Below are 57671 nucleotides of genomic sequence, written 5' to 3' on the forward strand. Positions count from 1 at the left end.
TAACCCATGCAAAACCAGTGACCGTACCCGTGCAATTTAGGTGTCCGTGAGTGTGCAGGTTTTCGTGACCGTTAACAAATGGCGCGCCTTCAATCGAGAGTTCCTCCGATCTTTCTCGATGACGACCCAAGTAAAACGAGGATTAATGTAGGACTTGCTCGCGGTGTTCTCCGGACAGTGTCGAGGGGGTTGCAACAGAATGATTGGATATTGAGTCCAGATGCTGCACGGATTTACCAAGTTGGTCGAATGATTGGTGATTACTCTTACGCCACAGGGGAGACATTGTCCCATCGGGGAAGGGTTCAGTAGCTTGGGATTGGCATCCCGCGAACCACAATGAATGAGTTACTGCGAGGTGCTGTAGGATCGGCAAGTAGATTAGCTAACCTCACGGACTATCCAACTGAGATAGAGCGGTTAATCAACATCGGTGAGCCGACGTCTGCCTAAACGCTCGTCGCTAAGTAACCAGGCATTGAGGACCGGGGTACCTTTGCTCTTGAGAGGCACCTTGAGGATTTTCTTGCTCGAAACTGGAGCCAACCCATCCTTGGCAAGGCGTATTCGATCTTCCAGAAAGACGGTGAGCTGGTGGGTTTGCAATACTTTACGGACGCTGAGACAATTGACATTATCGTGGCAGCAAGGACAATTGTCGCCCTCTGGTCATCGAACCAAACTGGTCGGGCGAGAGATGTGGTCGCTGGTCAAACCCTGTGTTATACGGGCTACCTTCAGAGCCTTAGCCATCAGAGCCCTTGTGCCACCCAGTATCTATCGAAGAGCTCCTGTGGTTTCGGGTACTCAATCAGCTCAGTCGCCATGCCAATGGCGAAGTTAAACCCGACTATTTCTTTGCTATTGGTCGAAAGTGCGAACTGAAAGCTTAGAGTCTTCCCGTATTCCTCGGCTTGCTGGGGCGATCGGAAGGTCTCGAGCGTAGCGGAGAGGACGAAGTCAGTGTGTTTTCGCTTGCCACGCTTGATATCGTTCGACACCGGAATGATCCGACCATCGGTGAATATGCGCTGCTCGGTAGACGAGTGAGGATTGTCGTCCCACTCTGAACGAACCAGGCGCGGCACTACATCCTTACGGCAAGTGTCAGCCTCGCTCACGCCCGCACCCCTTTAGTGTGAAGTGCATCATGCTTTGCCGAAATGACGCGACATGGATCGGAGCCCGCCCAGAAGAGGCCGTCGGAGCCGATCCCCGAAAGTCCGCAACGCTCATGATGCTACGCCGGTGCTTACTCGTCCTCTCGAAGTGGTAAGCAGTTCGGGTTTTACTATTTAGCGCCAGAACCGCTTGAGCCGCTGTAGCCAAGAGCGGCGCGATCGCTTATCTGTATCGGAGATCTCGGTCGGGCCGTTCTTTGCAGAGGTACGGTCCTCAAAGTAAGACTCCACGGCACGATGGTCGGCGAGCCGGCGTGACTGAGCGCTCTGTTTCGGGAGGCGTTCGACCCATTCCACCCGGTTATTCTGTATCACGTAGTGCGACTCACACGCGAACCCGTCGCTCTCGACTGATGGATGGAGGGAGACAGATTGTCCGTCGTAGGTTATCCGCCATTGTGCGGGACTTAATGGCGTTGATACCGTTCGGCCGCAGCCGCAACAGCATAGATGAAGAACGGCCCCATACTCGATCGAGATGTACAGCTTGGCAGGCTGCAGCTCAGCCGGTATGACATCAAAGAATATCGGCTCGATGCTATTTACTCGCATCTTGGACGGTCCACATTGATAAGAGCATTGCCGTCGATGGTGTAGGCACTGCAATGTTCGTGTTCTAAATCCAAGTATATGCCGGCCCACTTCTTCCAGCGAATCACCGCTAGGCTGGCCGAGAAGGCATTCAGTTCAGCAATTTGGATGTTCCGGTCGTAGAGCGCCTCTTGGTCCCGGTCGGTGAAGTCGATGCGAGTGCCGTTCAGTACGTGATCCTGTCGTTCTAGTGTGCTTGTCGTTACTCTGAGCACCCCAGCAAGCCGATCGTCGGTTTCGTAGACTCCGATCCCGGTGTCGATGAAGGGGATGTTGCGGTCAGTAAGAAATCTGACGATCGCCTCCTTTGCGGGCCCGCTGTCCATCGAGAGGAAGGCAAAGCTGTAGCTATCCAATTCACCCAGGTTGGTCTCATTGATCGGGTAAGGGTGCGGGACGATCCCTTCCCGCATGGGGCCATACATATCCCTGTAGTAGTCCACCTTTTTCGGCGCCTCCCGGAGGGTTTCCAGCTTGGCGGCTCCGGGAGAGCGAAAGGCGTTATGGGAGTACAAGATGTCGCCGTCGAACAGGTGGATTTCTCGCACGGGCGTCTTGGCGACGAAGTCCAAGATGTATGAGCCTGTTCCGCCAAGCCCGACTATGGCGACTCTCATACCTTCGACCTTGCGGGTTATAGCGCTAACCCCCGAACGCCCCGGTCCAGTGTCCAGATACTTGAAGACAGAATCAGGATCGTCGTCCGCTATCTCCCTGTAAGTTCGGGCCGAAGGGCCGCCGATCGCCTGCGCCGGACCGTTGATCATGTTGGCGTAGTTGGTTATCTTCGCGTGGTAGTCCGGGAATGGAGTGCTTGGTCTACTTGAGAAGTGATGCGATTGCAGTGTCTGACCACGGAGCTTCATGTTTTCGCTCCGAGTGATGTGCGGTAGCTGCTTGCCGTAACGGTTACACGGGGTCGGACCGACGAAGTCGACCTCGTGGTTGCCGGGAGGGCCAGTCCGATCACCGCTAAGGTTCAGCTCGCAGACCAGGCTGCCGGAACCCACCTTCCCCTCAGTCGTGACACAGGCGATGTTATCGACCACGAGGCGTCCATCATCGTCGATGGACACCTCGTAGCCGTCCTCACGGAGACGACGCAAGTCTGGACTATGACCGAGTGGTAGCTGTGACATTGAATACGGTCCGTTCCTTCACGGTCACGATGCCACCCTCCACCATGATCCCTTCATGCTCCGGTGCCTTGGCGTGCCGATAAGTAATGGTGTAAACGGTGTTCGGGTCCACTGCGCCGAAGGCCAGGATGACGACCTTGTCGAACGTCACCTCATCCGAGGGAACGGTCTTTTCCTGACCGTTTACGATGATTACGAAGTCCTTCTCGGCCTCGGGTTTGATTGTTTCAGTGTCACTCATACACTCTCCTATGTCTCGAGTTGCGTTCTAGACGCTTGATTGTTAGAATAGTATATCAGATTCGGTAAGTAATTGCAAGTGTGCAATCAGCCGGAGAAGGAGGAACTTGATCGACGTGGAGAAGAAGGGATGGTTTGACGCGGGCGCCTTCTACGTGGCGGTGGATGCAGAACGGCAGGCCCGACGGCTTAACTGGAAGGAAGTGGCCGCCCAGTCGGGCGTGAGCGCCTCTACCCTCACCCGGATGGCGCAAGGAAAGCGGCCGGACGTGGACGGCCTGGCGGCCCTGGTGTCTTGGTCGGGGTTAGTCGCCGACGATTACATACGGTCAGAGGATGTCCGACGGGAAGCTGAGCCACTCGCGAAGATTTCCACCTACTTACGTTCCGATCGGAACCTCACGCCGGAAGCCGCGACCGCCCTAGATGAGCTGATCAAGACCATCTATAACCGACTGAGGTTACCGGAGTAGGTGCAGAAATGGGCTTCCAGCGGGGATTCAAGACCTGGGCCAGCTCGGTAGCGTTGGGGGCTCGGAATGAGCTTGGGATCGGCCAGTTCGACGCCCTAGACCCGTGGTTGCTAGCCGACCATCTCGACATCCCGGTTATTGGTCTCAGCTCGCTTGTAGGGGACGCTCCTGCCGTGGAGCACTTGTTGACCGTGGAGCCTGAGGCTTTCTCGGCAGTAACGGTCTTTGATGGCACTCGACGCATCGTCGTACATAACGACTCACACGCGGAGGTGCGACAGAACAGCAACATCTGCCATGAATTGAGTCACGGTCTCCTGAACCACCCTCCGACCCCAGCCTTGGACGATCGCGGGTGTCGGGTGTGGAGTCAGCGTATTGAGGACGAAGCAACGTGGTTAGCTGGCTGTCTCCTTGTCAGCGAGCCCGCAACCTTAGCCGTGGCCCGTGGCACGTTGAGCATCGCTGAGGCCGCTGTACGCCTTGGGGTAAGCCGGCAGATGATGCAGTTCCGGCTCAATGCAACCGGAGCGATCAAGCGGGTCTCACGTGCCGGAGCCGGGCGTCGATAGGCCGACCAGGCGGTCGGAGGGTCCTGGCGGGTTCAAAAGTCATCGCAGGATCTCCTGGCGACGAGGCCTTTGTCTTCCTGTATCTCCTTTCGACGAGGTCATGCATTCTCCATCCGTCGAGTCTTGGGTGCGCATTCTGGTTAGCAAGTCAGTTGTCGACCGACTGAGTAGCCATGCTCGCTGTAGTCAGAGGGGAGAAGATGAGTGCATTGTCAGCTTTGTTCCATTTGTTGAACAGCGCCCCACTCGACAAGGTGCCCAACGAATAGGTGATTATTAGCCCGGAGATGTGGCAGGGTTCGGAGAATAATGTTGGCTCTCTTTGCTCCGTCCTTGGGCATGGGAGGAAGATGGGGTCCGGTAACCCTTTGGGTTTGTCGGAACTTTCAACCAATCGGTGATGCGGCACAGCCTTGAGCTGGAGCCTCATTGGAATCACCGAGTTGGATCTAGCGCTTCAACTCGGTTACTTCGAAGTGGCGCTCCTTCGCACACCCGCTGTTGTGCAAGCTGAAAGGAATGCGAATCTGGTCAGAGGAGTTCCGCTCCCATGCAACCCGATTAACAGGGACTCTTCCTGGCCCTGGAATCTCAGTATCGATAGCTTGCGCTACTTGCGCAACAACACATAGCAATTGAGCTGGGGAAATAGCGGAACTCTCCTCTTCCATGCTAAGAACAGGGAAAAAAGTAAGAGAAGATAAAAAAGGGGCGAATGCACACTTACGCATCAGTTTGCGCAAATTCCCTGATAGAGGCCGCGGACATCGAGCTGGACGTGGTCAGCGCCACACTCACTTGCGCACTCGATGCTCGGCGTTTGCCTGACTCTGTCTCGGTGATTTCAGGATTGGTGACGTTTTTCCTGCGCGTCATTGCAAGGTTGTGAACTATAGGGTCGTACTTGGACTTGGCTTAGCCGCCCTCGCCGCCCTGATGGGCCTCGTTGTGTTGGCTGGAGGGGCAACAGGCGCCGTTGCCGAGCAAGCAACGCTTAGCACCTTGGTCAATATGGCCAGCTGTCAGTCGACGGGTACGATCGTTACCCTGGATCCCGAACAATCAGTGAATGCTGAAACAATTGTGTCGGTCACCGCAGCTGCCTCTGGTGAGTCTGCGCAGGCGGAGCAGATCGCGCTCATGGTGGCGATTACAGAGAGCGGTTTGCGCGACCTTGGAAACACGAGGGTTCCAGGTTCCAACACAGGGGAGGGAATGGGCCAAGATGGTACGTCCGTGGGTCTCTTCCAGCAGCAAACTCAGGATGGATGGGGCACTGTATCCGAAGAGTCCAACCCCGCCGATGCCACTGGCATGTTTGTGCAGCGTCTGCTTTCAGTCTCAGATTGGCAGACCAAGAAGCCATGGCGTGTCGCGGAGGAGGTTCAAGGGTCTCGTTTCGTTCGTGGCTCGAATTACAAAGCTCACTGGCTCGAAGCTGGTGTCGTGTTGGCGGACGTCACCGGGTCTTTCACCGTCGCTGGTTGTGGTGCGGGTCCCACGGGAGGGGTTACGGGGCCGGCGAGCTCGGATGGACTACCCGCTGGTTATGCGATCCCGCTTGGGACCACTCCTCAGGCGAGCCTTGCAATCACCTATGCGCTTTCAAAACTTGGAGATCGCTACGTTTGGGGAGCAGCGGGGCCGAATGCGTTTGACTGCTCAGGGCTCACGATGATGGCGTGGGCCCAGGCGGGTGTGACACTCGACCACTACACGGTCGATCAGATGAACGAGGGCCAGATGGTCGCTGCTGGTGCCATGGCACCTGGTGATCTTGTCTTCGTCCCTGGGACGGATGCCCCGGGTCCAGGGTTGCCTGGTCATGTCGGGATCTATCTCGGCGATGGATTAGTTGAGTCGGCAGTAGATCCGCAGATGGGGGTTGTGGTTCAGTCCTGGACCGCCTTCACTGCCGGGGGTCTTGATGCCATTGTGAATCCCGCAACCTAATTTGTGACGGTTTTCCGCCGGGCGGGTTCTTGGGTAGTGGGGACCGAAGTGTGGGACCCTCGACAGAAAGGGAACAACAATGCTTAACCTCCTCGCGGTCAACATCAGCCCTAATACGTCGGGCCTTCCGGGCATCACCGAGTTGGAAAACATCGTCGGTGCGCTATTGACGGTTGGCCTCGTCGCCGCTGTTGCTGGCGTTATTGTCTCCGCCATCGTGTGGGCACTCGGTCACCACTCCAGTAATCCAAACCATACCTCGAGGGGCAAGACAGGCGTTCTCGCTAGCTTGATCGCCGCATTGTTAGTCGGAGGAGCTGATGTTCTCGTCAACTTCTTTGTCGGTGCTGGGCACGCGCTGTGATGAGATCGCGCTCGACTCGAGGATGGCTCATCGGTGGCGGTGGACTAGTCATCGTCGCAGTACTAGCGATCATCTTCGTCTTGGGGGCTCATGGCGGAAACGAGAAGGGAACCCGTGCCATCGCAAACAACGGGGGAGCGAGTCATACGTTGACGCCGCGCTATAGCGCTCCACCTGGGGAAGGGCACACATCAGCCCAACAACTGGCCGATAATGCCAAGATCGCCGAGGCGAATCAGGCCAACGGTGCTGAATGGATCCAAGTGGAAGCGCTGAATCCTCCTCCTCCGACAGTCTCTGCTAGTTTCCCCGCGATCTCGAGTACCCTCCGACAGGGGTCAGACACGTATGCGACGACTTTTGTCACTGAGCTACTCGATATCAACTTTGCCAAAGACACTCGCTCTGCACTGCTCTCGTGGGCGCAGTCGGAACTTGCACCAGACTCCATGCCTGGGACTCCTTCGCTTGCTTCGACCCGGGTACTCTACGGCGACCTCGTTGGTGAGCCGTCACCTATCCCTACAGCCTCGACATGGTCGATGAATGCCAAGCATCGAGTCGTGTGGAGTGTCTCAGATGTGAGCGAATCAGTAAATCCGGAGTGGTCGTCGGCTCTTGCAACGGGTTGGCAACCCTCAGACCCACTGATGGTGGCCCTGGATGTAACGGGTACCCTAACGATTAACCAGGCTAGCCATCAGGCGGTCAGCAAACCATTCTCGCTCGAACTTGGTCTCGCAAGTGCCGAATATCACCACGGCTATGGTGCCATGTCGGTTGACAACTGGGCCGAGGGCTAGGCGCCATGCCATCGGTACCCAATCCGTTCGCAGCACTTGGGAGCCTGCTCGACTCTGGTGCGAAGTCGTTGGCTGGTTCAGCATTCTCAGCGATCGCGAAATACTTCTCCGAGGCGGCAACCAAGGTCTGCACCTGGCTGTGGGAGGAGATCGGGAGCGCCACCGCGATCCGTCTTGGAGGCTCGGGCTTTGATCGTCTTCTGGCGATGCTGATGGCTATTGCGGTCGTCGTGGGTATGGGGCTTTTTCTGATCCAGATCATCCAGTCAATTCTGCGCCGCGACATCGCTGGTCTTGGCCGCGCGGGCAAGGGGCTACTCATTGCCTTTATCGGTGGGGCTGCGGCGATCGCTGTCACGAATCTTTTACTTGCCGCCACCGACAGCCTCTCAAATGGGATGGTCCAGGCGGCCACCGGGGGAACCATGACGACCCTCGGCCAAGGCATCATGGGTAGTGCCGCGTTAGATTCCATTCAGAACCCCGCAGCACTGCTGATTCTTTCGTTGATTATCGTTGTGGCTGCCGTTATCATCTGGGCGGCACTCACGGTGCGAAAACTCTTGATAATCCTCGCGGCCGTCTTTGGTCCATTAGCTTTTGCTGGCTCATTAGCCGACATCTCAACTGGTTGGGTGAAGAAGTGGATCGAGGGGATGATTGCACTGATCGCCTCGAAGCTGATTCTCGTAACGATTCTGATCACCGGCTTCTACACATTGTTTCGCGGCATTGGCGCTGTTGGGGTTGGTACAACGGCTGGAGCCCCCTCTGGTACTCAAGCGATCACCCAGATCGCCTCGGGGGGACTGCTCCTCCTGATGGGCGGACTCGCACCTTGGATTGCCTTAAAGACGGTTCATTTCACCTCTGATCACATGTCGCAATTACACGGCCATGCGAGCAGTGTGAAGTCGGTGACACAAACGGCCGTCGCCGCTCCACAGAAGGTCTCATCAATCGGAGGCCAATTTGGCATCACTGGGAGTTCCTCTAGGCCGGCCTCCATTTCCGGGCAACCAGGCCAGACTGGCCCAACTAGTCCGAGCGGCACCGGTGCTCCAGGCTCCACAAAGCCGAGCACGAACGACCTCTTTGACCTCGCTTCCCATGGTCCAACGCAGGCTTCACCGTCGTCTCCAAACCCTCGTGCCCCGTCCGCTGCGAGTAGTTCATCGAGGTAGTTAACAGAAAGGTATCACCATGACCGCTTCCTCCTCATCAGTCGAGCCAGCCACTGTCAGGTTCGGACGTCAATCGACGCGTGGTGTGCTGCTCGGGTTCTCATTGCTCCGGGTCGTCGCTCTCGGCTTGGTTGTCATCGTCGTAGTCGCCGCTCTTACCATTGCAGGCGAGACCGGGTTTGTCTTGTCGGGCTTGTTGTGGGTGCCCCTCTTGGCATCGGCAATGGTGAGTGTTCAGGGTAGACCTGCCATCGAATGGGTACCGGTGGCGGGCCACTATTGGGCTCGCAAACACGCAGGGCAGACAGAGTTTCGCTCCAAACCATCGAAGCCCTGACCAGCAGGTACCCTTGCCCTACCCGGCGATGCGGGAGCCCTTCGCTTCTACGATGACCCTGTCACTGGTTGTCTCATGGTCCATGATCCTCATCGACAGACCCTCTCGGCAACGCTTCTGGTTGAACATCCTGCCTACGTCCTACTTTCGCCTGATGAGCAGGCTCAACGGGTGTCGGCTTGGGGTCGAACACTCGCCTCGCTGGCCCAGTCCGGTACCTGTGCTGCTTTGCAGGTATTGGAGGCGACGGTACCTGACCCAGGCGTTGGTGTGGCCGGTTGGTATGAGCATCAGGGCCTCCATGACGGCAGTTGGGCCGACGAGGCTTATCAGTCATTGCTCGATCAGACCTCAGTAGGTTCTTCAACGCATCGATCCACGATCACCATTGCCCTTGACATGAAGGCAGCTGGTAAGGCTATCGCCTCGGCTGGTCGAGGGATGCGCGGTGCAGCAGCAGTGCTATCAGCGGACATGGCCGCGATTGAACACAGCCTACGGACATCGGGACTCAGAGTCCAGCATTGGTTGGCGGCTGCCGAACTGGCTGCCATTGTTCGCTCTGCCTATGACCCTATGGAGAACATCGTGCCGGGCCAGCCTGGTTCAAAACTTGCTACTGCCGGACCGGTTGCGATCTCAGAGCACTGGGATCGTTTTCGTTCTGATTCAGGGTGGTCGACGGTCCTCTGGATCAGCGATTGGCCACGAATCGATGTACCGCCATCATTCCTCCATTCGTTGGTCTTCTCTCCAGGGGTTCGAAAGTCGATCTCCATTGTGGCCCATCCAGTCGGCACCACCGATGCGCTTAAGTCCATCCGCAAGGAAAAGACAGAGGCAGTCTCGGACTCCCTACAGAAGGCAAAGATCGGACAAATCGAGGATCTCGCCGATGCGCAAGAGTATCAGGACATTCTCGATCGAGAGCGAGCCCTCATCAGCGGGCACGCAGATGTACAGTTCTCTGGTTTCATCGCCATCTCTGCACCAAGTGAAGAGGCATTGTCAGCAGCGGTGTCACAGATTGAGCGAGCCGCTGCGCAATCTGCGTGTGAAACCCGGATCCTCTATGGCCGCCAGACCCAGGGTTTTGTCGTTGCAGCATTGCCGCTCGCACGAGAGGCGTTTTGATGTTCAAGCGAAAGATTCTTGATCGTGCGGACATCCTGGATGGAGACGCCGTCGACGCTCAAGAGGTGCCGAGGGGAGGAGCAGGGTCATCTCGGCTCCTAGACGAGCCAAATGTTGCAGGGCGCTCAGCCACGGTGGCAAGGGCGCTGCACCCAGACGGTGGAAGAGCCCTTGGAGCGGCACTCTACACTCCGGCCACGGCATCTCGTCGGGAGCGCAAAGCGTCCGCAAAGGTCGCCGCTCGTGTCGCGGCTGATCATCGGAAGGCACTGACGGAGGAGCGGCGACAGGAGTTGGCGGCGCTGCGAGCGGAACGCAGAGATGCCCAATATCTTCCCGCCCACGGTGAGCCCGGTCCCTTCGCCCTACGCTCGTGGCGGCCACTCCGCGTGAAGCCGCATCGCGCAACGACGGAGATCCTCTCTGGCGCCTATCCATTCCTTGCCGAAGCTGGACTCGGCTCGGAAGGGGTGCTGATCGGCCATGACTCATGGTCAGGAGCGGCCTTTGTCTTTGATCCGTGGGTACTGTATGCAAAGGGAGTACTGACCAACCCAAATGTGTTGCTTGCTGGGATTATCGGACGGGGAAAGAGTGCACTCGCAAAAAGTATCGCAACTCGTTCCATTGCCTTTGGTCGCAAGATCTATGTGCCTGGCGACCCGAAAGGGGAGTGGAGTGTGGTGGCACGAGCGGTTGGCGGTAGCGCTATCGAGCTCGGTGGTGGTCTGCCTGCCAGACTCAACCCCCTCGATGAGGGTCCACGACCGAGCTCCATGACTGATGCCGAGTGGATGGCAGTGACTCGCCAACGCCGGCGATCACTCATCGGCGCCCTTACCGAATCGGCCCTAGGTCGTGAACTCTTGGCAGTAGAACACTCTGCCCTCGATGCAGCACTCGAGACCGCAGTCATGGAGAACACCACCCCTATTCTTCCCCATATTGTTGATGCGCTCTTTCGGCCAAGAAGAGCGGTAGCGGGTTCGAGCATTGAACAACTCGCCACCGACTCCAGGGAGATCGGCCATGCACTTACCCGGACGGTATCGGGTGATCTCGCCGGACTCTTTGATGGCCCCTCGACCGTGAGGTTCGATCCAACGCTTCCCATGGTGAGTCTTGACCTTTCGAGGATCTCGGGATCAGATAGCTTGATAGGGATGGTGATGACGTGTGCGTCGAGCTGGATGGAGGCGGCGCTCACCGATCAAAATGCAGGCCAGCGATGGGTCATCTACGATGAGGCCTGGCGACTCCTCGCCCAACCTGCACTGCTCGCAAGGATGCAATCCCAGTGGAAACTCTCGAGAGCACTTGGTATCGCCAACATGATGGTCATCCACCGTCTCTCCGATCTTGATGCAGTGGGTGATGCCGGCAGCGAAGCGCGTGGGCTTGCGCTTGGCCTCCTCGCTGACTGTTCTACCAAGATCATCTATGCCCAGGAGTCAGGTGAGGCAACCAAGACCGGCATCTCACTCGGCCTCTCAAGCACCGAGGTGGCCCAACTTCCTGATCTCGAACGCGGCGAGGGACTTTGGCGACTTGGCGAGCGAGCCTTTGTCGTCCGCCATGTCCTTACCCCAGCCGAACTCACTTGTTTCGACACTAATCAGCGGATGGTTGTTCAAGGTTCGCCGACACGAGGTGTGTGGTAGATCCGAGAAGTGACTGGTTGCACTGACCATTTTGTGCGCGATTGAGAACCCCATACCCCAGATGCCTGAATCATCCTGAGTCTCCATAAACTCTCAGCGGTTGTGCTCTGTACTTTGGCCATTGAGGCTCGGGTCCAAACAGAGCACTACCGCGAGACTGAGAACGCCACACAGGTCCGAGCCTCTCTTGGTTACCTGAGTTCCTCGCACTGAGCCCCACCAACCAGAGGATGGTTCCCACCCAATGAGTTAAACACCATAACCTCTCTGGCTACAGACTCCAAGGAGCACGTGAGCACCAACGGATAGAGCGAGAAACTGTCGGCTCATCGACCGGCCGGACCCAAAGCCGTGACGCGGTTCAGCTGTGCTTTCCGGTTAGATACCACCCCTGCCCTACGGGCACCGGTGCTGCTCGTTCGTCTTTTGCCGCCGCCCAAAGGGAGAAGCCTAGATCCCAAGAAAACCACCCATGGTGGCATCGGAGTCTGTTCGAGTGAGAAATGACCTGAAGATCCGCTGTGATCGGTGAAATGACCGCTCAAACGTTTGCATGAGCCACCCCTACCGCACGTTCTCATGCTACCTTGGAAGGACTGTGTGTTCGTAGCCTCCTTTGAGCGATCAAGGATGGGGAAGCTGAGAGGAGTGCTTCGATGAAGCTGTTGACCATTCGATCAAAGAAGCGCTCTCTGCTACGCTTCGGTACCACGTTGGCCCTTGTCCTCGGAAGTGGTGCTTATGGGTCAATGGTCTTATCGATGTCGACGCAAGACATCATGACGGCTGACTCGGTTGGATCGAGCCAAGTGCTCTATGCTTCGGTGGACCCGTTGAGCGCTAACGAATCATGCACGAGCTCTCCGGATGCCTGCTCCCTTTCAACCGCCCTCAGTGATGTTACCAACCGAACAAACACCACCATCTACCTCATCACTCAAGGTTCTGGAGCGGTTCCACAATCCGAACAGCAAGGCTATGCCCCATCCTCCAACGACTACAACGGCCCCTTCACGCTCGATATCCCGAGTAACGACACCGTGACGATCGAGAACTACAACAGTAATTCTCCTGTACTCAATGGTGATTACAACAACACCGTCTTGACCGTCCAAGGTTCAGGAACCCTCAATCTCTCCGGGGTCACCATAACCGGGGGAGTTGCAAGTGCTGGGGTCAACGTGAGCAACGGCAACGGCGGTAACGGCGGCAACGGTGGCGGGATCTCAACTAGCGCATCGCTTAGCATCACGAACTCCACGATCTCGGGTAACTCTGCGGGTGCGGGCGGCAACAGCAACGCGGGCAACGCCGGCAACGCCGGCAACGGTGGCGGGATCTCAACTAGCGCATCGCTCACCATCACGAACTCCACGATCTCGGGCAGCTCTGCGGGCGCCGGCGGCGGTAGTCCCGAGGGCGGCCCCGGCGGTAACGGCGGCAACGGTGGAGGGATCTCTAGTACCGCTACTCTCACCATCACGAACTCCACGATCTCGGCAAACAATGCGGGCACCGGCGGCAGTCCCGAGGGCGGCAGCAACGGTGGCAACGGCGGCAACGGTGGCGGGATCTCAGCTAGCGCATCGCTCACCATCACGAACTCCACGATCTCGGCAAACAATGCGGGCACCGGCGGCAGTTCTAAGGGCGGCACCGCCGGCACCGCCGGCAACGGTGGCGGGATCTTCTCGTCCTCCTCCACCACCCTGACAGGAGACCTCCTCGCATCACCCGGCGTTTCTCCGACTGGTGGTGAATGTGCTTTGAGCGGGACCTTCACCGATGGTGGCTACAACTTCTCGGATGACAAATCATGTGGGTTTACCAATTCGACAAGTAATTCCGGCCTTACTGATCTCGACACCTATATCGCATCATCCTTGGCCTCTAGCGGTTGGCCGACCGCTATGTTAGTTTTTAGCCCCCCCTCAGGTTCACTGGCCGCGTCGATCCCGATCGCATCTTGCCCCCCGGTCGATCAGCGAGGTTATGTTCCTGCTTCTGGTGCAGTAACCTGTAACGCTGGGGCCTATCAGGCAAACTACGTCGAGCCTCAGATCAGGTTTGCTTCAGTACCTCCCACTGAGCCCCAAGTTGGACAGACCTACACCCCGAGTGCCACCGCGACCTCAGATCTACCGGTATCCTTCTTATCCTCCGGTTGTCTCATCAACTCCTCCAATGTCGTAACCTTCACGACTCCTGGAACCTGTGAGATCGTGGCCAGCCAGTCTGGTGGATTTTCTGGTGGCTACTACTACGCCCCAGCGAGTCAGGTTGTCGAATCGATCGACGTTGCACCCGCTCCAACTCCCATCACCCCAACTCAACCCACTACTCCCATAGCTCCCCATCACCTCACGCTTCCTGAGATCCCCTCAACCTCCCCAACCACCCAGTCTCCCACCCCCTTTGGCCTCATCACCGCCAACGGTGGGATCTTCACCCATGAGGTCACGTCCTTTGCCTCAAAGACTGGGAGTGGAGCCAGTGACATCGTTGGAGGAGCTGCGAGTGGTACCAATGGCTATTGGCTCGTCACTAAGTCTGGTACCGTTGAGAGCTTTGGAACCGCTCACTCCTATGGAAGTGTCACCCACCCAGTTGGTAGTGTCATCGGCATGGCCGCGACTCCCGATGACCAGGGCTACTGGGTCGTGACCAATGCTGGGGTGATCTATAACTTCGGAGACGCCATGCGCTTTGTCGGTGTCTCGATCTATGGGATCACGGGCCTCACGGGAACCCATCCCTTAGCCGCCCCCATCGTTGGACTTAGCCCAACCCCAGACGGCAAGGGTCTCTACCTGGTAGCAGCCGACGGGGGAGTCTTTAACTTCGGTGACGCCAAGTTCCTCGGCAACACCTACACCCTTGGGATCACCGGCCTCACGGGAACCCATCCCTTAGCCGCCCCCATCGTTGGCATGACCCTTACCCCAGACGGCAATGGATATCTCCTCATAGCAGCAGACGGAGGAGTCTTTAACTTCGGTGACGCCAAGTTCCTCGGCAACACCTACACCCTTGGGATCACCGGCCTAACCGGCACCCATCCTTTGAATGCTCCAATCGTTGGTGGAACCTATGTTCCAGGGAGCCAAGCGGGCTATTACCTCTTTGGAGCAGATGGGGGAGTCTTTAACTTCGGTACCGCCCCCTTTGAGGGTTCCAATGCCAACACCCACCTTGGGGCTCCGGTTATTGGAGGGATTACGCTGTAGGGCGATGCCGTGAGACTCCTGGTGTGTGACGCATCTCGAGGCCGTACGGCAGGGACCGCTCATCCGCGGGTAAGTAGCCAGTGCTGGACCGACTCCTCAACCGGAACCCCCAGCGCGCTCTTGCACAGATTAAGGTCTCGTTGGCCGAAGGGAACGTTTGGGTATCTGAATACCCCGGGGTTCTTCGTCCCTCCGCGCTATCACTTGACGGGTATCAAGGCGAGATGAGGACTTCTAGTCCTGGATAGAGACTTTTGGCCATAGAATTCATGGGAACGCTCCCTATAGTCCTTTAGCAAAGCCGTCCTCGATGGTGCGCTGGCTCAGCTCCTGCGCACCAATCCCTTCCCACTTGTCAGTGGTTGTTGCGACCTGATTGGACAAGCTAGACCCGTTTAGTACAGAATTTCAGGGATCTACTTTCCCAGCCCCCTCTTGAGCAAAGACGTCCGTGGTGGGAGTTGAGCAAGAGCGCTGCGTTGTTGTCGGCCCAAGCTTGCTAGGTTTTGTCCCGGGAGCCCATCGGTCTCAATTGGGTGTGTGACAGGCCGCTGGACGGCGACAGCGGAGACTTCACTCACGGTCCTGTTTAGCCCCTGCGTGGTTGGTGAGCATTCGAATCGGAAATCTGCTCCTCCTATCTCGGATGCGCGGAGTGAACCCACAGACGGCGGCCCAGCCTCGCTTCGGGGGGCCTTCATGGATAAAGGGCGATGACGAGGAGTCCGGTAATGATCGCGGATGTCGAGCGCCGTCTTCGAGCTCGCTTTGTCGCCTCAGCGCAAAAGCCTGGTGGCGGTCGTTCTGACGCAATTCCTGGCTTCGCCATCTTGGGTGAGAGGTCAATGCCTTCTCGTCTGTCTGGAAAGGGGGCATTCATGGTTTTGGAGGACCTGCACACGGAGAGCGTGCAGCTGGCACAGACAGAGAAGGTACGAGCTGCCCAAGCTATCCTCGAGGCTGAGATTGTCAAGATCCGATCTGGAGACGACTGGCACCGTTATCTGGCGTTTGCGGCTGAGCTACACTCGTATACTCCAAATAACGCTCAGCTCATCATTGCCCAGCACGCGATGGCTTACCAGCAGGGGCGTGTTCCCGATCTGAATCCTGGGTTCGTGGCTGGGTTCCACACCTGGAAGGCACTCGGACGCCAAGTTGAACGGGGACAAAAGGGCTACGCAATCCTGGCTCCGATTCGCTATAGCCGCCGTGTCGCGTCCAGCCCCGATGGGCCGACAAGAGTGCTTCGCCACGATGAACCCCCTGGTCCAGGCGAGCGCGAGACGATGGCGATGACCCTTGGTGGCTTCAAGATCGAGCACGTGTTTTCCCAGTTTCAGACCTCGGGTGATCCCTTGCCAGAAGTGGCGAGTCCCAAGCTGCTGAACGGTACAGCGCCCGTTGGTCTTGGAGAGGCGATCATGCACCTTGCCATAGAGCGTGGTTATGCAGTTGAGACCGCGGGGTCTGCAGCTGAGCTGGGCGGAGCTAATGGCATGACTGATGTTACGGCGCACACCATTCGGATTCGGGACGACATAGATGATGCAGCGATGGTGAAGACCATGATTCATGAGGTCGCTCACGTTCTGCTCCATGCCGAGGGTCCTGGCGCGACTCTTGAGCGGTCGCGCCAAGAGGTCGAGGCAGAGTCGACGGCCTTCATCGTGGCAGCTGCGCACGGTATGGCGAGCGACGACTACAGCTTTCCCTACATCGCCGCCTGGGCTGGAGCCGACCCCGCGAAGGCTATCGCTCAAACGCAGGCTCGAGTCTCCTCGGCAGCCCGATTGATTCTGGAAGCGTCTCCAGCACCGAAGATCCCCGGAGGAAGAGTTTCAGGTGTCGAAGAGGCGATCGCACGTAAGAGAAACGAGCGAGCAGTAGGCACGCCTCAAAACGAGCGGTTTGTGGCTTCGTACGGAGTCGATCGTGAGTACCTTGCCAATTCGTGACTTTGGGGCCAATGGTGGTGCCAGGTGTTGGTTGCAGCAGGTGTCTTCGGTTTTCGTGTTGTATCGCACTGGGTTGTCCTCGCCACCGAAGCTGATGCTGACCCGACTCCCCTTTGGAATAATGTTGTTGGATCACTCATGTCTGCGAGGACCGATCGTGATGAACCAGGCTCTACCGGGATTGGCATGTTAGCTCCAACGCCCCAGCGACCAAATGCCGATCGCAATGTTGATGTTGCTCTGGTTGCGATCGCAATTGCCATGCTGGTGATGGGCGCACTCTATGGTGGTGCGCTGGTGAGCGCGATCATCTCTGGTCATCAAGTTCCTCATCGTCTCGATGGTCCGATTAATGCGCTAGCCCACCCAACCGATCCTTCGTTGGCTTGGCGTTCCCCGGTTGGTTCACCTTGGGTCTATTGGAGCGCCGAGACGTTTTCGCTGGTGCTGGTTGTCATGGTGCTCTACTTCGGTTGGAGAGTATTTAGGCCCCAAGCACCTCGCTCTGAAGTAGTATCTGCGGACCCGACACAAATAGAAGGCATGGCAGAGCGTGCGCACATCGCGGCACTGGCGGGGCCGAAGGTGCTGCTAAGCCAAGCCGGGGTACTTCGTCCTTCCATTGCTGCCGCCGAGCCACGCGACGTTGGCTTCTATCTCGGCACGAGTCGGGGGGTGGACTGTTGGATGGGCGTGCGTGACTCGCTTGTGATCCTCGGACCTCCCGGTTCGGGCAAGGGTCTCAACCTGATTATCCCCTCCATTCTTGATGCCCCAGGTGCGGTGATCACGACCTCTACTCGGCCGGACAATCTGGCGGTGACACTCACGCGGCGCGGATCTGATGGTCGGCCTGTTGGAGTGTTTGATCCACAAGGAATTGCCATCGGTGCTCCATCCACCTTGCGTTGGTCGCCGGTGAGAGGCTGTGAGCGAGCTCAGACCGCCATGGTCAGAGCGAAGGCACTTTGTGCCGACTCAGGTCGCGGTGTCACTGAGGCGAACTTTTGGCAGCAACAGACACAGACCGCAGTCCGGTGCATGCTCCATGCTGCGGCGATCGTGGGACAGCCTCCATCGGTGCTGTATGAGTGGAGTCTCTCGGCGGCTGCTGCGAGGGATGCGGTCGCCATCCTCTCCAATCATCCAAGGGCAACCCCGAGCTGGGATCGAGCACTTGATGCGATTGTGTCAGCCGATCCAAGACAACGCGACTCAGTCTGGTCGATGGTTGGCAATGCCTTCGCGCCCCTCGCGGATCCCGGAGTCCTTGAGGCGTTGTCGCCAGCTGAGGGAGAATCCTTTCACCCACGTGACTTTCTCAACGACCGTGGAACGCTGTTTCTGCTGGGGACTGCTAGTGGCGCTTCAGCGACCGCTGGCTTGGTCTCTGCATTGATTGAGGATGTCGTGGAGGTGGCACGTCGGATGGCTGCAGCCTCACCTGGCGCACGCCTTGATCCACCCTTGACGCTGATACTCGATGAGGCAGCCAATTATCCACTTCCATCCCTTGGTTCCTTGATGTCCGAGGGAGGAGGGACGGGGATCCCGACGATGGTGGTTCTCCAGTCGCTAGCCCAGGCAAGAGACCGATGGGGGTCAGAGACCGCTGGGGCCATCTGGGACTCTGCCACCGCGAAGGTCATTCTTGGTGGGAGTTCGAATGCGAATGACCTGGCGGACATCTCGCGCTTGGTGGGCGAACGGGAGGTGCTGGAGTCAACTCAATCGTATCAGAGCGGTTCATCCTCGACCGGTCGGTCAATATCAACCTCCATTCGGCGCCAGAGCGTATTGGATCCAGCGACAATACGGACCTTGAAGCTCGGCTATGGCTTGCTCCTCTATCGCGCCTCACAACCGATCATGCTCACGTTGAGACCTTGGACTAGACGTCATGACGCTGGCCTGTTGCAAAGTGATCGGATCCAGGTCGAGGCCCTACTCCGACAGGGCGCTGGTGGGATCTTCGGAGATGCGTAGACCACGGCCGGGCCTGTCCTGGTCTCCCCGGCGTTGTGCGATTCGCCAGCAGTATGCGACGTACATGCGATCTCGCGCGTGGTACCTGCGACGAGAACAGTGGGTGGGGGAGTGGAGACGACTTGCAGGTGGTCGAGATCCCTTCTGTCTCATCTGCGGCGCTCTGTGGACGACACGAAGTGGCGATCTCCATCACCGCAGCTATGGGAGACTTGGACACGAGAGCTTTACTGATCTCATCGCCCTCTGTCGTTCCTGTCATGTCAGTCTTCACCAGTTGATGGAGATGAACCCTGAATGGCGAAAACGCCCGCATGAGCAGGCAACAGATGTGCTGGTTGCCGAGCTACGTCGGCAGCGGACGCGCAGGGTGGGGATCTAGCAATGGATTCAGACTCCGAGGATCGCGAGGGGTTAGTGCTTGATGAGCAGCTAGGAGACATGCTAGAGGATCCAGAGTGTGGCGGGTCAGAGACGATCGACTCACCAGACGTGGGCCTGACCCATGATGCCTATCGACAGCTCCTCGAAGAACTGGGAGACGAGGAAGACCCTGCCCTCAGCGCCCCAACTTGCTGGCCAGCTATCCGTGTTGGTGATCGGCGTAGCGAGTGGAATTCGCTTCGTGCTTGGGTGGAAGAGTTAGTGCACAGATATCCCCACCTTGATCATCATGTGATCCCTCGCTGCTGGTATCTGCACAATGGTCATGTCGAAGCGCTGGTCGCATTGCGAGATCACGAGAGAATCAGTTTTGCCCAGAGTTCACCGGCTACGAGTCCAGTCCAATGGCAGTGGGCGTTCGCTCAGATCGAGTCTCGTCTGCGTGAGTGGACTGCGCATGCGGGCTGTCTCTCAACTCATCGATCGACTCCAGCTCCACCTCGCGCCATTGATGATGATGCGTGGGAGCACTTCTTAGTCCACGATGAGGAGGCTCATCGCCTCCTTTGAGCCTGCTCCCGGCTTGACGAATTCCCTCTGGATTGACCCAGAAGTAAGTGACGCTTCATAGGGCACGAGGAAAGGAGCCAGGCATGACGGTGAAGACGGAATGGTCGGTGGAGCACGCTTGTGGACACTCCCAAGATCACGATCTCTCGGAGAAGCGGGCAAGTAGGCGCGCGGGTTATGCCCGATGGCTCGCCACCAAAGATTGTTCAGCGTGTTGGCACAGAGCTCAGGGCCGCCAACAGGGAAGCGATCAACAAGCTTGGCTCACCGAGCGCAGGTCACAGCAGATGGAACAGATCACCTCGTGGGAGGTAAGGGCCGACATGCCCTGCCTCGATGGTTCAGACAAGGCAGTCGAGTGGGCTCGGAGGGTTCGATTTGAGTTACTTCGGGCCGCCTATGAACTCCTCGATGCAGAGGAGGCCTACATCACTGAAGTGGAGCAACCCGCCCGGCTCATTACTTCGGCCTCGTGGTGGATCGATCAGCGAGATGCAGATGCGGGCGATGTCAGCGAACTCATTGTGGATCAGGCTGGCGATCCGCTGGCTTCCACCGGATCGGAGAATCCGTTCTGAGATGACTACGTGGCTTGATCTTCATGACCACGCCCTCGTGGAGCGTGCCATCGCATCCCTTAGTGAGCAGGAGACTTCACGATGGGAGAAGGCACACATGCGTGCCAATGGCGACCCACGATTCGCGCTTTGGCTATCGCTTGTCGATGATCTCATTGAGACCTATCCTGCCCTCCAGCATTTCTCTTCACCTGCCTCTTTGCCTATTTCCCAACTCAGAGAGAACTACCTCGCTGGTTGCTCGCCACTCGACGCTGCATCGCTCTCTCATCGCGCAGGCGAACTCTCTGACACCAATGAACTGCTCCAGCCGTCGCTCACACCTGGGAGGTGATGATGTCACTTGACTTTGTGTCGATCCGCGCGCAACACTCACTCGCTGAGATAGTCGCTCGGACCGGACTCTTTGTGCCGCCCGGGGTAACGGATTACAAAGTCTGTTGTCCGATGCCCGATCACGATGATCGGAATCCGTCGATGATGTTGCATTTGCGCACTGACCGCTTTCATTGCTTTGGTTGTGGTGCCCATGGCGACGTCATTCAGTGGGTCGAAAGCGTCTATCGCGTGAGTGTGGGTGAGGCTATTGGGATGATCGAGTCCGCGGCTGCCTTCCCTGCCATTGTCACAAGGTCTGTGGTCGAGTCCAGTGATCAGCGGAACATCGGCACAAGACTCAGGTGCGAGGTGCCAGATCTTGAACGAACTTCGATCAAGCGGGTCAAGGCTGTCCTCAAAGAAGCCTGGTACTACTACAGCCATGGCCAACTTCACGACGAGGGACATCGCTATTTGCAGAGACGAAGGATCTTTGTGGACGCTCTTGAGGCAGAGGTTAGCGATCCTGTTGTCGGACATACTCCTTATGGCGTGCCTGATCGGCTGCTTATCCATCTCCGAGGGCACGGATTCACTGACGACGAAGTTGTCGATGCAGGTCTGGCGAAGCGCAATGGGCGAGGAATTATTGATACGTTTCGTGACCGGGTGATGATGCCTGTCAAGGACTGCGACGGAGATGTGGTTGGCTTCGTCGGGAGATACGTGGGTCAGCGCCCTGGAGCGCCGAAGTATCTGAACTGCACGAAGACGGTGGCCTATGATAAGTCGATCAACCTCTACCGCCCCAGTCGCCCAGTTCTTGGTCCGACGGCAAGGATCATTATTTGCGAAGGAACGATCGATGCACTCGCAATCGCGGTGGTCGCAGCATCAGCTGGACGATCAACGGAGTTTGCCCCAGTAGCCGGGTCTGGGCTAGCCATCTCTGATGCTCAGTGGGGTGCAATCGTCGATATCCATGCGGGCACCATCGTTCTATGTGCCGACGGGGATATACCTGGGCGTGAGGCAAACTTGCAGTGGTCGCACGCCTTGGCCAAGCGAGGGCGTGGGGGTCTCGTTGCTCCCTGGCCTGAAGGCGATGATCCTGCAAGCTTTCTTGGGGCCAATGGCGAAGTTGGTCTCGGGTCGATCACCCGCTCATCGACTTTGGTGCACATCTCGAACTAGCGAGCTGTATGTTTGTGCGAGACTTCCCTTGTCTAGGGAGAATAAAACCGCTCTCGATACGGGAGAGGGCTGGAGAGTGCTTACCAATGGATACACGCCTCTCTCCGGATAAAGAGCCGGCCCAAACTAACAGTTGGACCGAGGCGTGGTGAGGGTGGGAAGCATAGGGTGCCACAAACGGAGTGTTATTCGAGAAATGGCACGTGAGTCTGAGGAGGACTGACACGGATCTGTTTACTTTCTCGCATCGGTTCTGTGGGACTTGAGAGCTGTCGAAGCTGCGTACCGGCTTATCAAGTGCTCCCCACTACTCCCAAACTTTGGCGATCTTGATGCTGGTCAAACTTGTAGAATTCGGGCTCTCCATCAGTACTGACCAAATCTCGCCGCTGGTGTTTATGTTCCCAACGAGCTGGTCGTCATTCGCACAAAATCCCCATACTGTGAGACCTGCAATGGCTGTGTTAGCCCCTGTTGATACACCACAGCGAGTTCCGTTGGTGAGCTGATAGGCCCAAGGGGTGGGGTTGGTCTGCGCATCGGACGGGGGATTCTCCATAGAGTAGGGTAGCGGCTGGGTGAGCTTGATAACCATAACTTGGTCTGGCGACGTGGCTTCAGGACACGCTACTTCACCATTACCATATGGATCGCTGAAGCAGGGGTCGTAGATGCCATTAGCTACAGTGCATCGCCAGGCGTCTGGACGGTTCGACGCAATGGACCCTTCCCAACAGCTTCCGGATTGTTGCGAGGTAACCTTGATACCCGGCGCGATACCGTTGATCGTGAAGGGTTCGTAGACGACAATTTTGGTTTGAGTGATGCGCTGGCTGCTAGTGGTTTCAGGGAGTTCGCTAGTTGATTTGGAATGCGTCAGTGATAGTGCAGCATTGTGCTTTGAATTTGTCGCCCGTCGACCGCGAATAATTGGTAACCCAACGACTACAGCCAGACTCGCTCCGATCAAGAATATCCCAGCCGTGATAGCGAACAGGGCGGTTCGATTCTTCGGCTTTTGATAGCTATCATCATCTGCCATCAGACTATCCTTTTCGCTCAAAGTAGCTCATCTGGTCACTGGCCTTCCACAACTCCAGCAGAACGACGCGTCGACCTCGAGTTCGGCCCCGCAGTAGGAGCAGTATTTGCGCCGCGAGGCGTCAGTAGCAGAGGCGAGGTCGCCAACGGAAGATGGATTGCTCTGAGGTTTAGTTGCAGCAACGTCGGTATGCAGCCGATGAGCGAGATTCCCATTTCCGGGTGTGTTGTAATCGGGGCGTGGCTGTGGTTCACCGCGAGCTGCGCTGGATGAGCTGGCTTGTGAATAGGCCTCGCTACCCGATGTTTGGTCCCCTATTTCTCCGATTCGGATCCATGCCGACAATATAAGGAGTGCCATCGCTACAGCGGCCAACCCAGCGGAGACTATGAAGGTCGTCTTGAAAGCGGTGACCCCATTCCCTGGAATGGAGTAGATGGCAGAAGCAATTAACCCGAGGCCAAAGATGGTCAATCCAGTAGCCACAGTTCCGAAGGATTTTGACTTGAGCTGGTCTCTGGCTCTCGCGACTCCCAAAGTCACGACAAGACCGCCAAAGCCAACCGCCCCAAGAATACTTGCCACAACCGCAGACGTTGATTGGAGGCTGCCACTACCTAACCCTTGGGCAACCGTAATCAGAATGAGTGACCCCGCTGCCACCAGCCAATAGGGTGCTTGGGATGTGGGCAAGGTCCCATTGTTATAGCTCATGGACTTTTGCAATGCGACAGCTATCGCTATCAACGCTAGTGTTCCGTAGCCCACAGAGATGAGATCGCTACCAGCGCTCGCGCTTCCTTGTGTCTCGATAGCTTGCAAGAGCGCCCCTAAAGCCACGAATAGAGTGAACAGGCCAACGCCCACGAGCTCCCAGAGACTTTTGAACCGCTGAGCGAGAATGAAAGTCCAGATCAGACTGACAACCGCTACCAACCCAGTCAACCAACCTACAAACCTCACCCAGTAGGACGCAGTCAAGAGATTGGCTGTGGCCCCGGCATCTGCTCGAGAGAGGATGGCAATTCCAACCAGCGCTAGCAGGGAGCCCAGAACTAGCAACCCGCCCGCTACCATTCCAATAAACAACGTCAACCGAGATCTGAAGAGTTCAGTCATAAATTACCCCTCTGTCTCGCACATTCCAGGGGGTGGACCATTTTCCGTCTGGAAAGTAACCTCATATTTTACTTCCTATCCCGAGGCCAAGAAACCTCTCAAAGAACGCCCCGAGTCTCACGAGCACATGCTGTTTCTTATCGCTATGGCCCCCGCTGGGCGAGAAGCGTGACACTGGCGGAAGGATCTTCGTGATAGCGGTTCCGGCGGTTGAGATTGAACCGTCCCGAAAAGCACGGTCAATAAACTCCTTGGTCTCCTCTGGGTTCAGTCCCTCTTCGTTGATGATGTTCTCAAGTTCAGCAGTGCGACTCGCTTCGATGAATGCGCGCCACTCTTCGTCGATCTTGCCGCTGGCTGAGACTGAGTCGACAAAGCTCATGATGAGATCCTTCTTGTTGCGCAACGAGGGGCTGGAGTCGACGGCACGCCGAATCTGGCTAATGGAGTCGATCTCCTTGTCTGTCCCATCACCCCGGGTTTCACGCCACTTCTGAACCAGCATCAAAATGTAGTCCACGTTGATCTCAACCTGCTTGATGAGCTCGATCTCAAAGACGATGTCGTCGTTGATGGACTCCTTCTCGGTATCACTGATGCGTCGGAAGTCTGCATAGAGATCGAGATACACGCTGCGGTAATCCTGGCCCTGTCGCTCGGTCAGGATCTCGTTGCCTTCAAACTCATCAAAGGCGCTCAAGATGTTCTGGAGTCGGAGTATGACGCCAAAGAGAGCGATGAAGTCCTTCTGTGCCGTTTCACCAACGATTTGGACACCCAGTGGGTACTTGGTCAGGAGCTCCTGAGTATGCTCGGCATACTCTACGTAGTAGTCGCCATAGGGCTTGAGTAACACGATCCCTTGAGCATCTCTGTTCCCGAACAACGCGATGGCGTCGTTTGTCTCGGTTTCGAGGTTACGGAACGAGACGATGTTGCCGTAGGTCTTGACAGAGTTCAGAATCCGGTTGGTACGCGAGTAGGCCTGCAAGAGGCCATGATTGACGAGACGCTTGTCAACAAAGAGGGTGTTCAGAGTCGTTGCATCAAAGCCGGTCAAGAACATGTTCACGACGATGACGAGGTCGATCTCACGGTTCTTCAGCCGGAGGGAGAGATCCTTGTAGTAGTTCTGAAACTTATCCGAAGAGGTGTCAAAGCTGGTACCGAAGAAGGAGTTGTAGTCCTTGATAGCGTCCTCAAGAAAGTCCCTTGATGGTCGGTCAAGCGCATTGGTCTCAAAACCCTCTTCATCGAGGTAATCGTCACCAACATCTTCGTTCGGAGCATAGGAGTAGATGATGCCCACCTTGAGCCTGCGATCAGAGGGCAAGCCTGCTTGCTGGCGCTTAAACTCGGCATAGTGGTTCTTTGCCGCGCTGATCGAAGCAGTTGCAAAGAGCGCGTTGAACCCGTGAACCCGTTTGCCCGCTAGCGAGTAGTGCTCAGCCCTCTTGGTCTTTTGGTCAAAGTGCTCTAAGGTATAGGCGACGACCTGGCGGAGTCGTTCTGGAGCCAAGAGTGCTCGCTCGGTGTCGATGGACGAGACTTGCTTGTCGGTTAGACCTTCCGAGGGCCTGATAGTGTTCACGTAGTCGATGCGAAACGGGAGGACGTTCTTATCGTTGATCGCATCAACGATGGTGTAGGTGTGAAGCTTCTCGCCAAAGGCTTGTTCGGTGGTCTTGAGCTTCGGGTTCCCGCCGCTGCCAGCGTTGACTGCAAAGATCGGCGTGCCGGTGAAGCCGAACAGATTGTAGCGCTTGAAGGCCCTCGTGATTGAGGTGTGCATGTCCCCAAACTGAGAACGGTGGCATTCATCAAAGATCAGTACGACATGCCCTCCATAGATGGCGTGACCCTTGTTGCCAGAGATGAAGGTCGAGAGCTTCTGAATGGTGGTGATAATGATCCTGGCATTTGGGTCCTCCAATTGCCGTTTCAAAACAGCCGTTGAAGTATTGGAGTTGGCAGCACCCTTCTCGAAGCGATCGTACTCACGCATGGTCTGATAGTCGAGATCCTTACGATCAACGACAAAGAGCACCTTCTCGATATCAGCCAGCTTTGAGGCGAGCTGAGCAGCCTTGAAGCTTGTCAGGGTCTTGCCTGACCCCGTGGTGTGCCAAACGTAGCCACCAGCTTCGATCCTACCGAGCTGGCGGTAGTTGGTAGAGATCTCAATCTTTTGGAGGATCCGCTCGGTAGCGACGATCTGATAGGGTCGCATCACCAACAGCAGCCCGTCGGCAGTGAGTACGCAGTAACGAGTCAGAATGTTAAGTAAAGCATGCTTGGCAAAGAAGGTCTTCGTGAACCCCGCGAGATCCTGTATTGGCTTATTGGTCGCATCAGCCCACCAGGAGGTGAACTCGAAGGAGTTGGAGGTCTTTCGAACCCTCTTCGATCCGGCGCTCTCGTCTAAGTGTTGACGCCGGGTGGTGTTGGAGTAGTACTTAGTCAATGTACCGTTGCTGATCACAAAGAGCTGTACGTAGTCAAAGAGCCCAGAGCCCGCCCAGAAGCTGTCTCGCTGGTAGCGATCAATCTGGTGGAACGCCTCACGAATGTCAACGCCGCGGCGTTTGAGCTCAACATGGACAAGCGGTAGCCCGTTGACCAGAATCGTTACGTCATAGCGATTCGAGTGCGTGGCACCCGCTTCCTCTCCGATCTCGTACTGGTTGATGACCTGGAGACGGTTGTTGTGGATGTTCTTCTTATCGAGTAGCGAAATATTCCTCGTCGAGTTGTCATCTCGCTTGAGTACCTGGATGTGGTCTTCTTGGATGCGATGGGTCTTCTCGGCCGGACCTTCATTCGCTCCAGCGATAGTCTCACCAAAGAACCGCTTCCACTCGTCATCGGAGAACAGAATTGAGTTCAGAGCCTCAAGCTGGGTGCGGAGGTTGCCAATAAGTTGGGCTTCACTCGTGACGGGAAGATACTCATATGCTTGGGACTCGAGCAGCTTGATGAACTCTCGTTCCAAAGCAGCCTCGGACTGATAGGCTGCTTCATTTGATGCATCCGGGATGAACTCAGAGACAACAGTGCTCTCGGAGCTGACTGCAATCGGCTCGTAATGTCTTGCCTTGGCCTCGCTCACGCTGGGGCCTCCTCAAAAGTCAACAGTCGGTCACGGTAGTACTCGTACTGTTTGCGGCGAGCATTGAGTTCGGCGGGAAGGCCGACTGAGAGATCGTTTACCAGGGAATCGAACTTGTCGAGAATGTCGACGATGCGATCTTGTTCTTGTCGCGAAGGAACGGGAATCGCTATTTTCGCGAGACTCTCACCAGATATGCGACGCACCTTAGTTCCAGTGATATGGCGCTTCTTGTGCAACTGGAATTCATTGGTTTGGAAAAAGTACGAGACATATTTTGGCGCAAGAGCATGACGGAAGATGAACGCATCGCCGCTTACTGCAATTTTGTCGTCACCAATCCAAGCGACAGCTTTGCCGACGGCTTCGTCGTCTTCGCTCGTCGTGGCGATCACAAGATCTCCGGGGTTAGCCCTGCGAGATCGTCTCGCTAACTCCTCATCAACAAAAGATATGGTCTCAGTCGCAGCCGTGCCATAGTGAGTGTGTATCTGACCATAGTGAATCGCACCAACGCCCATCTCGCGTAGGTTATCTTTCTGGATTCCGTTACCACGTATGAACTCACCAAGCTCACCCATAGGGATCCTCCGTACCCCCCCCCGTTTCAGGGAAGCTCAGCAGCGAATCCCGGTAGTAGGCATACTGCCGACGACGGGCTTCCAGCTCTGCTTCCAGCTCTGCTTCCAGCTCTGTAAATGTATCTAGGATGCGTACGATCTCTTGTTGGATTTCGAGGGGAGGGACGGGGATGCGGAAGTCTGAATAGGTAGTAATCCATTGACGCGCATGATCTTGAGGGCGGTACTTGATCGTCTGCATGATGAAATAAACGAATCGTAAAGATACACGATCTGAAGATTTGACTTGGAGCATCTTCATCGCTGATGATTTTGCCTTGAATGGAAAGTCCACCCACTTGAACGCGGTTGTAAAGTCATCGAATATAACAACCGGTCTCTCATTTGATGCGTAGTAAATTCCTTCCTCTTCATCTGTATAGCCCAGAACGAAGGTTTGTCCTGCAGTTAGTACTGGTGTTGGATATGAGTCGTCATAACGAGTTGAGCTAACGAGATATTTACCTGGTTGCTCATATTGTAGTAAGTCTCCCAGCCTCGCGAATTGCACCCCATGCGGGCACAGTTCTGTGATCAGTTGATCGATCCGGCTCATACCATAACCTCAGTAATATCAGTCGATGGGTTCGCATCCGAAGCATGTGGCCCCACCGGGAAGACAACGGCAAAGGCAAACTGATAGCCATACTCAGCGATAAATGCCTTGAGCTTCTCTGTGTCTGCAACCGCCCTCGTGCTACTGGTCTTCTTCGCCTCAATCACAACGAGGTTTTTCTTGGTGTTTCTGTGATGGACAATGATGTCTGGAAATACAGTATGAGCATCTGTGTCGTCGGTGACAGTAGTTTGAACCTGCAGCCGTTTCGGGATATCCCCGTTTCGGTTATATTCGCAGTCTACGTCCCAGTCTGTAAATTCAGCCTGCAGGTACTCGGCAAGCTTGTGAGTCAGACTGCGCTCGTTCACGTCTAGCTCAAGGAGAACTCGATCACGCTTCAGGAAAGTCTTGTACGCCGAAAAGAGTCGGCGTTGCACTTCTTCCCTCTCAGGGCTCATGCGTCTGCCTCCAGATCCGCGACAATCGTATCGATCTGCTCCCGTAGCTCCTGCTGGCGCTTGACGATTCTTGCAATTTCGGCATTGAGTTCGATAATGTCAACGGCCTCGCTGGTATCCTCTCTTGCTACATAGGAGGAGACGGCGATGTTGTAGTTGTTTGCCTGAGTCTCTTCGTAAGGTACAAGCTTGGCGAAGTACTCCTCAGACCTGCGAGCGGTGAAGGCACCGAGAATCCTCTGCTGGTTGTTAGCGCTCAGCTTGTTCTTGTTGCCACCACGGACGAACTCAGCCGAGGCGTCAATGAACAGAATCGAATTGTCGGACTTTGACTTCTTGAGGACGAGGATGCAGGTTGCGATGGTGGTACCAAAGAACAGGTCTGGCGGAAGCTGGATGACTGTGTCAACGTAGTTGTTGTCAACCAAATACTTACGGATCTTCTGTTCCGCACCGCCACGATAGAGCACGCCCGGGAACTCGACAATCGCTGCGGTGCCATTCACGGCCAACCAGCTGAGCATGTGCATCGTGAAGGCGAGGTCAGCCTTGGACTTGGGCGCGAGTACTCCAGCTGGGGCATAGCGGGGATCGTTAATCAGCAGGGGATTGCTGTCACCCTCCCACTTCGTCGAATACGGCGGATTCGAGACGATCGCCTCGAAGGGCTCCTCATTCCAGTGGGCTGGATCGATCAGCGTATCCCCGTGGGCGAGATCAAACTTCTCATAGTTCACATCATGGAGGAACATGTTGATCCGGGCAAGGTTGTAGGTGGTCAGGTTGATCTCCTGACCGAAGAAGCCCAAGCGGACGTTGTCTTTGCCGAGAACCTTGGCGAACTTCAACAACAGAGAGCCAGATCCGCAAGCGGGGTCATAGACCTTGTTCACGGAGGTCTTGCCGACTACCGTGATGCGAGCAAGTAATTCAGAGACCTCCTGGGGGGTGTAGTACTCCCCACCTGACTTGCCAGCACTTGAGGCATACATTTGCATGAGATACTCGTAGGCATCCCCAAAGGCATCGATGGTGTGATCAGAGAAACTCCCCAAGTCGAGATCACCAATGGCATCGAGGAGCTTGACCAGCTTCTCGTTACGTTTGGCAACGCTCGGCCCGAGCTTGGCACTATTGACATCGAGATCATCAAAGAGCCCCTTTAAGTCATCTTCTGAATCAGCCCCGATGGCGGATCCCTCGATGTTCTTAAAGACTCGTTCCAGCGTTTCGTTTAGGTTCTCATCGTGTGGGGCACGCCTTCGAACGTTGGCAAAGAGTTCGCTTGGAAGGATGTAGAAGCCCTTTTCGGCCACCGTCTCTCTCCGCCCAACCTCTGCCTCAGCATCACTCAGCATGGCGTAGTCGAAATCAGGCTGCCCAGCCTTGCGTTCTCCGGTGTTGATGTAGTCGGTGAGGTTCTCGGAGATGAACCGGTAGAAGAGGAAGCCGAGCACATAGGTCTTGAAGTCCCAGCCATCAACACTTCCTCGCAAGTCATTGGCGATGCGCCAGATGGTCTTGTGGAGTTCGGCGCGTTGTGATTCCTTGGTGTTACTCATTCAAAAAAGTCCTCATCTATATCGACAATTTGAAGTGTCCGCTTTACCTGGACTCCCACTCGATAACGGATCATCAGCTCAGCCAAGCGAGGTCCGTCAATCAAGACAACCCGAGTCGGCACGCTTCTCGCGTACTCTCTCGCCCCAGAGCTGAAACGACCCGTGGTAATAAAGACACCCTGATTTGCCTGCTGCCCTTGGAGTGCGCCAACAAATGACTGGATATCGGGGCGTTGTACTGAACTATCCAACGAGTAACGCTTCGCTTGCAGGTAAACCCGACTAAGTCCTAGAACGTCCTGATCGATGATGCCATCAATTCCACCATCATTTGAAAGCTGCGTTCTCGTTGCACGAGCATCAGAGCCTCCGTAGCCCATCGCAACAACTAGGTCAACAACGGCCTGTTCGAAGAAGGCTGGATCCTGTGCATGGAGGCGATCCAAGAGATTGTTCGCTACTTCACTGTTGATACGCGCAATGCCTTGCTCGACAAGCTCGTAAGGATCGAGGGCTTCAGATACCGACGGGCTTGGAGCCTCGTGGGCGTGCTTCTTTCGTCCATCGTCATAACCATCGATCAGCCGAAGATCGGCCTCCCTCAGTCCGTTGGGATGACCCTCGAGGAGCACCCGACCGGACTCGGTAATCATGTGTTGGCCGCGAGAGGGTCGCATAACGGCATTGGCCTTAACAATATAGGTGATTGCCCAGCTAATCCGATTTTCGAACCTTCGTTCCCCTGAATCGAGCACCTCGGCTCGCTGTTCGTCAGTGAGGCGTGTTTCGCGAGCTACCAAGTCGTAGAGTTCTCGACGACTCAAGACCTTACGGTCAGACAGAACCCTCAGGACTGGAACCATAAACTGATCCCAAGTAGGCAACACCTCATGTTCTAAGGCCACCATTATCTAGCGTCCTTCCAGATAGTCTCGAACTGTTGCCTAAACTTTTGCATAATTGACCTAATTATAACACTTCATGCAAGATTCCCCCGGGCAACACAGCATAAGGTCATCCGATGCTGACGTATAGTTAGCTCGCACTGGCACGGTTTTGTTCCGCTGTTAGTGGGTCAGTTGTGATCCGCTGTCTACACGGCTAAGAACTGCGATTGGAGATGGACGCAATTCATACGTCAACCGTGCGACTGCCCTTGACCAGATCGATGCTAGCCTTTCGACTGTGGTGGTAGATAGGTGGCCGGTCGACTTTCGTTACATTTCGAGTCGACTTGTGCGTCAGATTGTCCAGCAGGACCAAGCCCGTCGCCCTGCCTGGAGGTTCCGGACAGTCTCATTACTGCACGGCATCCTTGGCTTCCAAAGAGATGCACCTGATCGTGACAATGAGTTCGCGCTTTGCCGACAGGCCACCGAGGCAGTTCGGGACTGGACGGGCACGATCTCGAAGTATGGATCTCCTTATATTCGGGCACAGTGTGACCTAACGATGGGGTTCGTGACGGTCCACATGGGCTGGGAAACTGCAAGCAATGTAGAGATTGCAGTCATGAAGGCTGAAGTAAATGATCCCGATATTGGCAAGGTGCTCGTGGCACTTTTTGGCTCTGCGTCCAACTACCGGGGTAGAAAGCCCGTGAGTGATGGCTCAGCCGAAATCCCTAGCGATGTTGACGGACTTTACGGCATTTTGGAAAGAACACGAGAGTCGGCAGACCCACGGATAGATAACTATGAGCTCGACCGCGATCTAGGACATTCATCGGACAGCCGAGCTGATACGGCGGTTAGTTTACTTAACGACCGCTTCAAGGGCTTTAAGCAGAGGCGCTTGGATGTGCTCATGCAGACCTTTTGTCTCGCTGAAGATATTGAGCCGTACGATCTAGTCATTCTGGGTGCTCCAATATGGGTAGCCACTCCTGAGCCAGGCCCGATAAACACCTCTACCGGTTAGCTGGAGTAGCCTCATACTCTAACAACCAGTCGATGGACGACAAGGTATCGTGGTTCCAAGTCCCCTCGGCTCTCTGCGCTTTGGCGAAGATTCCCAACTTCTTAATGCAGCATCGTCAGCGCTTGTTTTCCCACCACCCGATCGATCTAAGGGTTTGCTATCGGAAATTTGGTCGACCTGCGGCGATTCGTCACGAGAGATGTAGCAGTTAAGGGGCAATCGAGAGGTCAGCATCAACTAGGAACCCGTAGACCGAGAATTTTGCGGCGTCAGTGAGTGTTGCCGAGCACCCGCCAATTGCCTGCGATAACCTATAATCCTTTGGAGGCTGTCCATCAACGACGATCAACCAAGATGAGTAGGCTCAAGGCGGCCACCCTTCACGGTTCTGCTAAGGGTTCGGGCCGAGACTCGGATCCTGGACTTGCCATTAGACCATTGGAGACCCGTGCTCAAGTGAGTCGAATCGCGGTGGCTAATGGGGTGTCAGCGCGACCTGTCAGAGTGACCACCGAGATGATAGGCAATCGTATAGGCAATCATGTTTGGTTTGCCAATAGGATAGGGAGGAGAACAACGGCCTCTGAGCTGGTGTTTGTTGGTGGAGGTGATGGGACTCGAACCCACGAACCTCTTGACTGCCAGTCAAGCGCTCTACCAGCTGAGCTACACCCCCAAAGGTCGTCCACCACAGTGTAGTATCCGAGCGTCGATCTCAGGTCAGTGCTGCGTGTCAACTGGGGTACGAGCGTCATGCGTGTACTAGGCTTTTCGGACATGACCGACCGATACGATCCGCCAGCGATAGAGACAACTTGGCAAGCAAAATGGAGCCAAGCTGAGACCTATCATGTCAGCAATGATGACCCGCGGCCCAAGTCGTATGTGCTCTGCATGTATCCGTATCCGTCTGGACCCGCCCATCAGGGACACGTGCGAAACTACACCTTTGGCGATCTCAATGTCCGCTATCGAACGATGAACGGCGAGGCTGTGCTGTCTCCGATCGGGTTTGATTCTTTTGGTCTGCCTGCGGAGAACGCCGCCATCAAGACTGGCGTCCATCCGCGGGTCTTTACCGAGGCTCGTATGGCGGAACTGAAGACCTCGCTCGCGAGGCTCGGTGCGGCCTACGATTGGCGCCGTGAAATCTATAGCCATGATCCCAGCTACATCCGGTGGTCGCAATATCTGTTCATTCAGTTCTACCGTGCGGGTCTGGTCTATCGAGGAGATGCCCCAGTCAACTGGTGCCCTGGCTGCAAAACGGTGCTGGCCAACGAGCAGGTACTCGCTGATGGCACCTGTGAGCGCTCCGGCGACCTGGTAATTCGTCGAGAACTAACTCAGTGGTTCTTTAAGATTACCCAGTACGCCGACGAACTTCTTGCTGGACTCGACGAACTTGAGTGGCCCCAACGAGTGAAGACTATGCAGCGCAACTGGATCGGTCGGTCCGTTGGGGCAGAGATCTCCTTCGACGTGGAAGGGCTTGATGGATATCGCCTAAAAGTCTTCACTACGCGTCCAGATACAATCTTTGGTGCCACATTTGCGGTGGTGGCTCCAGAACACCCTGATGTTTCGCGATTGACCACTCCCGATCGCAAGGCAGAGGTTGCCGCCTTCATCGAGGAGGTGGCGACCCGGAGTGAACTAGAGCGGATGGCTGGGGAGGACGCATCCAAGCGAGGTGTCTTCTTAGGTACTTATGCGATCAACCCGGTCTCCGGTCACCGTCTGCCCATCTATGCGGCAGATTACGTGCTTGGACAATATGGTACCGGCGCGATCATGGCGGTTCCAGGCGAGGATGAGCGCGACTACGCCTTTGCTCAAAACTTTTCTCTCCCAGTCGTTGAGACGGTGCAGCGTCCCGAAGGTTTTGAAGGTTCTGTCTATACAGGAGCCGGCGTCAAGATCAACAGCGAGTTCCTCGATGGTCTCACGATCGATGAGGCGAAAGACAAGATCATCCAACGTCTTCAGGAGTTGGGGGCTGGCGAGGGTTCGGTCAAGTATCGGCTGCGCGACTGGTTGGTATCGAGGCAACGTTTTTGGGGTTGCCCGATCCCGATCCTCTACTGCGATCGTTGCGGTACGGTTCCGGTCCCCGAGGACCAGCTTCCCGTGTTGGCACCAGATGATGTCGAGTTCCGGCCGACGGGGGAGTCGCCCCTACTTCACAGCGATGCGTTCCGATTCACGACCTGTCCCAACTGTGGAGGGCCAGCGACTCGCGAGACCGATACCATGGACACCTTTGTCGACTCCTCCTGGTACTACCTGCGCTTTTGTGATCCGTTTTCGGAGGATCGCCCCTTCGATAAGAGAGCGGTCCAAGATTGGATGCCGGTCGATCAGTACATCGGTGGGGTCGAGCATGCCATCTTGCACCTCCTCTATGCGCGGTTCTTCACCAGGGCTCTTTCGGACCTTGGTATCATCCCCTCGACGCTGCGAGAGCCCTTCAAGCGGCTCTTTACGCAAGGGATGATTCGCTTGGGTGGGTCCAAGATGTCAAAGTCCAAGGGCAACCTGGTGACTCCGCAGCGTTACTTCGACACCGTTGGTGCAGACGCTCTGCGACTCTTTCATCTCTTTGTAGGGCCACCTGCTGATGACTTCGATTGGACCGATCAGACTGACGAGATGATCGAGGGCTGCCACCGCTTCTTGCAGCGAGTCTGGGCACTTGCGGATCGGATTCCTGTCGCCGTTGGTGATCCTGATCGTAATGCTGCTGTCTACCTCATTATCTCGCAGCTCATCACTCGTGCGACTGATGGTATCGAACGCTGGGCGTATAACACCTCAGTGGCCGCGCTCATGGAGTTGACGAATGGATTGTCGAAGGCTGAGAGTGAGGGTACTGACGCAGCGACTCTCGATTATGGCTATCGGACACTCCTTGAGCTACTCGCCCCGATGGCCCCCCATATCGCCAGCGAGCTCTATGAGCGGCGCTACCAGGCCGACGTGCATGTGCAGAGCTGGCCGAAGGCCGACCAGGCCATCTTGGCGGCAGCGACGGCCACGCTTGTCATCCAAGTCAACGGGAAGACTCGAGGGACACTCGCCATCGATCCGAGTGCCACGGAGGAGATGATTCTCCCCTTGGCTGAGGAGGCTATCGCAACTCATCTCGACGGTGTCGCGATCAAGAGAGTGATCGCCAAGTTGCCCAGAGTCATTAACTTCGTCGTCGGTTAGGTACCCTAGAGGCTGAACAGCGCCTTAGCTGGACGAAGCGATGAGTGGCTCGCCACCAAAGCTCTGTTGGTGTCCGGTGCATTCGTGTCGCCAGCAAGCTAGTGAATAACTCAACCGACCACGAGGGATGCGAGACATGAGAAATATTTCGACATGGTATTGTCAGTAAGGGTTGTCTCTGATAGGGTAGTAGCGGCGAAAGGTGGGGAATCGATGAGCCGTCACACTCCAAGCGAGCAGTTGGTACCTATTACAGCGGTCGAGGCGATGTTTGGTGCGCGGGGCCGGGGGATGCGTGAGGAAACGCTCCGCTACATGGCCGTCCCAAACCTGGGAGTGCCACTACCGCTTCCCCATGATGCTCTTGAGGTGCTCTCGCGCTATCAGCGCTTAGAGGACGAAGAGGAACACATCGTGGTGACCTGTCTTTCCGCTCAGGGGGTGCAAGAACTGGCGGCGATGTATCGATCTGTGCTCCAGCGAGAAGGAATGGAGGAGATCACCAGTTCGAAGGTACCGCACTTTCGAAAATTGCCGTTGGAGGAAGGAACGATCCAGCTCCGCTTCGCATCACTGGAGCTGGGCCGAGGATGGGATGTGACTCTCTACCCCGAGGGCGAGATGACCAGATCGTTGGTGCGGACAATGAACCGGCGCATGATCGAGATGGAACTCGGAGACGGCCGTCGTCATCCCGAGATGCTGGAGCTCCCGCAATTGAGCGCACTGATGCGCTCGCCACAGGTGACGATGGCTCGCGGTGGTGGTGGCAGCGGCAGCGATGGACACGCGCAACAGTCATGGTCAGTGGAGACCAAGGCTGACCTTGCAACAATCGTCTCCCTTGTGGAGACGAGTCTCATCGAGGAAGACATCAGCGTGGATGAGGTCGAGGCGGCACGTCGGGTCGGAGTCGTATTTTGGAGTCGGTCAGGGGGAACAGTGGGAGGCTCTATCACGATCGTGAACGAAGATGTCACCGATCGTTACCAAATAAATGTCGTTGGCCGCACCAGGCGACCACACTCATCCGCTGACCGCGAGGTTGGCTGGATCCCGATGCACTGAACGGCAGAGGTCAGTCGAGAGTCCGCTTGGTAAACCAAGGAAATAGTGGGTATTGCCAACGAGGTGTCGGGTGGTGAACCAGTTCAGTACCTCGCCGGTAGGCCTCTTGCGGCAGCGAAAGGCTGGGGGAGCTGGGTTTCGTTGGTCATCGGCTGAGCTGGGCCGCCCCAAGCAGTTCGTCGATGAGTGCTGGATAGCCGTCGACACTAGAGCTATCTCCCCCTGTGGCACCCATGCGGTAACGCTCAACGACGCCGATGAGGATGCAAGCCAGCTTCCAGCTCCCAAAGTGTTGATAGTAGCTAATACGTGCGGGATCGATCCGTCGAAGTTCCCCATAGAGCGCATAAAGCTCCACCCTGGAGGCGAAACCCTCAAGCTTGGTCGCACTGTTGATGCCGTTCATGCGAGTGTCGTCGGCGTCCATCCAGTAGACCCCAAAGATGCCGATGTCGGCGAGCGGGTCGCCGATAGAGGCGATCTCCCAATCGAGCACGGCCTGTATCGTCCCATCGGAGTTGACCACGACGTTATCGAGTCGAAAGTCGCCATGAACGATACCGACCTGGGTGGTCGCCGGTAGCTGTTCGAGGAGATCAGCACCCACCCGGGTCACCGTCTCCGTCACTCTCGGGGCGAACGTGGTGACCTTTGTGACCTGTCGGAGCCATCGGTCGATTTGGCGCGTGAGATACTCCCGAGGATCGCCCCCTCCCGTCAGCCCCAGTGCCGTTGGATCGTAGGAGTGGAGTAGTGCAAGGGTGGCGATCAGGTTTGGTCCAATCGCTGCTCGCGTTGCAACGGTAAGGTGTTGTGCACCCTCCTGGTTGCGAAGGATCAACCCTTGGGCCTCGCTCATCAGGTAGAAGGGTGCCCCAAGCAAGGATGAGTCATTACAGAAGGCGATAGGTGTGGGGACTGGAAAGTCGAGCGGAGCCAGAGCCGAGAGGAAACGGAATTCCCTCGCCATATCGTGGGCGGTGGGGAGTACCATGCCTTGTGGTGGGCGTCGCACAATAACGGCATGCCCATTGGCGTCGTGCACGCGGTAGGTGAGATTGGAGCGTCCCCCTGGGCACAGTTGGGCCTCAAGGTGGCCTGTGAGATTTGCGTTCTGTCGGATCCACTCCTGTGCCTCGTCGGGGAGGGGACTGTCATGTGTGGCCATGGTCTCATGGTACCCGATTCTGCTCCTCCCGGAAGGTCATGACCTTGAGAGCCGTTGCATTCCGAATAGAATCCATGGCTATGGACGTAACTGATGCTACCTTTGAGCAGGATGTGATTGAGGCCTCCAAGGAACGACCGGTGGTGGTCGATCTCTGGGCACCCTGGTGTGGACCGTGTAGAACCCTGAGCCCGATCATCGAGAAGGTGGTCGCTGAGACCGACGGCAAGGTTGAGCTCGTCAAGATCAACGTCGACGATAACCCCGCCTCTGCCCAAGCCTTCAAGGTCCAAGGTATCCCAGCGGTCTTTGCAATCAAGGATGGCAAGATCGTCGATAGCTTTGTGGGTGCCTACCCAGAGTCTGCGGTTCGCGAGTTTGTTGCCAAGCTTGCACCGGCCAAGACGGTGGTCGATGTCCTGATCGAGGAGGGGAATGAGCCAGCGCTCAGGCAAGCCCTTGAGCTTGAACCAGCCAATGAGGTCGCCGGCTTCTCGCTCTCCAAGCTCTTGGCTGATCGAGGGGAACTCGACGAAGCGGAGGTCATTCTCGCTCGGTTCCCAGAGACCCCAGAGATCGCAAAGCTCAAGGCCAAGATCCGACTCGCCAAGGAGGGCGATGCTGGGCTGAGTGAGGACGAGATCACCAGAGAGCTCGATGAGCTCCTTGAGGCGGTCAAGAACGATGAGGATGCGCGCCAACGTTTCCTAGATCTGCTCAATTTACTGCCCGACGGTGATGCCAGGATCAGCCAGTATCGGCGACGTTTTACCTCTCGACTCTTTTAGCGAGGCCCCTGTTGGACCGTTTGCGTCTCAGAGATCGTTCCCTTGATCTCGCTCGACCGATCGTCATGGGTATCTTGAACCGAACGACCGACTCCTTCTATGACAAGGGCAGCTACTTTGCGTTCGATCGTTTTCTCGACAAGGCTGATAGCCTTGTCGCTGCGGGTGCCGATATTCTCGACATCGGTGGCGTGAAGGCAGGCCCTGGTGAGGAGATCACCCTCGAGGCAGAGCTTGAGCGGGTGGTGCCAGCGGTCGAGGCTATAGCTAGCAGGCTCGACGTTGCGATCTCGGTGGATACCTGGAGATCAGAGGTGCTCGATGCGGTGCTGACGGCGGGTGCCCATCTAGGCAATGACATCTCCGGATTCGGCGATCGAGAGTATACGAAGATCGCCGCACGCCATGGAGCAGGAGTCGTGGCTACCCATATTCGTCTCAAACCCCGGGTGCCCGATCCGAATCCGATCTATGATGACCTCGTCACAGATGTGCGCGATTTCCTGAGTCGGCGGGTCGAACAGGCACTCGCAGACGGTGTGGATCCCACCTCAATCGTCATCGATGCAGGGTTCGACCTCGGCAAGACGACCACGCAGTCGCTCGTTCTCCTCAGAGAAACGAAGGAACTTGTTGCGACGGGATACCCGGTGTTGATCTCCGCCTCCAATAAGGGCTTCCTCGGCGAAGCGCTTGGCCTCGAGATTGGTCAGCGGCGGCTGGCCTCGATCGCAGCGGCAAGTTTTGCCATGATTCAGGGGGCATCGATCTTTCGAGTGCATGATGTCCTCGGCACCGTGAAGGCCCTCGATACCATCGCCGCGCTCCGCGGGGACCGTATCCATGCGACCTCGCTCGAGTCTTAGGTGGCGGCGCGTACGATAGCTCTGGTGGTCGCGGCCGACCCGATCGTTCTCGAGGAGCGTATCGTCCAGGAGATGAACTGCTTTGATCCCGCCAGCGAGGAACTCAGGGTCTTTGATTTGCGAGAAGATGAGATCGCTGACCTTGTCGGCATGCTGTCGCAGGTGCCGATGTTCGTCAACCGGTTTCGGATCCTCGTTCGCTCCTTCGAGGTTGTGAAGGCCGAGGACGCGCCCTTCCTTGCGGAGGGCTTTGCCGCGATGGCCAAGGAGCATATCGTCACGCTCTACAGCACCGACAAGCGATTGCCGAAGGCTCTGAGCAGCCTGCAGGATCCAGTGATCGAGAAGGTGGAGCTCTCCGTCACCAAGGAGGCCGAACGACGCAGCTTCATCGGCTCAGTTTTCCAGGCAGCTGGCGTTCGTTTGACGAACCAGGCACTGGCGCTCGTCACCGAACACGCAGGTGTCGACCTCTCACAGGTCAATCCGCTGGCTCAAGTGCTGGCAGGGCTCCAGCGCCCCAACACGAGCTTTGACGTCGAGGACGTTCGCCCCTATCTCGGTCAGGCGCGAGAGGTCCCACTCTGGAATTTGACCGACGCGATCGAACGCGGTGATGTCGGGAAAGCGATGGGCACGCTGGAGCGGCTCCTCGCCGCAGAGAAGGCCCCGCAGCTCCTTATCACGGTGCTACAGCGCCGCTACCTCGACATCGCAGTGTTGGTGTCGCCAGGGGTGCGCAGTATTGAGCAGGCCAAGGCGGCCCTTGACGCGGTAGGCGCACGCAAACCGCCCGACTTTGCCCTGCGCAACATGCTGAACGCTGCCAGACGTCTCAACTACCGATCAGTCGGATTGATCGTTGGCTGGCTCGCCGATGCGGCCCGGGATCTGCGCGGTGCATCCATGCTCGATCCCGACACCGTTCTTGAACTGCTCGTTGCACGTATCACCCGGCTGTTTGTCGGGGCGTGAACGGTGCCTTCGCGGTGGTTCTCGTTCGTTTTCGCCCAACCCTCCTTGAGGCGGGGGCGTGGACGGTCGTCAGTGGCGTTGGGTTCCTGGCTCGGGTGCGCTTCGCGGTGCCTCTTCATTGAGGCGTGCGAGTATCTGTGTGAAAAAGACACGTTCGTCGACGGTGAGCGCTGCGAAGAAGGTGGCATCCGCCTCCTCGACCGCACTATTGGCGCGGTTCGCTACCGCGACTCCCTCCGGCGTGGCGATCAGCGCTCTGGCTCGTGCATCACCTGGATGACGCTCGCGGCGGAGCAGCCCCTTCTTCTCTAATGCGCGAAGGACCTGAGAGGTCATCATCGGATCGACGTGGGCGAAGTGTGCGAGTTGGTTTTGGGTAATCGGCGTATCTCCTTCCAGCCAAACGAGCGATGCGAGGAGGACAAACTGGACGTGGGTGAGACCAAAGGGCACAAGGGCTCGTCGCTGGTGGGCTTGCCAGGTGTTGCTGAGTCGCCAAAGACCAAGGCCAGGGCTCTCTTGATCAGTTGAGAAGTTGCTCGCTAGCCTTCGCTTGTGCGGGGTGTTATTGCCCACGATTCGTTCCCATCAGCTGATCACCATCCGTTGCCAGAGGAGCTCGCGGTCGTGCGGTGTGAGTGGGACGAGACCACGACGGAGCTGGTAGCCCCAATGGGCATCCGCGGTCAGATCCAGGAGCGAGCTGACCTCTTGGAGGGGGAGTGGACGTATGGACTCGTACCGTATGCGGCGACGATAGGGTTTGAAGTCGCCCTCATCGGCTTGCCATATCTCGCTGTTAGCGACCGTTCCAAGAGCGGTGAAGTGTTGCAGCTTCACCGGATCGCCCAGACGCTTGGTGGGTGAGTAGTACACCAGGATGTCACCTTCGGCCATCCTCGCCAGTCCCGCACGCTTGCCATGTCCGATCTGTGCGATGCCAGCGCCTACGCCCCGTCGCACATGCTCGGCGGAGACCACCCCGAGCCAGGCGTTCATGGTGCCTCGACAAGCGCTACGAGCCGGTCAAGGCTTGCTCCCACCGATCTCTTGAATCCAGGACCGAGGATCCTTGCCCACACAAAGGCGAGTGGTCCCTCGATCGTGACGGCGACGTCGAGTCGAGAGCCACGATTGTCCTCATCGGGCTCAACCCAGTGCGCAAAGACAAGTGTTGCACCAAAGAGCTTCGTCGTGTCAGCGTACTCGTGATCGGGGATACAGGCGCTGATGACGAACTTCGTTTTTGGTGCGCCTTTTGACTTCATCACCCCACGGGTTCCCGTCGCCACTGGACCCATGAGACGCACCCACTCGGTATCGGTGTCCCATTCTGCCCAGGTTGCATGATCCACCCAACGGGCGAAGATGGCTGAGGGTTGTGCCTTTGCGTTGACACTTGCGCCAGTGATCTCAATCATGCAGATAGTATATATGCTTACTAAATTAGTGGTGACGCACGCAGGTTCCTGTCTGGATTCATTCGCTGTGGCGAGTTGGGTCAGTCCGATCGTTTCGCTACCTCATAGCGTGCCAAGGTGATTTGGCGCTCGATGCGATGGTCAACGATTGGGGTGGCGTAGTCGATGCTGGTCGGATCGAGATGCTCGAACGGAGCGTGGATCGCATCTGCACTGAGTCCAGCCAGCTCTGGCACCCACCGTCTAATGTAGTTACCATCGGGGTCAAACTTTTTCGATTGCAGTATCGGATTGAAGACACGAAAATACGGGGCAGCATCTGTCCCTGTGCCGGCAACCCACTGCCAGTTCATCCGGTTAGAGGCGAGATCGCCGTCGAGGAGTTGTTCCTCGAAGTAACGGGCGCCGATGCGCCAGTCAAAGTGGAGATCCTTGATCAAGAAGGAGGCGGTGACCATGCGGACACGGTTATGCATCAGATGGGTTGCGCGCAACTCCCGCATCCCCGCATCGACCAGCGGGTAGCCGGTTCGCCCCTGTTTCCAGGCCGCCAGGAGCTCAGGTTCGTCATCGTCCTGTCTCCATTGCATCGATCGAAAGCGAGGATCGAGCTCCGTCGTTGTCGCGCTTGGATGGTGATGGAGCACATCGGCGTAGAACTCCCTCCAGGCGAGTTCGGCGAGAAACTTCTCATCATCTGGACCAAGGGCGGCGATAATCGTGCGTGGATGCAGGGTGCCAAAGTGCAGATGCGTGCTCAGAGCCGAGGTGGCCGCCCGATCGGGAAAGTCTCGATCTGATCGGTAGCGAGTGCGTCGTTCATGGAGGAAACGCTCGAGATCGGCATGAGCGACACGTTCACCCCCAGCCTCGGTGGGTGTGCCGAGTGTAAAGTCGCGAGTGATCCGTTCGGGGGGGATGGTGAGAGGAGCCTCGATGGGTTCGGTTCCAAGTGCCAGTGGGCGCCAGGCTCGATAGAAGGGAGTATAGACACGATAACCCTGTGCCACTGGCGCATCGGATGCTGATGGGCCCTGCACTCGTAGGGTGCCCGGGGGCACAGCGTAGGCGGTATCGAGCGCCTCCAAGGTGATGCCTTGGTTGCGAAAGGCCTTGGCGGCACGGTTGAGTTGGCGTCGCATGCCGGGACCGACCGAGCCATGGGTGTAGACGGTGTCGATGCCGTACCTTGCGAAGATCCCCGGTAATGCCGTTACGGGGTCGACAGACAGCAGACTCAGTCCTCCGCTGAGGCGTTCGTCGAGGTCTCCCAGTGCTGACATGAGGTACGTACGCTTGTGGGGTGTCAGTGCGTGTGCAAGCGATGGGTCCAGGTTGAAAAACGCGACCCAAGGCTCGGTTTGTTGGGACATCAACGCAAAACCAGCGTGATCGGAGAGTCGGAGATCGCCACGGAGCCAGAGAGCACAGGTCATATGCGAGTGCTAACGCGAGGACTCGGTGAATCGTTCCCCGGAGCGTCAGTGCTCGGCCGCTACGGTCTCAAGGAGCCGAGCGGTTCTGTTGAGGATGAGGCGGACCAGTGGAGCAGGATCGATCGATCTATTGGTACGGATCTTGGCGTGTCCTTTGAGCTCCACTCGTTGGGGGTCGATCGCGATAGGCTCGAGATTGAGCTCAAGGCGTATGGTCTCTTCACCGGAGCTGATCAGCTCAAGGATGAGCCGCCGCCCACCTTCGAGGAGATAGGCCATTGCGAGATTCGTAGTGCCGATGGATTCAATACTGTGGAGCGGGTCGCGTAGTTCCTCGAGGAGTTGCTGGTCGCGAAGGTGTCCAAGTGACTCTTCGAGCCTAGGAAGTGGTAGTTCGACAAAGCTAGAGTCCTCTGCTTCGATGCTATGGAAGAAACGGTGACCATCGACGGGTTCCTCGTGTTTGCCTTCAAGACGGATGTCTTCCTCAACAATCGTGGCGAGGGTGATCGTGGTGAGCTGTTCGCGTACGGCGGCGACGGTCGACTGCCAGCTGGCATGCAGTGGGCAGACGGTATCCCATCGACAGGGTCCATTGCCAAGCGCGCAGTGATCGGCGCGAAGCGGACCCTCACCAGCCTCGACGAGCTCGAGGAGGGTGATCGATCCGGGATCTCGTTTTAGCCGATAACCGCCGTCGCGTCCAGGTTTGGACGTTGCGATATCGGTGCGTACCAAGTCGGCGAGGATCTGAGAGGCAAAGCTGGCGGGTATCCCCATCTCTGCCACGATCTCTTTGACCTTCGTCGCCTCGGTGCGCTCCGCAGTCCTTGCGAGATAGAGCGCTGCTCGTACGCAATAGTCGCTGCGGCGTGACATCGATAAGTTCATAGCTAAAGGTTACCCTTCGACTTGACAAAGTAAAATCACTCAACTACACTAACCATTAGTCCGACGCTAATGATTAGTACGGATTGTGTTGAGCAAGTGTGCTGAGGAGGGAAGCGGTGACAAAAGTCGAACCGACAAAAGTAAAATTGGTAACTGATGATGTGATCTCGAAGCGTCTTCACATACCAGTGGTGGCGAGTGAGGATCGCTTCAAGGCGACGGATCCATCGAAATCGGCCAATGTGGCGAGTCACCCCGTAATCGCCCGGATTCTCTCCAAGCGGGCCACGCAGTTTTTGATGATCATCCCGAACCAGATCATCTTCTGGCTGGTGATCTTCCTCGGGTTCCTTGGTGTTGCCGATCCAGGGATCAACTTTGCAACGGCTATCACCTGGTATCTCTGGTTCTGTCTCGTCTTTGTGATGATGGCCGTGATCGGTCGTGCCTGGTGTTCGATGTGTCCCTTTGGTGGTTTTGCCGAGTGGATCCAACGGCGAACGTTCTTTAAGCGCCTGCAGAAACCGCTCGGCCTTGGCCGCAAGCTTCCTGAGAGTTGGGCCCAGTGGGGCTTTACCCTCTCAGTGGGAACCTTTGTCTTCCTCACCTTTCTAGAGGAGTACTTCAACATCGCTGGACCAGGGACACCGCGCGACACCTCATGGATGGTGCTCGGTATCGTGGTCTCAGCGGTGACCTTCTATCTGGTCTTCGAACGCCGCACCTTCTGCCGCTACTTCTGCCCACTGTCTGCCCTGATCGGTTCGGTTGGTTCGATGGGGTCAGTGGCTGGTTTCCGAACCAACGATCGGGCGGTCTGTCTTGCCTGCACCACGAAGGACTGCATGCGGGGTGGTAGCTCTGGCTATGGATGTCCATGGTATACCTGGCCAGGCTCTGCCGAGTCGAATGCCGCCTGTGGACTTTGCACGGAGTGCTACAAAGCTTGCCCCTCAAATAACGTAGGCTTCTATCTACAGAGCCCACTCACCTCGGTCATTGCGCCGAAGCGTCGTCGTGCTGACATCGCCTGGGCTGTCGCCTTGCTGTGGGGGTTGGTCCTGTTCCAGCAGGTCAACGCTACCAACGTCTATACCAGTCTTGATAACTATCTCAACCGGATGACGGGGTGGAACCACTATCCAAATCCGATCGACTATTTGGTGATCATCGTCCTTGGTGCGGTGCTCACGGCGGCACTCTTCAAGGGCTATCAGATGCTCTTCCTTGATCCTGCCCGAGGGGTTCATGCAGAAGGCAACTTCATGGAGAAGGTGAATCCATTCCGCCAGGTCTTCCTTCCGCTATCGTACGCGCTGATCCCGATTGTTGGCATGGATTATTTTGCCCGACAGCTACCGAAGTTCTTTAAGCACGTTCCACGACTGATACCAGCCATTGTGCAGATCTTTGGCGTGAACACCTCAAAGTGGTCGCTGGTGAACTATCACCTGATCTCCAACCCGGCGATCGTCGATGTGCAGTTGGTGGTGATGGCGATTGGCATCATCGGAAGTATCTACGCAGTGCTCAAGATCTTTCGCCGCGATCTCGCTCCACTGACCCAACATGTGGTAGGGGCGAAGGTTGCAGCGGTCACGCTCATGGTGGCTCTCGGTGGGGTTGCCGGTTGGTTGTACATCATTATGCATGCGGCGTCTTAGGGGTGATTGACATGACAATAAGCGAATTTCCAAAAGTTACGGTTTTGAAGGATCGGTGTTCCGGGTGTCAGGAGTGCCTCGTGCGATGCCCAGTCGAGGCGATCAGCCTGGACGAGTTCACCTACACGGTCGATGTCGATGGGTCGGTATGTGTTGCCTGTCGCCAATGCGAGCGTACCTGCCCCTTCTCTGCGATTCACGTCGAGGGAGCGGTTCGGGTGGACGCACGAGTTCCGGCGCATCTGTTTGAGCCAGAAGATGTTCGAGCGGATTTGCATGAAGTTCGTGTGGGCTTCTTGAATGATGATGAGCTGATCGCAGAGGCGAGCCGTTGCTTGAACTGCCCGGATGCGACGTGTGTTCGTGGCTGCCCAACCCATAATGACATCCCTGCGTTTATTGCGGCAGCCCGCAACCTCGACTTCGATGGTGCCCGGGCGGTGCTCGCGGCGACATCGTCGATGCCGGAGATCTGTTCGCGGGTCTGTGATACTGGAACCCAATGCGAGGGTGCCTGTTCGTTCGCACTCGCGGGTGACATGCCGGTTGCGATTCATGAGATCGAGCGCTATCTAGCGGATCGGAGTACGCCAGTATCGACGAAGGCGGAGCCAGTGGGGCTCTCGGTCGCGGTCATTGGTGGAGGACCTGCAGGCATCGGTGTCGCCGACGTCGTCGCAAGAGGTGGGGGTCAAGTCACCATCTTTGAGGCTGGCGCCGAGATCGGTGGTCTGTTGCGCTCTGGAATTCCCGAGTTTACCCTGCCTAATGCGGTGGTGTCACGCGTAGCTTCGCAACTCGAAGACCTTGGCGTCGAGGTCGTCCCCAACACGCGGGTGTCGTTAGAGGTTCTTGAGGATCTGACGCGCTCATTCGACGCGGTTATCATCGCACAAGGTGCGAACGCTCCGTTGCCCATCACCGCAGCAGGTAAAGAGAACGTGCACGTGACCGAGGCCAATGATTTTCTTGATCGCGCCTACCATACCATCATGGATCACTCAGATGATCCTGTGGAACTGACGGGTCCAAAGAATGTCCTCGTCGTAGGTGCTGGTAATACCGCCATGGATGTCGCTCGCATGACCCGTCGCCTTGGCGGCTCGGCGACCTGTGTTGACTGGATGGATCGTCGGTTCTCGCTTGTCCGCCCGGATGAACTTGGGGAGGCGGAACACGAGGGCGTTGAAGTCCTGTTCTCGGTGACGGTAGCCAGTCTTCGACCGTTGGCGAATGGTCGTATCGCGGCGACCTTGGTGGCCACGGTACAGGAAGATCGGCAACAGCGTCCCAAGGTGACGGATAAGGTCTTCCGGGTCATGGAGGTAGATGAGGTCGTTGCAGCCCTCGGTTATCGCATTGAACCCGATCTATTAGCCACGTTTCCGTCGCTGCCAGTTCGCAAAGAGGTTCCAATTATTAAGGATCGCCATTGGGTGGCCAGTGGCATCTTTAACGGTCTCGCCAATGATGTCTCTCGACGGATGGCCGTCGGTGATCTATCCGTCGGCCGAGAACATGCTCGGGCTCGGGCACAGATAGCCTTGAAGGATCATATCTACGTGGTTGGAGATTCCTTGATTGGACCCTCGACGGTCGTCGAGGCGATGGCCCAAGGACGTAAGTTGGGTAGGAGCCTGTTGGATCGCTCCTCGAGGCTCGCCCCGTCGGTGGTAGGGCGACTACGTCCACCGAGAGTGCTCATCAGCATTGACTCGCCCGGGGGTACGACGCGAGCATTGGCGTTGAGGCTTGCCGATCTGTTGAGTTCAGTAACGAATGAGATTGTTGCGGTTCCAGTTGATCAGGTTAGCTCGGACATGGTGGCAGATTTTGATCTTTTGGTGCTGGCTACTTGGGTGGATGGTCTGGTCGTCGGCGGGCAGCATGCGAGCCCGGCGACGGAGAGGCTAGTTGGTCAGCTACCCGTTGGTGCCGCGACCCAGGTAGCGGTTCTCATGACCTATGGATTTGACCCTGGGCATTCGCTGGATCGTCTCGAAGCTCTGGTTGTGCAGAGAGGGTTGAGGGTAGTTGCGCAATGTGCCATGAAGAGTCACGGCGATGGTCTCTTCGGGTTTGTACACGACCTGAGTGTGGCGACTTGGCCCGATATTGACGCGGCTGGGTTGGCTAAGGCGGTTCTCGTGGCTGGCGAAATTCTTCCCTCGGAAGTTGGTGCCACGATTGGTATCCGACCAGAGTTGGCTGCTGCGGTAGCTCGGAGTGTCAATGAATTGCGTGCGCTCCGTGGAACCGACGAACTGATGACCAAGGTGATGAACAGCGTGAATGAACTGCAGGTGGTCATCGATGGCTGGAGACGACAGGACAAGTCGGTTGCTCAACACCATAGCGCACGAACGAGCGTGCTGGCCCAATGAAAGACCTCATCCCCTCGGCACACAACCCTAGGATGGTTTCGGCCGTCCTAGGGGAGGGGCACCAACCCTGTGCTCCCACTCGGGAGCACCACGACCTCATCCCCTCGGCACACAACCCTAGGATGGAATTAGAGCAACTCTAACTCTATTGGGTGTACTTTGTCAAGCGGGACTCATTGTGCCTGGTTGGCGCGCTGTCTGTTTGGAGTCGTTGAGAGTTTATGGCGATGATTCGGCAGAGGTAATGCGGCCTGCGACTTGTGCTTGTCGGGTGCATGTTGACTGTTGCTTCTGGGGCCGTAGCGCATTTTCTTGACGCGGTGGTTCGATCAAGGTTTGAAGGAGCGTTCGGTCCGCAAGGATCGCAATGCAGCTTTTTAATGATGGTCATAGACTTCACCACTCGCTTGTTCACGTGTGTTCGAGTGCGAGGAGCCTGCATTGTTTTCCAGTTTTGCGACAACCCAAGACCGCGCCAGGATGGTTGCTCTGACCATACTTCAGGCGGCCGGAGAGCATGAGTGATGTTGATTTCCTGGGTGCGAGTTGGCAAGCTGGGAGGTGCCGACAGATCGCGATCTGAACGGTGCATCGCGTCGGCCGCTGCGATAGCTTGTCAGTCTTCTACTCCGAGGTCACCTTTAGGATGCTCTCCTGGTGCGTTCTAATATCGAACGTTTCCTGAGACACCTGTCTGCAGTAGGCATGTAGAAAGGTTTTCCATCCGAGGTGAAGTGGCGCTAGGGTGGCTTCGGTCTCTCCTTGATTGCGAGTATCTTATGACATCGTCAGTTGTTCGCAGGAGCGGGCTCAGACTCATAGGCCACCTGGTCAAACAGGGAGTTCAAGCCGGTTGCGCCAACCTCCTCGACCTCAGGGACTCGAAGGCCGTTCGCTGCCTTGATCACGATCAGTATGACGAACGTTACCACAGCAGTAAACGCGATAACAGCGATAACAGCGATTGCCTGATCTCCGAGGGAGGCCCAGTGCCCGAAGATCAATCCGTTGATATGCGAGCCGTTTGTTCTTACTAAACCGGCGGGGTTGGAGCGATAATCCGCAAAGATGCCAACGAGCAGCATGCCGAAGGATCCACCTACTCCATGGCACGCGACTACGCCAAAGGCGTCATCGAATCGCTTCCAACGCAGCAAGAGGCGAGCCGCCGAGAAGCTCACGACCCCTGCAAGGGCGCCGATGAGCAGCGCTGGCATTGGGCCTACAAAGCCGGACGCTGGTGTGATGGTGGCGAGACCTACCACGCCACCGGTGGCGATCCCGATGACCGTGACCCGACCGGTAACGGCTCGCTCCATGAACGCCCAGAGAATACTTGCACTGGCTGCTGCCAGCTGAGTGGCCACGAAGGCGTTTGCGGCAAGCTGGCCGGAGCCGAGAGCCGACCCCGCATTAAAGCCAAACCAGCCGAACCAAAGGATACCTGCACCGAGGAGCACCAAGGGGACTGAATGTGGTGCATAGGTCGCACGGGACTGCTTGATTCTTGGGCCTAACATCAAGACGAAGATCAGGGCGGCGGTACCAGCACTCGCGTGTACTACCGCGCCACCGGCGAAGTCTCGTGCGCCCAGTCGATAAAGCCAACCACTTGAGTCAAAAAGCCAGTGTGCAAGGAGAGGGTAGACGACGATACTCCAAGCGAGGACGAAGGCGACCCAAGAACTGAACTTCACGCGTCCAGCGATAGCACCACTGACCAATGCTGGCGTGATGATCGCAAACATCAACTGGAACGCCATAAAGGCGAGCTTGGGTACATGCGTGCCAGGCCAGACTCCGCCCATGTGCATCAAGAAGGCATAATGCAGATCGCCGATGAAGCCATGGCCCATGTCAGGGCCGAAGGCGAGGCTAAACCCTATGCTCACCCATGAGACGGTCACCAGGGAGATGGAAAAGAAGTTCATCATTAACATGTGTAGGACGTTTCGTTGAGGTTCTAGACCTCCGTAAAAGAAGGCTAGCCCCACCGTCATGAACATCACTAGCGCAGCACTGGCCAAGAGCCATGCGGTATCTCCTGCGTTCACAGAAATCTCCAATCATCCACTGAATATAAATAATACTACACCTGGATACTTTCAAATATATAATCATATACGCGAGAAATATTTGTTTCAGTCGAGATTGATACTCGTCTTGGGCCAAGTAGTAATGGGTCTCGCCTGCTTCTGAACTGTCTATGGTTAGCTTGTAATTGATGAGGCTATTGATGTGTGTGTTTAGGTCATAATATTAGCCCCGCAGTGGCATGTACTTAGCACATCCAACCTATGAGGTTAGCAGTAGTCGTACGCTGGTGAGGAATTACTTGTTAGGTAGAGGTGGTAATAGACTGGCCTGTGTTTCGAGGTGAGCTCCCATCATGTGGGTTCAATTGTGTATGCTGCCAACGCGGCAGGGTAGTCTTAAGAGATGATGGTTTGCGACCAAGCACTCCAATATATTGAGCGTGAGCAGTGCGCTCTCGTGGTCGCATCGAGGTTTGAAGAGCTCGAGTTGTTCTGGCTGAGCTCGGCGGGGTATGCGAGGAGGAGGGCACCAACGGTCGGCACCTCAACTGACTGCAAGCAGCTTGGCATCGTTAATCGAGCGTAAAACGCTGCGAAACGATCACGATCCCAGCCCAGGCTAGTGACCGCTCTCGACCTCAGTAGGCGTCCGTGCCGATCACCACAGCGTCCCGCGCATGGCAGGACGCTCGCTGTTGGCAGGAGTGACCCAGAAGCTAGAGTGACTTCGTCATTGCTTAGCCCTAGCGTTGGTGCTGCTAGGAGTCAGACCGAGCGTCTGCCCTCCCCACGACCCTCTTGGCTCGGAGGACGACCAAACCTGCGACGCCTAGGCTTGCCACCCCTATGCCGATCGGCAGAAGGGGTGAGCCGCCCGGGGCTTGTGGAGGTCCGGTGACCAAGCGTGTCGGTGAGGGGGTACTCGTTGATGACGGTGGGGTGCTCGATGATGACGGTGGAGTCGTTGGACTCGGTGAGGTCACCGTCGTGCTAGCGATGGTCTCGGCCTGTGGTACGGTGCAGGAACTCTTAATGGTGTTTTCGACAGTGAACTGCACCCCGGTTGTTGGAACGGAGAAGGCCAAGGTTCCGGGTGCGGTGGCGGTGGTAGTGGCAGTCGATGGTGATGCAGGTAACGAGATGGAGACCGACGCAGGGGTTGCTGGTATGGGGAGATTGCCGGCGAAGGTCTCATCAATAGTGGATGGCGATCCACTTGTTGTCACCACCGGGATGACGAACGAAAGAGGAAGTGTCTTGAGTTTGAACTGTACTCCAAGCTCTACCAAATTCTTTGGAACGGTTACATCGAGGGTAAGTCCATTCAGTGAGACGGTCGAACCTTTGCTTGCGGTACTGGGAGTAGCTGTACCTACGAGGGTTGCCGTGAATGGAACGGTACCAGCCACCGGAATGTCGGGACAGGTAAGTGTGAAGCTTGGAGTACTAGCATAAGCCTGGGCTCCAAAACCAAGAATCGTCGCCGCTGCTGTAGTGCCAGCTGTCAATGCTGCAACACTTGTTAGTCCTAGAATCGTTTTCGTCAGTTTCATGATTGTACTCCTATCCCATAAGCCTTACTACCGCGTCTACGCTCACGATAAGTTGATTATAGTGTGTCTTCAAAATGGTTGCCAGGGCCAAAGGTCCTTTACTTTGTGCACATTACCTTGCCGTGCATTGGGCTAGCAATGCGACCTGGACGAGCATTCGGCTGTTGTGTGGTTTGGATGCAGAGCACCGTGCTCTGCACGCTCCACCAATGCCGCTTCCGACGAATTCAGCGCTGGGACGTGCACGAGGATACTCCTGATGCGGGTTCTTCACTACCGTGCCGACTGGTGAGCCTATGGAGATCTGGGCGGTTGGCGACCGGCACTACATTGTCTCCTCTTGGCGGGGTTGATGCCAGGCAGGGGCCGTCTTGCCGATGATGCTGCTCGCGGGTGAGGACCCGCCAAACGATGGTGAGTGGCCCAAAGTTACGGCGAAGTCGCAGATAGCGGTGGCCTGGTAAGCGAGAAGGCTTTACCGCGACTGTGGTTGCCTTCCGAGAGATGGTGCTACCCAAATGTTTGGGTGATGCAGTGTTGGTGCGTTACCTGTGGGGCGTAGCACAGGAGGCGTTCGAATGAGCGGTGGTGGGCTACTTGTCGTGGGTCAATCGTTTGGGGGCGGCGGTGGTAGGTGGTACAGGCAACTGCGCTTTTTGATCACGAACACCGTCACAGCGATGGCGAGCGGTATCCCGAGCCACAGGCTACCTATTGTCAGGGCAAGCAGAATGGAGACTAATACCAGGGCGGTCACTCCGATACGGCTTGTCAGTGTCGAACGACTCAGTGTCGAACGACCCTGGCAATTCGCCTGGCTGCGCTGGGATTTGGGAAAAACCACGTCACTAGTCTAGTGCCTTTGCGATGTTGTGGTGGGTGGCCGTGGTCATCGCGCGCCGGGCCGGATCGGTAGCGACGATCGATGCGCTAGCTTCCGATGCTGAGCGCGGAGACGAACGCCTCCTGTGGGATCTCGACGCGACCGACTGATTTCATACGACGCTTGCCCTCCTTCTGTTTCTCAAGGAGTTTGCGTTTACGGGTGATATCACCCCCATAGCACTTGGCGATAACGTCTTTGCGATAGGCCTTGACCGTCTCTCGCGCGATGACCTTGGTGCCGATAGCGGCCTGTATCGGAACATCGAATGACTGACGTGGAATGAGTTCACGCAGTTTGGCAACCAGCCGACGCCCATAGTCATAGGCTTTGTCACGGTGGATGATGGTAGAAAACGCATCGACTGGTTCACCAGCGATGAGGATATCGAGTTTGGTCAGGTTGGCCGGCTGATACCCATCGGGCTCGTAGTCGAGCGAGGCGTATCCCTTTGTTCTGCTCTTTAACGTATCGAAGAAGTCGATCACGATCTCCGCTAATGGCAGGCGATAGTTGATCTCGACCCGCTCGGGAGAGAGGTAATCCATCTTTACCAGCTCACCCCGTTTTGACTGGGCAAGTTCCATGATGGTACCGATGTACGTGGCCGGTGTGATGATGTTGACCTTCAGCATGGGTTCTGCGATCTCGGTGATGAGGTTCGCTGCTGGCATCGCGGATGGATTGGCGACCTCGAGGAGCTCACCCTTGGTGTCAAGTACGCGATAGCCCACACTTGGCGTTGTAGCGATTAACGAGAGGCCGAACTCGCGCTCCAGACGTTCACGAACGATCTCCATATGGAGGAGTCCAAGAAAGCCGCAACGGAAACCGAAGCCAAGGGCGGCTGATGTCTCCGGTTCGAAAGTGAAGCTGGCATCGTTGAGCATGAGCTTGTCAAGGGAGTCCCTCAGCTCCTCAAACTCGTCACCGTCGATCGGGTAGAGGCCACAGAACACCATCGGCTTTGGGTGTTCATAGCCTGGTAGTGGGGCTTGTGCTGGCCGATGCGCTTGGGTGATCGTCTCACCCGAACGTGCCTCCCCAACGTCTTTGATCCCCGCGATCAGGTAACCGACCTCGCCGGGACCGAGTTCAGCGACCGGTGTCATGACTGGACGGCGTGCCCCGATCTCCTCGACGTCGTGGCTGCGCTGGGCTTGCATGAAGGTGACACGGTCGTGGGAGCGAATCACTCCGTTCATGACCCTGAGGGAGCTAACGACCCCTCGATATTGATCGTAGAGCGAGTCAAAGATGAGCGCCTGGAGTGGGGCATCACGATCCCCGGTTGGTGGTGGTACCCGTTCGATGACGGCGTCAAGGAGCTCGGCCACACCTTGACCGGTCTTGGCTGAGATGCGCAGAATACTGGTGCGATCGATACCAAGCACGTTCTCGATCTCACTGGCATACAGATCGGGTTCGGCGGCTGGGAGATCAATCTTGTTGAGTACGGCCACGATCTCGAGGTCGTGTTCGAGGGCTAGATAGCAGTTTGCTAGGGTTTGGGCCTCGATGCCTTGAGAGGCGTCCACCAACAAGACGACGCCTTCGCAGGCGGCAAGGGATCGACTCACCTCATAGCCAAAATCGACGTGCCCAGGTGTGTCGATCAGATTGATCCGGTGGCCCCCCCACTCAACGCTAGCGTTCTGTGCTTTGATGGTGATGCCGCGCTCACGCTCGATATCCATCGAGTCGAGGTACTGTTCGCGCATCAGTCGAGGGTCCACGGCTTTGGTGAGCTCCAGAATCCTATCAGAGAGGGTCGATTTGCCATGATCGATATGGGCGATGATTGAGATGTTACGGATGTGAGATTGGTCCAGCATGCGCAGGTAAGCTTAGGCCCACGGCGCGTCCAGTCATGACCTGATGCTATGCTGGGAGATCGGATTTTTAAGCGGTGAACGCAACTGGGAGAGTCAACCTTGGCAAATATTAAGAGTCAGATCAAGCGCATTGGTCAGAATGAGCGTCGGCGCGAGCGAAACAAGGCAGTGCGTTCAGAGCTCAAGACCCGTGTCAAGAATGCCGTCACCACCCAGGATGATGCATCCGTGCGCCTCGCACTGAAGCGCCTCGACAAGGCCGCATCTCAGGGTGTGATTCATAAGAATCAGGCGGCGCGCCGTAAGTCGCGTCTCATGGCCCAGTTGGCCCACGCCAAGGATTAGCAGCTACCGCTTCTCTATTGGGAGTTGAGGCCGGTCCACGGTGGTATCGTCGTGGCGGTGCGAGACAGTTCTTTCGTGGATCGAATTCGTCCTAGGGCCGAGCCTGTCGGTGTCGGAATGGTCCGGTGTCGGTCAGTGGTTTGCTCCGTTGCTTGGACTCGTTTCTGTTCTGGCATATTGCCATTGTTTGGTGGCGGTTGCTGGGGATCTCAAGTGGGTTAACCTCTCGGTCACCGAGTCGAATGAACCACCTGACCGTGGTAGGGCCTGTTCACGGCTCTATTGGTTCGACCCTCTCTAGTCAGTGCTTCGCGGCGTATCGGTAACGTGTCGATGTTCCCTCGCCTACGGCACAGAGTGGCATGCGGCACAGAATGGAATGTAACAGAAGCGGCCACCCTTGCGATGTAGCGCGCCCGATGCGCCCGATTCGTGCAGTTACGGGCAAAAAACCAACCCGGGTCTGTTGAAAGCTAGACTATAGAACAAGCCACTGAGTGCGACAGCACCTAGTGGGGTAATCCAGTGGGATAGCGTAGTCAAAGATTTTGTTGAGGTCAGGTTCTCGGTTATGGTTGATCAGTCACTAGGCGCACGCAAAGAGGCGATTCTTCTCGCGGTCATTGTTGAGTACATTCGTACTGCTTCTCCAGTGGGGTCCCAGCACGTCCTGGAGTCAGCTGAACTCGACCTGTCACCGGCATCGGTACGCTCCCAGATGGCCAATCTGGAACGAGAGGGCTATTTAACCCAACCGCATGTCTCCGCAGGACGTATCCCCTCGATCCGTGGGTATCGTTATTTTGTTGATCGGCTTCTGCGTTTCGATCCTGTTGAGTTGGCCAAGATTGAACATGACGTCGCTGACTTTTTGCGTACGGCAAAGGGCGCACTTGAGGATGTGCTTGAGCGGTCACTGACCTTCTTGTCACAGCAGACCAACTACACCGCAGTGATGACGACGTGGGCTGTGTCGACGGAGGATTATAAGGCGATTCAGGTGCTCTGCCTTGGTCCAGATACGTTGTTGGTAGTGGTGGTGGGGTCCAAGGGCACGGTCGAACGCACGACGGTGCACCCCAGCGTTGAGGTGAGTGACGAGGTAGCGAGTCACGTCAGTGCGCGCCTGTCGGCGACGTTGGTGGGTACCGACATGAGCGCACTCATCGACCTCGACACGGTTTCCGGCCCGGACGCGAGTACTGCTGGTGTGGTCCCACTGTTGGACGACCAAGCACCGTTGGTCACCACCGTCACCCGCGAAGTAGCTGCAGCGCTACGCGAACTGCGGGTACGCGAAGAGGTTGGACTGCGCGTACGTGAGCTTTCGAAGACGGCTGCCGCTCTCGAACAGCTCGATCAGGTTGCGAGAGTACTTGAGACGCTTGAACACGATGTGCATGTTGTGGACCTGATCCGTACGTTGATCGAGACCGGCAGCATGGTCAGCATCGGTGATGAAGGCGGAGTTGAGGCACTCAATGAGTGTTCGCTCGTGGTGGCACCCTGTGAGATCGATGGCGAACTCGTAGGCTCTATCGGATTGATTGGACCTACTCGGATGGATTACTCGCGAGCACTAGCGGCGGTTGAGGCACTGAGTGCGCAAGTCGCGCGTGCGGTGCGATAAGGAGGAACGTGGTCGACTACTACGAGGTATTGGGCGTTGCACGCAGCGCAACTGCCGAGGATATCAAGCGTTCGTATCGGAAGCTGGCTCGGCAGCTACATCCGGATGTGAACGGCGGCGATAAGGACGCCGAGAACCGCTTCAAGCTTGTAACCGAGGCCTACGACACGCTGAGCGATCCTGAGAAGCGTCGCCAGTACGATCTCTATGGCTCCTCCGGTGGGGCGGGCAGCGATCCCTTTGGTGGTGGCCCATTCCAACCAAACTTCACCGATATCTTCCAGACGGTCTTTGGCCAAGGGTTTGGTGGCCAGGAGGCGCCAGGTCCGCGCCGTGGCGAGGACATGGAGACGGCGGTCAATCTCGCCTTCGAGGAGGCCGTCTTCGGCTGCCAGAAGGAGATCTCCTTAAAGATGCCGACCACGTGCCCGACCTGTAGTGGATCAGGTGCGAAGGTGGGTACCTCTCCAACGGTCTGTGCTCAGTGCCAGGGGAGTGGTTCAGTCAAGCGGGTGACGCAGTCATTCCTCGGTCGGATGGTGACAACCATGACCTGTGACGTCTGTCATGGTGAGGGCAAGGTGATCACCGATCTCTGTCCTGACTGCCGTGGTGAGGGTCGCAAAACCCTTGAACGTCACTTCACGATCGAGGTGCCGCCAGGCGCTGATAACGGTCTTGTGCTCCGTCTCACTGGTAAGGGTGCCGCTGCGCCGCGAGGTGGTCAGCCAGGGAGTCTCTATGTGCATGTCAACGTCGCGCCCTCGCAGAGATTTGAACGACAGGGCAATGATCTGTGGATGCAGCTACCGCTCTCCTACGTGCAGGCGGCGCTCGGTGCGCAGGTGGACTTCGAAAGCCTCGATGGACCCGAGACGATCGAGGTCGCCCCAGGTACGCAGCCGGGGGCCACGGTGCACCTCAAGGGCAAGGGAGTTCCTGTCCTCTCAGGTCGAGGTCGCGGTCGTGGTGACTTGATTGTAGCGATGGATGTGCAGATGCCAAAAGAGCTCAGCGAAGAGGAGGAGGGGTTGCTTCGTCAGCTCGCAGAGTTGCGTGGCGAACAGGTCCTCGGTCACCATGAGCATGGTATCTTCTCGAAGTTGAAGTCGGCGTTTAAGCCGTAGCGGAGGATGGAGCGCCTCCACCCTTTTATCATTGTTGACGATCTTTCGACTCTCGTCGTTTCGCGGCAGCTCGCTCATCACCTTGTGTCGGTGCGTCGCCTGCGCAACGGTGATCACCTGTTTGCTGGAGACGGTCATGGCCGGTTCCGTGC

Annotated in this window: 49 protein-coding genes, 1 tRNA gene and 1 pseudogene (1 of these 51 running past the window's edge); 30 read left to right on the forward strand and 21 right to left on the reverse strand. The window is 56.7% G+C overall.

What is annotated here, in order from left to right; all coding sequences use genetic code 11:
* Positions 1–752: 752 nt before the first annotated feature.
* The 4 genes from M7Q83_RS08060 to M7Q83_RS08070 all read right to left on the reverse strand — a co-directional run bounded on the left by M7Q83_RS08060 (position 753) and on the right by M7Q83_RS08070 (position 3152).
* Entirely contained in the window at positions 753–1121 is a 369-nt protein-coding gene (locus M7Q83_RS08060) for a hypothetical protein (RefSeq protein WP_298337161.1), read from the reverse strand.
* Between the two features lie 174 nt (positions 1122–1295).
* Positions 1296–1733, reverse strand: coding sequence for a DUF6527 family protein (locus M7Q83_RS14260; protein WP_366526387.1), 438 nt, complete (start codon positions 1731–1733; stop codon positions 1296–1298).
* Positions 1724–2911: a ThiF family adenylyltransferase gene (locus tag M7Q83_RS08065; protein WP_298337163.1), complete on the reverse strand. Its 1188-nt coding sequence runs from the start codon at positions 2909–2911 to the stop codon at positions 1724–1726. The genes M7Q83_RS14260 and M7Q83_RS08065 overlap by 10 nt, the downstream gene beginning before the upstream one ends.
* Positions 2886–3152, reverse strand: a complete 267-nt coding sequence (locus tag M7Q83_RS08070; protein ID WP_298337166.1) for a multiubiquitin domain-containing protein — start codon at positions 3150–3152, stop codon at positions 2886–2888. The genes M7Q83_RS08065 and M7Q83_RS08070 overlap by 26 nt, the downstream gene beginning before the upstream one ends.
* Positions 3153–3267: 115 nt before the next feature.
* Between M7Q83_RS08070 and M7Q83_RS08075 the strand changes: the two genes are divergently transcribed.
* The 17 genes and pseudogenes from M7Q83_RS08075 (at position 3268) to M7Q83_RS08155 (ending at position 21847) form a co-directional block, all read left to right on the forward strand.
* Positions 3268–3624 (forward strand): hypothetical protein, encoded by a 357-nt coding sequence (locus M7Q83_RS08075; protein WP_366526388.1) that lies wholly within the window; start codon positions 3268–3270, stop codon positions 3622–3624.
* Between the two features lie 8 nt (positions 3625–3632).
* On the forward strand, positions 3633–4196 hold the full coding sequence (locus M7Q83_RS08080; protein ID WP_298337175.1) for an ImmA/IrrE family metallo-endopeptidase: 564 nt from the start codon (positions 3633–3635) through the stop codon (positions 4194–4196).
* A gap of 885 nt (positions 4197–5081) precedes the next feature.
* Positions 5082–6149 carry a C40 family peptidase gene (locus tag M7Q83_RS08085; RefSeq protein WP_298337178.1) on the forward strand — a complete coding sequence of 356 codons (1068 nt, stop codon included), beginning with the start codon at positions 5082–5084 and terminating at the stop codon, positions 6147–6149.
* Positions 6150–6228: 79 nt separating this feature from the next.
* Positions 6229–6513 (forward strand): DUF6112 family protein, encoded by a 285-nt coding sequence (locus M7Q83_RS08090; RefSeq protein ID WP_298337180.1) that lies wholly within the window; start codon positions 6229–6231, stop codon positions 6511–6513.
* A complete protein-coding gene (locus M7Q83_RS08095; RefSeq protein WP_298337183.1) occupies positions 6510–7316 on the forward strand; it encodes a hypothetical protein in 807 nt (268 codons plus the stop codon). The genes M7Q83_RS08090 and M7Q83_RS08095 overlap by 4 nt, the downstream gene beginning before the upstream one ends.
* A gap of 5 nt (positions 7317–7321) precedes the next feature.
* On the forward strand, positions 7322–8500 hold the full coding sequence (locus M7Q83_RS08100) for a hypothetical protein (protein WP_298337188.1): 1179 nt from the start codon (positions 7322–7324) through the stop codon (positions 8498–8500).
* A 19-nt stretch (positions 8501–8519) separates the two neighbouring features.
* Positions 8520–8837 (forward strand): hypothetical protein, encoded by a 318-nt coding sequence (locus tag M7Q83_RS08105; RefSeq protein ID WP_298337191.1) that lies wholly within the window; start codon positions 8520–8522, stop codon positions 8835–8837.
* 12 nt (positions 8838–8849) lie between these two features.
* Positions 8850–9971: pseudogene (locus tag M7Q83_RS08110) on the forward strand (SCO6880 family protein); the annotation flags it as partial.
* Positions 9971–11632: a hypothetical protein gene (locus M7Q83_RS08115; RefSeq protein WP_298337196.1), complete on the forward strand. Its 1662-nt coding sequence runs from the start codon at positions 9971–9973 to the stop codon at positions 11630–11632. The pseudogene M7Q83_RS08110 and the gene M7Q83_RS08115, both read left to right, overlap by 1 nt.
* A 656-nt stretch (positions 11633–12288) precedes the next feature.
* Entirely contained in the window at positions 12289–14859 is a 2571-nt protein-coding gene (locus M7Q83_RS08120; RefSeq protein ID WP_298337198.1) for a hypothetical protein, read from the forward strand.
* Positions 14860–15590: 731 nt separating this feature from the next.
* Positions 15591–16817, forward strand: a complete 1227-nt coding sequence (locus M7Q83_RS08125) for an ArdC-like ssDNA-binding domain-containing protein (RefSeq protein ID WP_298337201.1) — start codon at positions 15591–15593, stop codon at positions 16815–16817.
* Between the two features lie 24 nt (positions 16818–16841).
* Positions 16842–18803, forward strand: coding sequence for a TraM recognition domain-containing protein (locus M7Q83_RS08130; protein WP_298337204.1), 1962 nt, complete (start codon positions 16842–16844; stop codon positions 18801–18803).
* Positions 18796–19185 carry an HNH endonuclease signature motif containing protein gene (locus tag M7Q83_RS08135; protein ID WP_298337207.1) on the forward strand — a complete coding sequence of 130 codons (390 nt, stop codon included), beginning with the start codon at positions 18796–18798 and terminating at the stop codon, positions 19183–19185. Before M7Q83_RS08130 ends, M7Q83_RS08135 begins: the two co-directional genes overlap by 8 nt.
* A 2-nt stretch (positions 19186–19187) precedes the next feature.
* Complete coding sequence (locus tag M7Q83_RS08140; protein WP_298337210.1) at positions 19188–19757, forward strand: hypothetical protein; 570 nt, start codon at positions 19188–19190, stop codon at positions 19755–19757.
* A gap of 83 nt (positions 19758–19840) precedes the next feature.
* Positions 19841–20335 carry a hypothetical protein gene (locus tag M7Q83_RS08145; protein ID WP_298337213.1) on the forward strand — a complete coding sequence of 165 codons (495 nt, stop codon included), beginning with the start codon at positions 19841–19843 and terminating at the stop codon, positions 20333–20335.
* 1 nt (position 20336) lies between these two features.
* Positions 20337–20669, forward strand: coding sequence for a hypothetical protein (locus M7Q83_RS08150; RefSeq protein ID WP_298337216.1), 333 nt, complete (start codon positions 20337–20339; stop codon positions 20667–20669).
* A 2-nt stretch (positions 20670–20671) separates the two neighbouring features.
* Positions 20672–21847: a CHC2 zinc finger domain-containing protein gene (locus M7Q83_RS08155; RefSeq protein WP_298337219.1), complete on the forward strand. Its 1176-nt coding sequence runs from the start codon at positions 20672–20674 to the stop codon at positions 21845–21847.
* A gap of 307 nt (positions 21848–22154) precedes the next feature.
* Here M7Q83_RS08155 and M7Q83_RS08160 read toward each other — a convergent pair whose 3' ends face one another.
* The 8 genes from M7Q83_RS08160 to M7Q83_RS08195 form a co-directional block, all read right to left on the reverse strand.
* Complete coding sequence (locus M7Q83_RS08160; protein WP_298337222.1) at positions 22155–22889, reverse strand: hypothetical protein; 735 nt, start codon at positions 22887–22889, stop codon at positions 22155–22157.
* Positions 22890–22916: 27 nt separating this feature from the next.
* On the reverse strand, positions 22917–24008 hold the full coding sequence (locus M7Q83_RS08165; RefSeq protein ID WP_298337224.1) for a zinc ribbon domain-containing protein: 1092 nt from the start codon (positions 24006–24008) through the stop codon (positions 22917–22919).
* A 61-nt stretch (positions 24009–24069) separates the two neighbouring features.
* A complete protein-coding gene (locus M7Q83_RS08170) occupies positions 24070–27117 on the reverse strand; it encodes a type I restriction endonuclease subunit R (RefSeq protein WP_298337228.1) in 3048 nt (1015 codons plus the stop codon).
* Positions 27114–27698, reverse strand: a complete 585-nt coding sequence (locus M7Q83_RS08175) for a restriction endonuclease subunit S (RefSeq protein WP_298337230.1) — start codon at positions 27696–27698, stop codon at positions 27114–27116. Before M7Q83_RS08175 ends, M7Q83_RS08170 begins: the two co-directional genes overlap by 4 nt.
* On the reverse strand, positions 27691–28293 hold the full coding sequence (locus M7Q83_RS08180; RefSeq protein ID WP_298337233.1) for a restriction endonuclease subunit S: 603 nt from the start codon (positions 28291–28293) through the stop codon (positions 27691–27693). Before M7Q83_RS08180 ends, M7Q83_RS08175 begins: the two co-directional genes overlap by 8 nt.
* Positions 28290–28754 carry a hypothetical protein gene (locus M7Q83_RS08185; protein WP_298337235.1) on the reverse strand — a complete coding sequence of 155 codons (465 nt, stop codon included), beginning with the start codon at positions 28752–28754 and terminating at the stop codon, positions 28290–28292. Before M7Q83_RS08185 ends, M7Q83_RS08180 begins: the two co-directional genes overlap by 4 nt.
* Positions 28751–30316 (reverse strand): type I restriction-modification system subunit M, encoded by a 1566-nt coding sequence (locus M7Q83_RS08190; protein WP_298337238.1) that lies wholly within the window; start codon positions 30314–30316, stop codon positions 28751–28753. Before M7Q83_RS08190 ends, M7Q83_RS08185 begins: the two co-directional genes overlap by 4 nt.
* Positions 30313–31224, reverse strand: a complete 912-nt coding sequence (locus M7Q83_RS08195) for a restriction endonuclease (protein WP_298337241.1) — start codon at positions 31222–31224, stop codon at positions 30313–30315. Before M7Q83_RS08195 ends, M7Q83_RS08190 begins: the two co-directional genes overlap by 4 nt.
* Before the next feature lie 277 nt (positions 31225–31501).
* Between M7Q83_RS08195 and M7Q83_RS08200 the strand changes: the two genes are divergently transcribed.
* Positions 31502–32236, forward strand: coding sequence for a hypothetical protein (locus tag M7Q83_RS08200; protein ID WP_298337244.1), 735 nt, complete (start codon positions 31502–31504; stop codon positions 32234–32236).
* A 599-nt stretch (positions 32237–32835) separates the two neighbouring features.
* Here the strand turns inward: M7Q83_RS08200 and M7Q83_RS08205 are convergent.
* Positions 32836–32912 (reverse strand) — tRNA-Ala (locus tag M7Q83_RS08205).
* 101 nt (positions 32913–33013) lie between these two features.
* On the opposite strand from M7Q83_RS08205, the gene leuS reads away from it, so the two are divergent.
* A complete protein-coding gene (gene leuS / locus M7Q83_RS08210; protein ID WP_298337247.1) occupies positions 33014–35449 on the forward strand; it encodes a leucine--tRNA ligase in 2436 nt (811 codons plus the stop codon).
* A 213-nt stretch (positions 35450–35662) separates the two neighbouring features.
* Positions 35663–36517: a hypothetical protein gene (locus tag M7Q83_RS08215; RefSeq protein ID WP_298337250.1), complete on the forward strand. Its 855-nt coding sequence runs from the start codon at positions 35663–35665 to the stop codon at positions 36515–36517.
* A gap of 145 nt (positions 36518–36662) precedes the next feature.
* Here M7Q83_RS08215 and M7Q83_RS08220 read toward each other — a convergent pair whose 3' ends face one another.
* Positions 36663–37685 carry a phosphotransferase family protein gene (locus tag M7Q83_RS08220; protein ID WP_298337253.1) on the reverse strand — a complete coding sequence of 341 codons (1023 nt, stop codon included), beginning with the start codon at positions 37683–37685 and terminating at the stop codon, positions 36663–36665.
* A gap of 80 nt (positions 37686–37765) precedes the next feature.
* Here M7Q83_RS08220 and trxA point away from each other — a divergent pair, with 80 nt between their 5' ends.
* From trxA to holA, 3 genes are read left to right on the forward strand one after another with little or no spacing between them, the layout of a single operon-like run.
* Positions 37766–38473, forward strand: a complete 708-nt coding sequence (trxA, locus tag M7Q83_RS08225; protein ID WP_298337256.1) for a thioredoxin — start codon at positions 37766–37768, stop codon at positions 38471–38473.
* An 11-nt stretch (positions 38474–38484) separates the two neighbouring features.
* Positions 38485–39339 (forward strand): dihydropteroate synthase, encoded by an 855-nt coding sequence (gene folP, locus M7Q83_RS08230; protein ID WP_298337259.1) that lies wholly within the window; start codon positions 38485–38487, stop codon positions 39337–39339.
* A 24-nt stretch (positions 39340–39363) separates the two neighbouring features.
* Positions 39364–40314, forward strand: coding sequence for a DNA polymerase III subunit delta (gene holA / locus M7Q83_RS08235; RefSeq protein WP_298337262.1), 951 nt, complete (start codon positions 39364–39366; stop codon positions 40312–40314).
* Between the two features lie 69 nt (positions 40315–40383).
* Here the strand turns inward: holA and M7Q83_RS08240 are convergent, their stop codons facing one another.
* From M7Q83_RS08240 to M7Q83_RS08260, 5 genes are all read right to left on the reverse strand, one after another.
* A complete protein-coding gene (locus M7Q83_RS08240; protein WP_298337265.1) occupies positions 40384–40890 on the reverse strand; it encodes a MarR family transcriptional regulator in 507 nt (168 codons plus the stop codon).
* Between the two features lie 12 nt (positions 40891–40902).
* Positions 40903–41313, reverse strand: a complete 411-nt coding sequence (locus M7Q83_RS08245) for an EVE domain-containing protein (RefSeq protein ID WP_298337268.1) — start codon at positions 41311–41313, stop codon at positions 40903–40905.
* Positions 41310–41735 carry an SRPBCC family protein gene (locus tag M7Q83_RS08250; RefSeq protein ID WP_298337271.1) on the reverse strand — a complete coding sequence of 142 codons (426 nt, stop codon included), beginning with the start codon at positions 41733–41735 and terminating at the stop codon, positions 41310–41312. Before M7Q83_RS08250 ends, M7Q83_RS08245 begins: the two co-directional genes overlap by 4 nt.
* 80 nt (positions 41736–41815) lie before the next feature.
* Entirely contained in the window at positions 41816–43171 is a 1356-nt protein-coding gene (locus M7Q83_RS08255; protein WP_298337274.1) for a deoxyribodipyrimidine photo-lyase, read from the reverse strand.
* A gap of 45 nt (positions 43172–43216) precedes the next feature.
* Positions 43217–44062: an Rrf2 family transcriptional regulator gene (locus M7Q83_RS08260; protein ID WP_298337277.1), complete on the reverse strand. Its 846-nt coding sequence runs from the start codon at positions 44060–44062 to the stop codon at positions 43217–43219.
* A gap of 116 nt (positions 44063–44178) precedes the next feature.
* Between M7Q83_RS08260 and M7Q83_RS08265 the strand changes: the two genes are divergently transcribed.
* Together M7Q83_RS08265 and M7Q83_RS08270 are read left to right on the forward strand one after the other, a co-directional pair.
* Positions 44179–45726: a 4Fe-4S binding protein gene (locus M7Q83_RS08265; protein ID WP_298337280.1), complete on the forward strand. Its 1548-nt coding sequence runs from the start codon at positions 44179–44181 to the stop codon at positions 45724–45726.
* An 11-nt stretch (positions 45727–45737) separates the two neighbouring features.
* Positions 45738–48110, forward strand: coding sequence for an FAD-dependent oxidoreductase (locus M7Q83_RS08270; RefSeq protein WP_298337282.1), 2373 nt, complete (start codon positions 45738–45740; stop codon positions 48108–48110).
* A gap of 788 nt (positions 48111–48898) precedes the next feature.
* Here the strand turns inward: M7Q83_RS08270 and M7Q83_RS08275 are convergent.
* A complete protein-coding gene (locus M7Q83_RS08275; protein ID WP_298337285.1) occupies positions 48899–50164 on the reverse strand; it encodes an ammonium transporter in 1266 nt (421 codons plus the stop codon).
* Between the two features lie 876 nt (positions 50165–51040).
* Between M7Q83_RS08275 and M7Q83_RS08280 the strand changes: the two genes are divergently transcribed.
* Positions 51041–51601, forward strand: coding sequence for a hypothetical protein (locus M7Q83_RS08280; RefSeq protein ID WP_298337288.1), 561 nt, complete (start codon positions 51041–51043; stop codon positions 51599–51601).
* 1028 nt (positions 51602–52629) lie between these two features.
* Here the strand turns inward: M7Q83_RS08280 and lepA are convergent.
* Positions 52630–54417 (reverse strand): translation elongation factor 4, encoded by a 1788-nt coding sequence (gene lepA, locus M7Q83_RS08285; protein WP_298337290.1) that lies wholly within the window; start codon positions 54415–54417, stop codon positions 52630–52632.
* Positions 54418–54516: 99 nt separating this feature from the next.
* On the opposite strand from lepA, the gene rpsT reads away from it, so the two are divergent.
* From rpsT to M7Q83_RS08305, 4 genes are all read left to right on the forward strand, one after another.
* On the forward strand, positions 54517–54762 hold the full coding sequence (gene rpsT, locus M7Q83_RS08290) for a 30S ribosomal protein S20 (protein ID WP_298337292.1): 246 nt from the start codon (positions 54517–54519) through the stop codon (positions 54760–54762).
* 571 nt (positions 54763–55333) lie between these two features.
* Positions 55334–56392 carry a heat-inducible transcriptional repressor HrcA gene (hrcA, locus tag M7Q83_RS08295; RefSeq protein WP_298337295.1) on the forward strand — a complete coding sequence of 353 codons (1059 nt, stop codon included), beginning with the start codon at positions 55334–55336 and terminating at the stop codon, positions 56390–56392.
* Positions 56393–56400: 8 nt separating this feature from the next.
* Positions 56401–57519 carry a molecular chaperone DnaJ gene (gene dnaJ, locus M7Q83_RS08300; RefSeq protein WP_298337297.1) on the forward strand — a complete coding sequence of 373 codons (1119 nt, stop codon included), beginning with the start codon at positions 56401–56403 and terminating at the stop codon, positions 57517–57519.
* Positions 57520–57525: 6 nt separating this feature from the next.
* A protein-coding gene (locus M7Q83_RS08305) for an RsmE family RNA methyltransferase (protein WP_298337300.1) crosses the window boundary here: on the forward strand, positions 57526–57671 show its 5' portion. The gene runs 556 nt beyond the window's last position; only the first 146 of its 702 coding nucleotides appear in the window; it begins with the start codon at positions 57526–57528; the stop codon falls past the right edge of the window.

This window comes from Ferrimicrobium sp. (assembly GCF_027364955.1).
In the GTDB taxonomy this organism is placed as follows: Bacteria; Actinomycetota; Acidimicrobiia; order Acidimicrobiales; family Acidimicrobiaceae; genus Ferrimicrobium.

Bases quoted from the DNA above. Each gene is read 5' to 3' on its own strand.
- M7Q83_RS08115 (WP_298337196.1), top strand. From the start codon at position 9,971: ATGTTCAAGCGAAAGATTCTTGATCGTGCGGACATCCTGGATGGAGAC.
- M7Q83_RS08250 (WP_298337271.1), bottom strand. From the start codon at position 41,735: ATGATTGAGATCACTGGCGCAAGTGTCAACGCAAAGGCACAACCCTCA.
- M7Q83_RS08065 (WP_298337163.1), bottom strand. From the start codon at position 2,911: ATGTCACAGCTACCACTCGGTCATAGTCCAGACTTGCGTCGTCTCCGT.
- M7Q83_RS08140 (WP_298337210.1), top strand. From the start codon at position 19,188: ATGGATTCAGACTCCGAGGATCGCGAGGGGTTAGTGCTTGATGAGCAG.
- M7Q83_RS08260 (WP_298337277.1), bottom strand. From the start codon at position 44,062: ATGAACTTATCGATGTCACGCCGCAGCGACTATTGCGTACGAGCAGCG.
- M7Q83_RS08195 (WP_298337241.1), bottom strand. From the start codon at position 31,224: ATGGTGGCCTTAGAACATGAGGTGTTGCCTACTTGGGATCAGTTTATG.
- hrcA (WP_298337295.1), top strand. From the start codon at position 55,334: ATGGTTGATCAGTCACTAGGCGCACGCAAAGAGGCGATTCTTCTCGCG.
- lepA (WP_298337290.1), bottom strand. From the start codon at position 54,417: ATGCTGGACCAATCTCACATCCGTAACATCTCAATCATCGCCCATATC.
- M7Q83_RS08185 (WP_298337235.1), bottom strand. From the start codon at position 28,754: ATGAGCCCTGAGAGGGAAGAAGTGCAACGCCGACTCTTTTCGGCGTAC.
- M7Q83_RS08090 (WP_298337180.1), top strand. From the start codon at position 6,229: ATGCTTAACCTCCTCGCGGTCAACATCAGCCCTAATACGTCGGGCCTT.
- M7Q83_RS08150 (WP_298337216.1), top strand. From the start codon at position 20,337: ATGACTACGTGGCTTGATCTTCATGACCACGCCCTCGTGGAGCGTGCC.
- M7Q83_RS08255 (WP_298337274.1), bottom strand. From the start codon at position 43,171: ATGACCTGTGCTCTCTGGCTCCGTGGCGATCTCCGACTCTCCGATCAC.
- M7Q83_RS08155 (WP_298337219.1), top strand. From the start codon at position 20,672: ATGTCACTTGACTTTGTGTCGATCCGCGCGCAACACTCACTCGCTGAG.
- M7Q83_RS08105 (WP_298337191.1), top strand. From the start codon at position 8,520: ATGACCGCTTCCTCCTCATCAGTCGAGCCAGCCACTGTCAGGTTCGGA.
- M7Q83_RS08125 (WP_298337201.1), top strand. From the start codon at position 15,591: ATGATCGCGGATGTCGAGCGCCGTCTTCGAGCTCGCTTTGTCGCCTCA.
- M7Q83_RS08190 (WP_298337238.1), bottom strand. From the start codon at position 30,316: ATGAGTAACACCAAGGAATCACAACGCGCCGAACTCCACAAGACCATC.
- M7Q83_RS08100 (WP_298337188.1), top strand. From the start codon at position 7,322: ATGCCATCGGTACCCAATCCGTTCGCAGCACTTGGGAGCCTGCTCGAC.
- M7Q83_RS08175 (WP_298337230.1), bottom strand. From the start codon at position 27,698: ATGGGTGAGCTTGGTGAGTTCATACGTGGTAACGGAATCCAGAAAGAT.
- M7Q83_RS08270 (WP_298337282.1), top strand. From the start codon at position 45,738: ATGACAATAAGCGAATTTCCAAAAGTTACGGTTTTGAAGGATCGGTGT.
- M7Q83_RS08165 (WP_298337224.1), bottom strand. From the start codon at position 24,008: ATGACTGAACTCTTCAGATCTCGGTTGACGTTGTTTATTGGAATGGTA.
- M7Q83_RS14260 (WP_366526387.1), bottom strand. From the start codon at position 1,733: ATGCGAGTAAATAGCATCGAGCCGATATTCTTTGATGTCATACCGGCT.
- M7Q83_RS08245 (WP_298337268.1), bottom strand. From the start codon at position 41,313: ATGAACGCCTGGCTCGGGGTGGTCTCCGCCGAGCATGTGCGACGGGGC.
- M7Q83_RS08070 (WP_298337166.1), bottom strand. From the start codon at position 3,152: ATGAGTGACACTGAAACAATCAAACCCGAGGCCGAGAAGGACTTCGTA.
- M7Q83_RS08120 (WP_298337198.1), top strand. From the start codon at position 12,289: ATGAAGCTGTTGACCATTCGATCAAAGAAGCGCTCTCTGCTACGCTTC.
- M7Q83_RS08080 (WP_298337175.1), top strand. From the start codon at position 3,633: ATGGGCTTCCAGCGGGGATTCAAGACCTGGGCCAGCTCGGTAGCGTTG.
- leuS (WP_298337247.1), top strand. From the start codon at position 33,014: ATGACCGACCGATACGATCCGCCAGCGATAGAGACAACTTGGCAAGCA.
- M7Q83_RS08145 (WP_298337213.1), top strand. From the start codon at position 19,841: ATGACGGTGAAGACGGAATGGTCGGTGGAGCACGCTTGTGGACACTCC.
- M7Q83_RS08215 (WP_298337250.1), top strand. From the start codon at position 35,663: ATGAGCCGTCACACTCCAAGCGAGCAGTTGGTACCTATTACAGCGGTC.
- M7Q83_RS08135 (WP_298337207.1), top strand. From the start codon at position 18,796: ATGCGTAGACCACGGCCGGGCCTGTCCTGGTCTCCCCGGCGTTGTGCG.
- M7Q83_RS08160 (WP_298337222.1), bottom strand. From the start codon at position 22,889: ATGGCAGATGATGATAGCTATCAAAAGCCGAAGAATCGAACCGCCCTG.
- trxA (WP_298337256.1), top strand. From the start codon at position 37,766: ATGGACGTAACTGATGCTACCTTTGAGCAGGATGTGATTGAGGCCTCC.
- M7Q83_RS08180 (WP_298337233.1), bottom strand. From the start codon at position 28,293: ATGAGCCGGATCGATCAACTGATCACAGAACTGTGCCCGCATGGGGTG.
- M7Q83_RS08220 (WP_298337253.1), bottom strand. From the start codon at position 37,685: ATGGCCACACATGACAGTCCCCTCCCCGACGAGGCACAGGAGTGGATC.